The sequence below is a fragment of the Chromobacterium haemolyticum DSM 19808 genome, from assembly GCF_000711885.1.
Classification (GTDB): domain Bacteria; phylum Pseudomonadota; class Gammaproteobacteria; order Burkholderiales; family Chromobacteriaceae; genus Chromobacterium; species Chromobacterium haemolyticum.
The window spans coordinates 56,121-111,776 of the sequence record NZ_JONK01000004.1; the positions used below are offsets into that span (position 1 = coordinate 56,121).

General features: G+C 62.1%; 53 protein-coding genes (2 of these 53 running past the window's edge). 33 read left to right on the forward strand and 20 right to left on the reverse strand.

The window, feature by feature from the left end; all coding sequences use genetic code 11:
* Both BR71_RS02320 and BR71_RS02325 read right to left on the reverse strand, forming a co-directional pair.
* Positions 1-163, reverse strand: partial view of a thiol peroxidase gene (locus tag BR71_RS02320; RefSeq protein ID WP_081554377.1) — the 5' portion only. 428 nt of this gene lie to the left of the window's left edge; 163 of the gene's 591 nt are visible here — the first part of the coding sequence; it begins with the start codon at positions 161-163; its stop codon lies off the left edge, out of view.
* Between the two features lie 125 nt (positions 164-288).
* On the reverse strand, positions 289-1,623 hold the full coding sequence (locus BR71_RS02325) for a dicarboxylate/amino acid:cation symporter (protein WP_043632204.1): 1,335 nt from the start codon (positions 1,621-1,623) through the stop codon (positions 289-291).
* Between the two features lie 279 nt (positions 1,624-1,902).
* On the opposite strand from BR71_RS02325, the gene BR71_RS02330 reads away from it, so the two are divergent.
* Entirely contained in the window at positions 1,903-2,628 is a 726-nt protein-coding gene (locus BR71_RS02330) for a substrate-binding periplasmic protein (RefSeq protein ID WP_043632206.1), read from the forward strand.
* A 24-nt stretch (positions 2,629-2,652) separates the two neighbouring features.
* On the opposite strand, the gene BR71_RS02335 is transcribed toward BR71_RS02330, so the two are convergent.
* Both BR71_RS02335 and BR71_RS25060 read right to left on the reverse strand, forming a co-directional pair.
* Positions 2,653-3,255 carry a MarC family protein gene (locus BR71_RS02335; protein ID WP_019100349.1) on the reverse strand — a complete coding sequence of 201 codons (603 nt, stop codon included), beginning with the start codon at positions 3,253-3,255 and terminating at the stop codon, positions 2,653-2,655.
* Between the two features lie 711 nt (positions 3,256-3,966).
* Entirely contained in the window at positions 3,967-6,672 is a 2,706-nt protein-coding gene (locus tag BR71_RS25060; protein WP_081862518.1) for a THUMP domain-containing protein, read from the reverse strand.
* Positions 6,673-6,798: 126 nt separating this feature from the next.
* On the opposite strand from BR71_RS25060, the gene mutY reads away from it, so the two are divergent.
* From mutY to BR71_RS02415, 15 genes are all read left to right on the forward strand, one after another.
* A complete protein-coding gene (mutY, locus tag BR71_RS02345) occupies positions 6,799-7,839 on the forward strand; it encodes an A/G-specific adenine glycosylase (RefSeq protein WP_043632766.1) in 1,041 nt (346 codons plus the stop codon).
* A 44-nt stretch (positions 7,840-7,883) separates the two neighbouring features.
* Positions 7,884-10,088: a RelA/SpoT family protein gene (locus tag BR71_RS02350; RefSeq protein ID WP_043592768.1), complete on the forward strand. Its 2,205-nt coding sequence runs from the start codon at positions 7,884-7,886 to the stop codon at positions 10,086-10,088.
* Between the two features lie 311 nt (positions 10,089-10,399).
* Positions 10,400-11,167, forward strand: a complete 768-nt coding sequence (deoC, locus tag BR71_RS02355) for a deoxyribose-phosphate aldolase (RefSeq protein ID WP_043632209.1) — start codon at positions 10,400-10,402, stop codon at positions 11,165-11,167.
* A gap of 340 nt (positions 11,168-11,507) precedes the next feature.
* Positions 11,508-12,833, forward strand: coding sequence for a thymidine phosphorylase (deoA, locus tag BR71_RS02360; protein WP_043632212.1), 1,326 nt, complete (start codon positions 11,508-11,510; stop codon positions 12,831-12,833).
* Positions 12,834-12,848: 15 nt separating this feature from the next.
* A complete protein-coding gene (locus BR71_RS02365; RefSeq protein ID WP_043632215.1) occupies positions 12,849-14,063 on the forward strand; it encodes a phosphopentomutase in 1,215 nt (404 codons plus the stop codon).
* A 70-nt stretch (positions 14,064-14,133) separates the two neighbouring features.
* Positions 14,134-14,844, forward strand: coding sequence for a purine-nucleoside phosphorylase (deoD, locus tag BR71_RS02370; protein WP_043632219.1), 711 nt, complete (start codon positions 14,134-14,136; stop codon positions 14,842-14,844).
* 499 nt (positions 14,845-15,343) lie between these two features.
* Complete coding sequence (rplM, locus tag BR71_RS02375) at positions 15,344-15,772, forward strand: 50S ribosomal protein L13 (protein ID WP_019102901.1); 429 nt, start codon at positions 15,344-15,346, stop codon at positions 15,770-15,772.
* 15 nt (positions 15,773-15,787) lie between these two features.
* Complete coding sequence (gene rpsI / locus BR71_RS02380) at positions 15,788-16,180, forward strand: 30S ribosomal protein S9 (RefSeq protein WP_019102900.1); 393 nt, start codon at positions 15,788-15,790, stop codon at positions 16,178-16,180.
* 156 nt (positions 16,181-16,336) lie between these two features.
* Positions 16,337-17,365, forward strand: coding sequence for an N-acetyl-gamma-glutamyl-phosphate reductase (gene argC / locus BR71_RS02385; RefSeq protein WP_043632223.1), 1,029 nt, complete (start codon positions 16,337-16,339; stop codon positions 17,363-17,365).
* 216 nt (positions 17,366-17,581) lie between these two features.
* The gene (gene erpA, locus BR71_RS02390) at positions 17,582-17,914 is read left to right on the forward strand and encodes an iron-sulfur cluster insertion protein ErpA (protein WP_019102898.1); all 333 of its coding nucleotides are present in this window, start codon (positions 17,582-17,584) and stop codon (positions 17,912-17,914) included.
* Positions 17,915-17,976: 62 nt separating this feature from the next.
* On the forward strand, positions 17,977-18,828 hold the full coding sequence (locus BR71_RS02395; RefSeq protein WP_043632226.1) for a CheR family methyltransferase: 852 nt from the start codon (positions 17,977-17,979) through the stop codon (positions 18,826-18,828).
* 210 nt (positions 18,829-19,038) lie between these two features.
* A complete protein-coding gene (locus BR71_RS02400; RefSeq protein WP_043632230.1) occupies positions 19,039-20,295 on the forward strand; it encodes a D-amino acid dehydrogenase in 1,257 nt (418 codons plus the stop codon).
* A gap of 115 nt (positions 20,296-20,410) precedes the next feature.
* Entirely contained in the window at positions 20,411-21,619 is a 1,209-nt protein-coding gene (gene purT, locus BR71_RS02405) for a formate-dependent phosphoribosylglycinamide formyltransferase (protein ID WP_043632234.1), read from the forward strand.
* Entirely contained in the window at positions 21,616-22,008 is a 393-nt protein-coding gene (locus BR71_RS02410) for a group II truncated hemoglobin (protein WP_244269577.1), read from the forward strand. Before purT ends, BR71_RS02410 begins: the two co-directional genes overlap by 4 nt.
* A 74-nt stretch (positions 22,009-22,082) precedes the next feature.
* Positions 22,083-22,373, forward strand: a complete 291-nt coding sequence (locus BR71_RS02415) for a hypothetical protein (RefSeq protein ID WP_152596948.1) — start codon at positions 22,083-22,085, stop codon at positions 22,371-22,373.
* 14 nt (positions 22,374-22,387) lie between these two features.
* Here the strand turns inward: BR71_RS02415 and BR71_RS02420 are convergent, their stop codons facing one another.
* Together BR71_RS02420 and BR71_RS02425 are read right to left on the reverse strand one after the other, a co-directional pair.
* A complete protein-coding gene (locus BR71_RS02420) occupies positions 22,388-22,813 on the reverse strand; it encodes a PaaI family thioesterase (RefSeq protein WP_043632237.1) in 426 nt (141 codons plus the stop codon).
* A 72-nt stretch (positions 22,814-22,885) separates the two neighbouring features.
* Positions 22,886-23,245, reverse strand: coding sequence for a dihydroneopterin aldolase (locus BR71_RS02425; protein WP_019102891.1), 360 nt, complete (start codon positions 23,243-23,245; stop codon positions 22,886-22,888).
* Positions 23,246-23,318: 73 nt separating this feature from the next.
* Here BR71_RS02425 and plsY point away from each other — a divergent pair, with 73 nt between their 5' ends.
* On the forward strand, positions 23,319-23,948 hold the full coding sequence (gene plsY, locus BR71_RS02430; protein WP_019102890.1) for a glycerol-3-phosphate 1-O-acyltransferase PlsY: 630 nt from the start codon (positions 23,319-23,321) through the stop codon (positions 23,946-23,948).
* A 64-nt stretch (positions 23,949-24,012) separates the two neighbouring features.
* Here plsY and BR71_RS02435 read toward each other — a convergent pair whose 3' ends face one another.
* Positions 24,013-24,972, reverse strand: a complete 960-nt coding sequence (locus BR71_RS02435) for a histone deacetylase family protein (protein ID WP_244269578.1) — start codon at positions 24,970-24,972, stop codon at positions 24,013-24,015.
* A gap of 73 nt (positions 24,973-25,045) precedes the next feature.
* Here BR71_RS02435 and BR71_RS02440 point away from each other — a divergent pair, with 73 nt between their 5' ends.
* Genes BR71_RS02440 through BR71_RS02450 form a run of 3 tightly spaced genes read left to right on the forward strand, consistent with a single transcriptional unit; the run spans position 25,046 to position 28,818 of the window.
* Positions 25,046-25,942 (forward strand): AAA family ATPase, encoded by an 897-nt coding sequence (locus tag BR71_RS02440; protein ID WP_043632241.1) that lies wholly within the window; start codon positions 25,046-25,048, stop codon positions 25,940-25,942.
* The gene (locus BR71_RS02445) at positions 25,926-26,894 is read left to right on the forward strand and encodes a DUF58 domain-containing protein (RefSeq protein WP_043632244.1); all 969 of its coding nucleotides are present in this window, start codon (positions 25,926-25,928) and stop codon (positions 26,892-26,894) included. Before BR71_RS02440 ends, BR71_RS02445 begins: the two co-directional genes overlap by 17 nt.
* On the forward strand, positions 26,881-28,818 hold the full coding sequence (locus BR71_RS02450; RefSeq protein ID WP_043632247.1) for a transglutaminase TgpA family protein: 1,938 nt from the start codon (positions 26,881-26,883) through the stop codon (positions 28,816-28,818). The genes BR71_RS02445 and BR71_RS02450 overlap by 14 nt, the downstream gene beginning before the upstream one ends.
* Positions 28,819-28,870: 52 nt before the next feature.
* On the opposite strand, the gene rpoS is transcribed toward BR71_RS02450, so the two are convergent.
* From rpoS to nadA, 5 genes are all read right to left on the reverse strand, one after another.
* Positions 28,871-29,818, reverse strand: coding sequence for an RNA polymerase sigma factor RpoS (gene rpoS, locus BR71_RS02455; protein ID WP_019102885.1), 948 nt, complete (start codon positions 29,816-29,818; stop codon positions 28,871-28,873).
* A 49-nt stretch (positions 29,819-29,867) separates the two neighbouring features.
* Complete coding sequence (locus BR71_RS02460; protein WP_244269579.1) at positions 29,868-30,869, reverse strand: peptidoglycan DD-metalloendopeptidase family protein; 1,002 nt, start codon at positions 30,867-30,869, stop codon at positions 29,868-29,870.
* A 170-nt stretch (positions 30,870-31,039) separates the two neighbouring features.
* Entirely contained in the window at positions 31,040-31,711 is a 672-nt protein-coding gene (locus tag BR71_RS02465; RefSeq protein WP_043632250.1) for a protein-L-isoaspartate(D-aspartate) O-methyltransferase, read from the reverse strand.
* Positions 31,693-32,439: a 5'/3'-nucleotidase SurE gene (gene surE, locus BR71_RS02470; protein WP_019102882.1), complete on the reverse strand. Its 747-nt coding sequence runs from the start codon at positions 32,437-32,439 to the stop codon at positions 31,693-31,695. The genes BR71_RS02465 and surE overlap by 19 nt, the downstream gene beginning before the upstream one ends.
* A gap of 130 nt (positions 32,440-32,569) precedes the next feature.
* A complete protein-coding gene (gene nadA / locus BR71_RS02475) occupies positions 32,570-33,487 on the reverse strand; it encodes a quinolinate synthase NadA (protein WP_043632253.1) in 918 nt (305 codons plus the stop codon).
* A gap of 188 nt (positions 33,488-33,675) precedes the next feature.
* Here nadA and BR71_RS02480 point away from each other — a divergent pair, with 188 nt between their 5' ends.
* The 8 genes from BR71_RS02480 to xerD all read left to right on the forward strand — a co-directional run bounded on the left by BR71_RS02480 (position 33,676) and on the right by xerD (position 41,061).
* A complete protein-coding gene (locus tag BR71_RS02480; protein ID WP_043632778.1) occupies positions 33,676-34,686 on the forward strand; it encodes a cation diffusion facilitator family transporter in 1,011 nt (336 codons plus the stop codon).
* Positions 34,683-37,358, forward strand: a complete 2,676-nt coding sequence (locus BR71_RS02485) for a bifunctional acetate--CoA ligase family protein/GNAT family N-acetyltransferase (protein WP_019102879.1) — start codon at positions 34,683-34,685, stop codon at positions 37,356-37,358. The genes BR71_RS02480 and BR71_RS02485 overlap by 4 nt, the downstream gene beginning before the upstream one ends.
* 107 nt (positions 37,359-37,465) lie before the next feature.
* Positions 37,466-37,714: a 30S ribosomal protein S16 gene (gene rpsP, locus BR71_RS02490; protein ID WP_019102878.1), complete on the forward strand. Its 249-nt coding sequence runs from the start codon at positions 37,466-37,468 to the stop codon at positions 37,712-37,714.
* Between the two features lie 35 nt (positions 37,715-37,749).
* Positions 37,750-38,256: a ribosome maturation factor RimM gene (rimM, locus tag BR71_RS02495; RefSeq protein WP_043632256.1), complete on the forward strand. Its 507-nt coding sequence runs from the start codon at positions 37,750-37,752 to the stop codon at positions 38,254-38,256.
* Positions 38,256-39,023 carry a tRNA (guanosine(37)-N1)-methyltransferase TrmD gene (trmD, locus tag BR71_RS02500; protein ID WP_019102876.1) on the forward strand — a complete coding sequence of 256 codons (768 nt, stop codon included), beginning with the start codon at positions 38,256-38,258 and terminating at the stop codon, positions 39,021-39,023. Before rimM ends, trmD begins: the two co-directional genes overlap by 1 nt.
* A 3-nt stretch (positions 39,024-39,026) precedes the next feature.
* The gene (gene rplS / locus BR71_RS02505; RefSeq protein ID WP_019102875.1) at positions 39,027-39,395 is read left to right on the forward strand and encodes a 50S ribosomal protein L19; all 369 of its coding nucleotides are present in this window, start codon (positions 39,027-39,029) and stop codon (positions 39,393-39,395) included.
* A gap of 91 nt (positions 39,396-39,486) precedes the next feature.
* The gene (locus BR71_RS02510; protein WP_043632259.1) at positions 39,487-39,954 is read left to right on the forward strand and encodes a methylated-DNA--[protein]-cysteine S-methyltransferase; all 468 of its coding nucleotides are present in this window, start codon (positions 39,487-39,489) and stop codon (positions 39,952-39,954) included.
* Positions 39,955-40,152: 198 nt separating this feature from the next.
* Positions 40,153-41,061, forward strand: a complete 909-nt coding sequence (gene xerD / locus BR71_RS02515) for a site-specific tyrosine recombinase XerD (protein ID WP_425265916.1) — start codon at positions 40,153-40,155, stop codon at positions 41,059-41,061.
* A 53-nt stretch (positions 41,062-41,114) separates the two neighbouring features.
* On the opposite strand, the gene clpA is transcribed toward xerD, so the two are convergent.
* Both clpA and clpS read right to left on the reverse strand, forming a co-directional pair.
* Positions 41,115-43,391, reverse strand: a complete 2,277-nt coding sequence (gene clpA / locus BR71_RS02520) for an ATP-dependent Clp protease ATP-binding subunit ClpA (protein ID WP_043632262.1) — start codon at positions 43,389-43,391, stop codon at positions 41,115-41,117.
* The gene (gene clpS / locus BR71_RS02525; protein WP_019101854.1) at positions 43,391-43,699 is read right to left on the reverse strand and encodes an ATP-dependent Clp protease adapter ClpS; all 309 of its coding nucleotides are present in this window, start codon (positions 43,697-43,699) and stop codon (positions 43,391-43,393) included. Before clpS ends, clpA begins: the two co-directional genes overlap by 1 nt.
* Positions 43,700-43,930: 231 nt before the next feature.
* Between clpS and BR71_RS02530 the strand changes: the two genes are divergently transcribed.
* Entirely contained in the window at positions 43,931-44,134 is a 204-nt protein-coding gene (locus tag BR71_RS02530) for a cold-shock protein (protein ID WP_019101271.1), read from the forward strand.
* A gap of 85 nt (positions 44,135-44,219) precedes the next feature.
* Here BR71_RS02530 and mdtH read toward each other — a convergent pair whose 3' ends face one another.
* Positions 44,220-45,422 (reverse strand): multidrug efflux MFS transporter MdtH, encoded by a 1,203-nt coding sequence (gene mdtH / locus BR71_RS02535; protein WP_043632265.1) that lies wholly within the window; start codon positions 45,420-45,422, stop codon positions 44,220-44,222.
* A gap of 87 nt (positions 45,423-45,509) precedes the next feature.
* On the opposite strand from mdtH, the gene BR71_RS02540 reads away from it, so the two are divergent.
* Positions 45,510-46,415 (forward strand): LysR family transcriptional regulator, encoded by a 906-nt coding sequence (locus BR71_RS02540; protein WP_043632267.1) that lies wholly within the window; start codon positions 45,510-45,512, stop codon positions 46,413-46,415.
* Here the strand turns inward: BR71_RS02540 and BR71_RS02545 are convergent.
* The 3 genes from BR71_RS02545 to BR71_RS02555 form a co-directional block, all read right to left on the reverse strand.
* Entirely contained in the window at positions 46,398-47,066 is a 669-nt protein-coding gene (locus BR71_RS02545; protein WP_019101268.1) for a GntR family transcriptional regulator, read from the reverse strand. The two genes, BR71_RS02540 and BR71_RS02545, sit on opposite strands and share 18 nt — an antisense overlap.
* A gap of 497 nt (positions 47,067-47,563) precedes the next feature.
* Entirely contained in the window at positions 47,564-48,262 is a 699-nt protein-coding gene (gene ubiG, locus BR71_RS02550) for a bifunctional 2-polyprenyl-6-hydroxyphenol methylase/3-demethylubiquinol 3-O-methyltransferase UbiG (protein WP_043632269.1), read from the reverse strand.
* A 2-nt stretch (positions 48,263-48,264) separates the two neighbouring features.
* The gene (locus tag BR71_RS02555; protein ID WP_043632277.1) at positions 48,265-49,584 is read right to left on the reverse strand and encodes a TRZ/ATZ family hydrolase; all 1,320 of its coding nucleotides are present in this window, start codon (positions 49,582-49,584) and stop codon (positions 48,265-48,267) included.
* Positions 49,585-49,838: 254 nt separating this feature from the next.
* On the opposite strand from BR71_RS02555, the gene BR71_RS02560 reads away from it, so the two are divergent.
* Both BR71_RS02560 and BR71_RS02565 read left to right on the forward strand, forming a co-directional pair.
* Positions 49,839-52,649, forward strand: a complete 2,811-nt coding sequence (locus BR71_RS02560) for a bifunctional diguanylate cyclase/phosphodiesterase (RefSeq protein WP_043632279.1) — start codon at positions 49,839-49,841, stop codon at positions 52,647-52,649.
* Positions 52,650-52,680: 31 nt separating this feature from the next.
* Entirely contained in the window at positions 52,681-53,622 is a 942-nt protein-coding gene (locus tag BR71_RS02565; RefSeq protein WP_052370278.1) for a sensor domain-containing diguanylate cyclase, read from the forward strand.
* A 13-nt stretch (positions 53,623-53,635) separates the two neighbouring features.
* On the opposite strand, the gene BR71_RS02570 is transcribed toward BR71_RS02565, so the two are convergent.
* Complete coding sequence (locus BR71_RS02570; RefSeq protein WP_043632282.1) at positions 53,636-54,553, reverse strand: LysR family transcriptional regulator; 918 nt, start codon at positions 54,551-54,553, stop codon at positions 53,636-53,638.
* A gap of 103 nt (positions 54,554-54,656) precedes the next feature.
* Here BR71_RS02570 and BR71_RS02575 point away from each other — a divergent pair, with 103 nt between their 5' ends.
* The gene (locus BR71_RS02575) at positions 54,657-55,646 is read left to right on the forward strand and encodes an aldo/keto reductase (protein WP_043632285.1); all 990 of its coding nucleotides are present in this window, start codon (positions 54,657-54,659) and stop codon (positions 55,644-55,646) included.
* 8 nt (positions 55,647-55,654) lie between these two features.
* On the opposite strand, the gene BR71_RS02580 is transcribed toward BR71_RS02575, so the two are convergent.
* A protein-coding gene (locus tag BR71_RS02580; RefSeq protein ID WP_043632289.1) for a hypothetical protein crosses the window boundary here: on the reverse strand, positions 55,655-55,656 show a 2-nt sliver of it. The gene runs 460 nt beyond the window's last position; just 2 of its 462 coding nucleotides fall inside the window; the start codon falls outside the window, past its right edge; the stop codon is cut by the window's right edge — 2 of its three bases fall inside, at positions 55,655-55,656.

Consider the following 55,656-nt stretch of genomic DNA (forward strand, 5'->3'; position numbering starts at 1 on the left):
GCAAGGTCAGAATCAGCTTGGGTACGCCGCCCAAGCCTTCCAGCGACACGTCCTGCTTGCCGTCGCCCACCAGCATGAAGCTGGGTAGATAAGCGCCCACTTCAGGGAAGTCCCCCTCCACCGGCAACAACTCATCGCCGTATTGCAACATGAAGTCGCTCATTCTCGTCTCCCTATGCCCATTCTTCTATCGTGGACCACATGACGGCAAAATCAAGCCGCCGTTTTGCTATGAGCATAAAAAAAGCCCGCGTGGACGCAGGCTGTAAGGGCTGGGAAAACAAAAGTTCAGGATTGGGCGGCTTTCGCGGTGGCCAGCTGAGCGGGCAGCGGCGCGGCGGCCGGCTCCTCCGGCAGAACCGGCTCACCCGCCAGCACGCGGCGCATGCGTTCTTCGTCCAGCGCCTTCTCCCAGCGCGCCACCACGATGGTGGCCACGCCGTTGCCTATCAAATTGGTGATCGCGCGGGCTTCAGACATGAAGCGGTCGATGCCGATCAGCAGCGCCAGGCCGGACACCGGCAGCTTGCCGCCCAGCGTGGCCAGCGTGGCGGCCAGGGTGATGAAGCCGCCGCCGGTCACCGCCGCCGCGCCCTTGGAGGTCAGCAGCAGCACGCCCAGCAGGCCCAGCTCCTCCGCCAGCGTCAGGTCCACATTGGTGGCCTGGGCGATGAAGATGGCGGCCATGGTCAGATAGATGGAGGTGCCGTCCAGATTGAAGGAGTAGCCGGTGGGAATCACCATGCCCACCACCGGTTTGGAGCAGCCCAGGTTCTCCAGCTTCTTCATGATGCCCGGCAGCGCGGATTCCGACGAGGATGTGCCCAGCACCAGCAGCAGTTCTTCCTTGATGTAGACCAGGAAGCGCCACAGGCTGAAGCCGTTGAGTTTGGCGATGGTGCCCAGCACAACGAAGACGAAGGCGAAACAGGTGAGGTAGACACAGAGCATCAGGAAGCCCAACTGCTTGAGCGAACCCACGCCGTACTTGCCGATGGTGAAGGCCATCGCGCCGAAGGTGCCGATGGGGGCCAGCTTCATCAGCATATTGATCACGCCGAACAGAGCGTGGGAAAACTCGTCCAGGATGTGGACGATGGTCTTGCCGTTGTCGCCCATCTTGGTCAGCGCCAGGCCCAGCAGCACCGAGAAGGTCAGCACCTGCAGGATTTCGCCATTGGCGAACGCGCCCACCACCGTATCCGGGATGATGTGCATCAGGAAATCAATGCTGCTCATTTCCTTGGCGTTGGCCGCGTACTTGGCCACCGAGTGCGCGTCCAGCGTGCTGGGGTCCACATTGAGGCCGGCGCCGGGCTTGAGCACATTCACCACCACCAGGCCGATCACTAGCGCCAGTGTGGTGACGGCTTCAAAGTAGAACAGCGCTTTCACGCCCACGCGGCCCACTTCCTTCATATCGCCCATCTTGGCGATGCCCACCACCACGGTGGCGAAGATGATGGGGGCGATCATCATCTTGATCAGTTTGATGAAGGCGTCGCCCAGCGGCTTCATCTTCGCGCCCAGGTCGGGAACGAAGGCGCCGAGCATCACGCCGAGGAAAATGGCCAGCAGCACCTGGAAATAGAGGCGCTGGTAAAGAGGGGTTTTGGTTCGCATCGCGGTCCCTGTAGCGTTGTCTGACTCCGGCGCGGGGAGGGCCGAAGTTGTTATGCAATCAAAAGCGGGCTCTTGATGGCCCATGACTGCGGATGCTAGCAAGAGGAAGAGCGGCGACGAATTGCCGATATCCCTATGCGGGATATCCCCAACACGAACCAAATCACGCCTGCGCGTTGGCATGGCCGCGTCGTTTTGGCGGAGGCAAGGCTCCATCCAAGCCGTCAGCTTCTATGCTTGGAAGACGCATCGTCAGAATCCAGCGGGAGGCTTGTCGCCATGAGGCACGCATTTGTCTACCTAGCCCTGTTGTTGGGCGCGCTCTCCGCCTGCGTCATGGCGGAATCGGCCTCGCCTCGCCTCCGCTTGCTGACCGAGGACTACCCGCCGTTCAACATCGCGCTGGAGGAGGGCAAGATCGGCGGCCTGTCCACCGACATCCTGCGCGAACTGTTCCAGCGCGCCGGCATTCCGTACAGCATGGAACTGCTGCCCTGGCTGCGCGCCTACGCCATCGCGCAGCAGGAGAGCAATAGCTGCGTTTACTCGACCTCGCGCACGGCGAGCCGGGAGGGGCAGTTCAAATGGGTGGGGCCGCTGGTCAGCAATTCCTGGAGCCTGTTCGCCGGCCCCCACAGCCCCACGGGGGTGGCCACGCTGGAGGACGCGCGCGGCTACACCATAGGCGGCTACAAAGGCTCGGGCATGTCGCAGTATCTGGCCGATCTGGGCTTCAAACTGGACCTGGCGAGAGCGGACGATTTGAACGCCAGGAAGCTTGTGGCCGGCCATATCGATTTCTGGGCCAGCGGCGAGTTCAGCGGCGCTTATATCGCCGCCGCCAACCGTCTGCCCGTCCGCCTGCTGTTCAGCTTCAACACGGTGCAGATGTATCTGGCCTGCAACCTGGGGGTGGACGAGCGCATCGTGCAGAAACTCAACAAGACGCTGCTCAGTATGCAGCGCGACGGCGTGGTCGACGCGCTGCGCAAGCATTATCGCTAGGCTGACCTAATATGGGCGCTAAGCTCAGTGGAATTGCTTGATATAGGACGCCACGCCGCCCAATAGCATCTCAATCGAGATCGCGGTCAGCACCAGGCCCATCAACCGCTCCAGCGCGGTGATCGCCTGCTCGCCCAGCAGCTTTTGCAGCTTGCCGGAAAACAGGAATACCAGCAGCGTCACCAACATGCAGATGGTCAAGGCGCCCAGCCATTCCAGCATCCGCTCCGGCTCGCGGGTGGACATCAGCAGCACGGTGGCCATCGCCGAGGGGCCGGCGATCAACGGCACGGCGATCGGCACGATGAAGGGCTCGCCGTGCATCTTGTCGCCGCCGAACACGCTGCCCTCGCCGGGGAAGATCATCTTGATGGCGATCAGGAACAGAATCACGCCGCCGGCCACCCGCATCGAATCATCGGTCAGATGCATCAAGTCCAGAAAATTGCGGCCAAAGAACATGAAGGCGGACAGCACCAGGAAGGCGATCAGGCATTCGCGGTAGACCACGCGGCGGCGGCGTTCCGGCTTGACCTGCTTGAGCGCGGCGATGAACAGTGGAATATTGCCCAGCGGATCGGTGATCAGGATCAGCAGGACGGTGGCGGACAGGAAAGAGGTTTGCATGGTGTGTGCTTGCAGCGTTGAGTGGTATCAATGGCGCGCAGGCCCTGTGCGTAAGGCTCTGGATTTTTAAGCGCGCGTCCGGGCGGGATTATCTCATGGCGATGCCGAATGGGTTAGTCCGGATTGCGACGGTTTTATTCGTTTGGCCTGCCGGCTCGTCTGCCCGCCTGGCGCGGCTGGCGGGCGTTGGCGGGCTCAGCTCAGTTCCTGCAACGCTTCATAAGCCTGTTGCAAGCGCCGGGCAAAGGATTCGAGCAGACAATATACCTGCTCGCGCTCCAGATGCCCGATCTCGGACTGGTTCAGCAGCGTTAGCAACTCGGCCAGCGCTGCGGATTGGGCCTAGCTTCAGCGAGGCGGCGTGATAGATGTCGTGGATGGATTGGCTGCAATGCGTCAGCCGTTTTAGCTCGGGTTCGAGGATGCGCAGTGCGTCTTGTGGCAGGCTCTGCGCGTGCGGCTGCTGGATCAGGCGGTCTAGTTCAATGAGGCTGGGGAAGGGATTCATGGCCGGGCCTCCAGAACCGAGGCGCGGGCCGGGGCGGCTCGGGGGATCGCTGAAAGTTTAAACGAATCGGCGGAGGCGGCGATTGAGGAGCGGGTTGAGGCCATGAGCCTCAAAACGGCCTGAAGATCGCACCTTATATTCTGGAGCAATACATCATAAAAACGGCGAGCCATGGCTCGCCGTTTTGCTGTCCGCGCGCTGTGTTACTCCGCGGTGTGATCGTCCTGCTCGATGGTTTCGGCCTGCTCGCCCGGTTTTTCCTTGCGGGCGCTGCCTTCCACCATATTGATGACGAACAGCCGGCATTGTAGCGAGCCGTTGTACAGCGGGGTGCGGCGCTTGGGCGACAGGTGGATCAGCTTGGCCAGACGCAGGTCGCCGCTGAACAGGTTGGCGTGCCAGCCGGCGAAGTGTGCCTTCAGCCAGTCGCCCAGTTGCGGGTACCATTCAGCCAGCTGGTCCAGTTCGTCCATGCGCACGCCGTAGGGCGGGTTGGCCACCAGGATGCCGTTTTCGCCGTTGGGGCGGGTGTCCAGCACATCCATCGCTTTCAGTTCCACCAGGCCGGAGAGGCCGGCGCGCTCCAGGTTGTCCTTGGCGACGTTGATGATGGCCTGATCGCGGTCGGAGCCGTTGATCGTCAGCTTGGTCAGCGGCTTTTCGGCGTGCTGGGCGTCCAGCAGCAGTTTTTCCCAACTGGCGGAATCGAAGCCGCGCAGTTTCTGGAAGGCGAATTTGCGTTGGCGGCCCGGCGCGCGGTTCAGCGCGATGTCGGCGGCTTCCACCAGGAAGGTGCCGCTGCCGCACATCGGGTCCAGCAGCGGCTGGCTGCCGTTGTAGCCGGTCAGCATCAGGATGCCGGCGGCCAGGTTTTCACGCAGCGGCGCGTCGCCGGTTTCCTGGCGCCAGCCGCGCTTGAACAGCGGCTCGCCGCTGGTGTCCAGGTAGATGGTGGCGCTGTCTTCAGTCAGGAAAACATGGATGCGCACGTCCGGGTGACGGGTGTCGACATTGGGCCGGCCCAGCTGCGCCTGGCGGAAGCGGTCGCAGATCGCGTCTTTCACTTTCAGCGAGATGAAATCCAGGCTCTTGAAGTGGCAGCGGATGGCGTCGGTCTTCAGCTTGATGCTGTTGGACACGTCGAACCAGCGCGGCCAGTCCACGTTCATCGCCAGGCGGTAGATGTCCTGCTCGTTGCGGTAGCCGCCTTGGGCCAGTTGCAGCAGCACGCGGCTGGCGGTGCGGCTGTGCAGGTTGGCCGCCATCAGCAGATCGCGGTCGCCGGCGAAGGCCACGCCGCCGTCGGCGGTGGCGATGTCGCGCGCGCCCAGGCCGCGCAGTTCGTCGGCCAGGATGGCTTCCAGGCCCCGCGGGCAGGGGGCGAACAGGGACAGCACGCTGTCGCGCACCTGGGTCAGGCTGGGCGCTTGGCGTTCGGAAGGCGCATGGCGCGGCGCTTCGGCGTAGCGGTGTTCGCCGCGGGTTTCCACGCGGTGTTGGTCGCCCAGCGGCTTCAGGCGGCCGGCGCCGGGGTTACCGAACTGTTGGCGAGTTTCGCCTTCGCGACGCTCGTGGCGCGGGCGTTCTTCTTGCTGCCAGCTTTGGCGCGGGGCGCGTTCGGCGTCGTCGCGGCGGTCGTCGTTATCGCGATAGGACGGTTTGCTGAACAGCTTGCGCGTGCCGCCTTCGCTGCGTTCGGCCGGCTCGCTTTGCCGCCGGTCCTGACGCGGCGCTTGTTCGCTGTCGTCGCGGCGGAAGCGGTTGTCGCGTTCGGCGGATTTGCCGAACAGCTTGCGCGGGCCGTCCTCGCCGCGTTCAGCAGGCTCGTTTTGCTGCCACGGCTTGCGGGGCGCTTGTTCGGCGTCGTCGCGGCGGAAACGGTTGTCGCGGTCGCCGTGTTGGCGCTCTTGCCATGGCTTGCGCGGGGCGTCGTCGCGGCGGTCGCTATGCTGGCGCTCTTGCCACGGTTTGCGCGGGGCATCGTCGCGGCTCTCGCCGTGTTGACGTTCCTGCCATGGCTTGCGTGGTGTTTGCTCGGCGTCGTCACGGCGGAAGTGGTTGTCGTGCTTGGCAGATTTGCCGAACAGCTTGCGCGGACCATCTTCGCGCTGCTCGCTGTGCTGGCGTTCCTGCCAAGGCTTGCGCGGCGCCTGTTCGGCGTCGTCCCGGCGGAAGCGCTGCTCACGGTCTGCGGACGGATTGAACGGCTTGCGCGGCTGATCCACATGGCGTTCGCCGTCGCGCTGTTGCCAGCGGGGCTTGCCTTGCGGCGCGCCTTGTTCGCCGTCCCGTTCCAGGTGCAGCGGTTTGCGGCCGGACGGGCCGCGGTCGCGGCTGTAAGGCTTGCGTTCTTGTTCCACGTCCGCCGTGGCGTTCAGCGGTTTGCGGCCGGATGGGCCTCGGTCGCGGCTGTAATCGCGCGGCTCGCGGTCTTCGCGGTGATGGAAGGGCTTCTTGGGGCCGCTGCCTTGCGGGCGTTCTTCGCCGTCACGGGCGAAGCTGCGCGGTTGCCAGTTGTTGCCGCGCTCTTTATTGAAGCGGTCCTGCTTGAAATTATCTTGGCCTTCGTTGCGTTCAAAGCGCTGCTGGCCTTGCGGGCGGCGTTCGTTGCCATACGGCTTGTCGCGCCCGGCTTGTTGGTCGCGTCCTTGGTAGGGGCCGCGCTTGCCGCCGTCTCGCGGGGTTTGTCCCTGTCCTGCGCCGCGGTCCTGCCAGTTTGGCTTGGCATTGCCTGGGCGCGGGCCGGAATAGGGCGCGCGCGGCGAGGCGTCCGCCGAAGGCGCTTTCTTCTGGATCACGGGGCTTTTGCCGGCCGGGCTGTCTCCGCCTGCCGGCGAACTGGCCTCATTGTCGCGGCTATTGAAATCGCGGCGCATATTGGCACGCTGGCGGGAACGGAAACTGGACATGGAACTTCCTTGAGTAAGCAGACTTTTAAGCAATTCTTTGATTTTAACTTATTTGTCCGGAGGCTGCTTGGTGACTGCAAGGGTTTCCGCTACCATATCCGGTTCGATTCAAGATGATAAATGATGTTGCACAGCTCATTCGCCGCGCGGCTGACCGCCTGGCAAAAAATGCATGGACGCCATGATTTGCCATGGCAAGTCAGCGACCCGTACCGGATTTGGCTGTCCGAGATCATGCTGCAGCAGACCCAGGTCAAAAGCGTGCTGGAATATTACCCGCGCTTTCTCGCCCGCTTTCCGGACGTGGCGGCTTTGGCCGCCGCGCCGCAGGAGGATGTGCTGACACTGTGGAGCGGCCTGGGTTATTACAGCCGGGCGCGCAATCTGCACAAGGCGGCGCAGATGGTGATGGCCGAATTTGGCGGCAGCTTCCCGGCCGAGCGCCAGCAACTGGAGCGTCTGCCCGGCGTGGGGCGTTCCACCGCGGCGGCGATTGCTTCTTTTGCTTTTGGCCGGCGGGAAACCATTCTGGACGGCAACGTCAAGCGCGTGCTGACCCGCTGTTTCGGCGTTGCCGGTTTCCCCGGCGAGAAGGCGGTGGAGCAGCGTTTGTGGTGCTTGGCCGAAACATTGTTGCCGCAGGATGAGGCGCTGATGAGCGCCTACACTCAAGGTTTGATGGACTTGGGCGCCACGGTGTGCAGCCGCGGCAAGCCGGCTTGTACCGTCTGTCCGATGGTGGACGGCTGCGTGGCGGCGCGCGAGGGGCGCACCGGAGAGCTGCCGACGCCGCGGCCCAAAAAGGCCGTGCCCACGCGCCATACGGTGATGCTGCTGGCCACGCACCAGGACAAGGTGTGGCTGCAGCGGCGGCCGCCTTCCGGCATTTGGGGCGGACTGTTGTCGTTGCCGGAGTTCGAGACCTCGACGCAGGCCGAGGACTGGCTGCAGCGCGCGGGGCAGGGCGACGCTTTGCCGGCCTGGCCGGAGTTGGAACATGTATTCACGCATTATCGTTTGATCATTACGCCGTTGCCGGCGCGCCTGGATGGCTTGAACGGCGGCGCGGTGATGGAAGACAACGGCCAGTGGCTGCCGTTGGCGGAAGCGCCGGACGCCGGTGTGCCCGCGCCGGTGCGCCGGTTGTTGTTGCGCTTGGCCGAGTAGCCGGGCGCTGTCGAAACACGATTTGATTGAGTTACTGGGTTGATATGGTTTCCGTAGTTCGTTCGATGGCTGACACCCTGGCAGACGCGGCTAATCCGCAGCGCTGGCTGGAGGGCTTGTCTTCTTCGCTGAGCGGCGAAGAGCAGGCGATGATCACCCGCGCCTTTGACGAGGCGCGCGCCCTGTACTGCGGCAAGACCATGGCCCAGACCGGCGAGGATTTGTTCAACCACGCGGTGGCCGCGGCCGCTATCGTGGCGGATCTGAATCTGTTGCCGGACGCCATCGTCGCCACCTTGATGTTCGCCGCTTCGGATTACCGCGATGACTGGCAGGCCTGGCTCTCCGAAACCTTTAATCCGACGGTGGCGGTGTTGGTGGAGGGGGTCAACGGCGTGCGCCGCATCACCGAGCTGGCGCGCATAGACAAGCTCTCCACGCCGGAGGAGCGCGCGCGTCAGGCGGAAACCATGCGCAAGATGCTGCTGGCCATGGTGGCGGACATCCGCGTGGTGCTGATCAAGCTGGCCTGGCGCACCCAGACCATGCACTACCTGGCGGAAGTGGCCGACGAGACGGTGCGCCGCCGCATCGCCACGGAAACTCTGGACCTGTTCGCGCCCTTGGCCAACCGCCTGGGGGTGTGGCAGATCAAGTGGGAGCTGGAGGACCTGGGCTTCCGTCATACCGAGCCGGACAGCTATAAGCGCATCGCCAAACTATTGGACGAGCGCCGGCTGGAGCGCATCGATTATATCGACCGGCTGCTGGACACCTTGCGCACGGAACTGAAGAACGCCGGCGTGAAGGCGGAGGTGGCCGGCCGGCCCAAGCACATCTTCTCCATCTGGAAAAAGATGAAGAAGAAAAAGCTGGATTTCTGCGAGCTTTACGACATCCGCGCGGTGCGTATTCTGGTGGAGCGGCTGCCGGACTGCTACACGGCGCTGGGCATTATTCACGGGACCTGGCAGCCGATTCCCGGCGAGTTCGACGACTACATCTCCCACCCCAAGGCCAATAATTACCGCAGCTTGCACACCGCGGTGATCGGTCCGGAGGACAAGGCGGTGGAGGTGCAGATCCGCACTTTCGAAATGCACGAGCACGCCGAGTTCGGCGTGGCCGCGCACTGGCGCTATAAGGAGGGCGGCAAGGGCGACGCCGCCTACGAGGAGAAAATCTCCTGGCTGCGCCAATTGCTGGACTGGCGCGAGGAGATGTCGGACCGCGAAGGTCTGGCCGAGGCGTTCAAGACCGAGCTGTTCGCCGACACCATCTATGTGTTGACGCCGCAAGGCCGGGTGATAGCCTTGCCCTTTGGCGCCACCCCCATCGACTTCGCCTATTCGGTGCACACCAATCTGGGTCACCGTTGCCGCGGGGCCAAGGTGGAGGGGCAGATCGTGCCCTTGTCCACGCCGCTGCAAAACGGCCAGCGGGTGGAAATCCTCACCGCCAAGGAGGGCGGGCCCTCGGTGAACTGGCTGCACGACGGCTGGGTGAAGAGCCATCGCGCCATTTCCAAGATCCGCCAGCACATCCGCCTGCTCAACGCGGACACCGTGCGCGAAACCGGCAAGATGCTGTTTGAGCGCGAGCTGGCACGCCACAGCCATATGCAACCCAATCTGGGCGCGCTGGCGGAGAAGCTGGGCTACGACAAACTGGAAGAAGTGTACGGCGCGCTGGGTCACGGCGAGTTGACCACGCGCGTGGTGTCCAACGCCATCGTCAGCTTCGCGCCTCCACCGCCGACGGACGTGGCGCCGGAAAGCCTGGTCAAGGCCAGTAAAGGCGGTCACGACGCCGGCGGTGTGCTGATCGAGGGCGTGGACAATCTGATGACGGTGCTGGCCAAGTGCTGCAAGCCGGCGCCGCCTGACGGGGTGATGGGCTTCGTCACCAAGGGGCGCGGCATTTCCATTCACCGTACCAATTGCCTGACTCTGAAGAAACTGTCTGTGGCCGCGCCGGAGCGGCTGATCGCCGCGGAATGGGGCGATCAGCGCAGCAGCGTGTTCCCCATCGACATTGAAATCATCGCAATGGACCGCCCCGGCCTGCTGCGCGACCTGTCGGATGTGCTGTCGCGCGAGAAGTTGAACCTGATCGGCGTCAACACCCTGTCGCGCGACACCCGCGCCCGCATGCGCTTTACCGTGGAGGTGCGCCAGGTGCAGGACATCAGCCGGGTGTTGTCGCGGATGATGGAGTTGAGCGGGGTGCAGGAGGCGCGGCGTTTGTAAGAACCTGTTTACGATCGGCTGCGCGTCGGCGATACGGCGTTGAAACCGTGCTCAAAATGCTCATGTACCACTCGTACATTCCGCTTTTTCGCCCGTTTTCGCCTTGTCTCGCCTTAGTTCGCGAGATCGTAAACACGTTCTAAGGCGCGGCCGAGTTTGCGTTGGCACAAGTTCCCTGACGCTGTGCATTGCTTTGACTTGAAGAAATTTTCATAATGGTTTTTTTGCGCCGCCGCCAACCGGCGGCGCTGAAGCTTTGGAACGGCTGGCGAGTGCGTCTGGCCGTTTCTCATTGAAAGGTTTGTTAGCCCATGTCCGAATTGATCGCCGCGGCGCGCCGCGCTCTGTCCCTGATGGACCTCACCACGCTGAACGACGACGACACTCACGACAAAGTCGCCGCGCTGTGCCGCAAGGCCAAGAGCGAAGCCGGAACCGTGGCCGCGGTTTGCGTCTATCCGCGCTTCGTGCCCATTGCCAAGAAGACCCTGCGCGAGGCGGGCTGCCCCGAGGTGAAAGTAGCCACCGTCACCAACTTCCCGGCCGGCGACGACGATATCGCCATTGCGGTGGCGGAAACCCGCGCCGCGATCGCCTACGGCGCGGACGAGGTCGACGTGGTGTTCCCGTACCGGGCGCTGATGGCCGGCAACCGCGAGGTGGGGGCGCAACTGGTGGCGGCCTGCAAGGACGCTTGCGACGGCAAGACCTTGAAAGTCATCATCGAAAGCGGCGAGCTCAAGGATGAGGCGTTGATCCGCGAGGCCAGCCTGATTTCCATCCAGGCCGGCGCCGATTTCATCAAGACCTCCACCGGCAAGGTGCCGGTGAACGCCACGCTGGAAGCGGCCGGCGTGATGTTGTCCGCCATCCGCGAAACCGGCGGCGCTTGTGGCTTCAAGGCGGCCGGCGGCGTGCGCACCGCAGCCGAGGCGGTGGAATATCTGGACCTGGCCGAGCATCTGCTGGGCGCGGAATGGGTGAGCGCGGAGCGCTTCCGCTTCGGCGCCTCCGGCCTGTTGGGCAATTTGCAGGCGGAAATTCAAGGGGGCGAGATCAAGCCGATCAGCGGCTACTGATCGCTCGCCGTTTCATCGCCGCTGACAAACCCCCTGATGCCGCGTTGCACCGACTTATCGGCGCGCCTTGCCTCAGGTGCTCTACGCGGTTTTGCCAGTGGCTCTTGGAACGTGTTTACGATCTCGCGAGCAAGAGCGAGACAAGGTGAAAACGGCTGAGAAAGCGGAATGGTCAAGTGGTGAATGAGCATTTCGAAGGGGGGCTCACCGTGTAACGCCCCTCTACGCGCAGCAGATCGTAAACAGGTTCTTAAATCCTTGGCCGTGGCGTTGGGGCCCGGCCATTATTTATTGCTTGCGGCGCGCTGCGCCGCGGCAGGCGCAAGGCAGGGAGAATGCCATGTTTTTGCCTCAGGAAATCATTCGCAAGAAACGCGACGGCCAGGCGTTGTCGCAACAGGATATCCAACAGTTCGTCGCCGGCATCACCGACGGCAGCGTGGCCGATAGTCAAATCTCCGCGCTGACCATGGCGGTGTACTTCAACGGCATGGCCCTGGAAGAAAACGTGCATATGGCGTTGGCGATGCGCGACTCCGGCCGCCGCATGCAGTGGAGCGACCTTAATCTGCCCGGCCCTGTGGTGGACAAGCACTCCACCGGCGGCGTCGGCGACGTGGTGTCGCTGATGCTGGGGCCGATGGTGGCCGCCTGCGGCGGCTTCGTGCCCATGATTTCCGGCCGCGGCCTGGGCCATACCGGCGGCACGCTGGACAAGCTGTCGGCGATTCCCGGCTACAATCCTTTCCCCAGCCCGGACGAGTTCCGCCGCGTGGTCAAGGAAGTGGGCGTGGCCATCATCGGCCAGACTTCGGACCTGGCACCGGCCGACCGCCGCGTTTACGCGGTGCGCGACGTGACTGCGACGGTGGAGTCGGTGGCGATGATCACCGCGTCGATTCTGTCCAAAAAACTGGCCGCCGGCCTGGACGCCCTGGTGATGGACGTGAAGGCAGGCACCGGCGCTTTCATGCCGACGATGGAGAAATCCGTGGAACTGGCGGAACGCATCGTCAAGGTGGGCAACGGCGCCGGCGTGGCCACCAGCGCGCTGATCACCGAAATGAGCCAGCCGCTGGCCTGGACCGCCGGCAATAGCATAGAAACCCGCGAGGCGGTGCGTTACCTGAAGGGCGACGAGCGCAATCCGAGGCTGCATGAAGTCACCATGGCGCTGTGCGCCGAGATGCTGGTGGTGGGCAAATTGGCCAAGGACGAGGCCGAGGCGCGCGACAAGCTGCAGACCGCGCTGGATTCCGGCCGCGCCGCCGAGATCTTCGGCCGCATGGTGGCCGCGCTGGGCGGCCCGGCCGACTTCATGGAGAACTATGATTCCCATATGGCGCCGGCTCCCATCGTGCGCCCGGTGCTGGCCGAGCGCGCCGGCTTCGTCGGCGGCATGGACACCCGAGGCATCGGCATGGCGGTGTGCGCGCTGGGCGGCGGGCGCCGCCTGCCCAGCGACGAGCTGGATTTCCGAGTCGGCCTGTCCCGCTTTGTCGAGCTGGGGCAGCGCATCGACGCCGGCGCGCCGCTGGCTTATATTCACGCGGCAGACGAAAACAGCTTCGCCGACGCGGAGCGCCGCCTCAAGGCGGCGATCCAACTGGCGGACGCGGCACCTTCCGCGTTGCCGTTGGTCTATCAGAAGATTCGCCAGCAGTAATCCCGGAGCGGCAATATGAAACGAGCCATCATTCTCATTCTGGATTCGCTGGGCATCGGCGCCGCCGCCGACGCCCCGCAGTTCGGAGACGCCGGCAGCAACACGCTGGGCCACATCGCCATGGAGGCGGCCGCCGGCCGCGCCAACATCGGCCGCAACGGCGCGCTGACCCTGCCCAATCTATCCCGCATGGGTCTTGGGCACGCCTGCCGCTTGTCCTCCGGCTATTTTCCGGAGGGCATGGACCCGGCGGAGCCCGTGGCGGCCTACGGCTACGCGCGCGAGCTGTCCAGCGGCAAGGACACACCCTCTGGTCACTGGGAAATCGCCGGCGTGCCGGTATTGTTCGACTGGGGCTATTTCAGCGACCACGACAACAGCTTCCCGCAAGAACTGCTGGACGCCATCGTCGCCAAGGCGGAACTGCCCGGCTATCTGGGCAACTGTCACGCCTCCGGTACCGAGATTCTGGACCGGCTCGGCGAGGAGCATATGAAGAGCGGCAAGCCCATCTTCTACACCTCGGCGGATTCGGTGTTTCAGATCGCCTGTCATGAAGAAACCTTCGGCCTGGAGCGTTTGTACCAGCTGTGCAAGATCACCCGCGAACTGCTGGAGCCGTACAATATCGGCCGCGTCATCGCCCGTCCCTTCGTCGGCGAAGGCAAAGGCCAGTTTGTGCGCACCGGCAATCGCAAGGACTTGGCGGTGGAGCCGCCGGCGGCTACGGTGCTGGAAAAACTGGCCAAGGCCGGCGGCGACGTGGTGTCCATCGGCAAGATCGCCGACATCTACGCCCATGTCGGCATTACCCACAAGCACAAGGCCACCGGCTTTGACCAATTGTGGGACGCCACCCTGGGCGCGATGCGCGATCACCGCGAGCGGCCGGCCATCATCATGGCCAACTTCGTCGACTTCGACTCCAGTTACGGCCACCGCCGCGACACCGCCGGCTACGCCCGCGCGCTGGAGGAGTTCGACGCGCGTCTGCCTGAGGTGATGGCGGCGCTTGGCGACGACGATATTCTGATCCTGTCCGCGGACCATGGCTGCGATCCCACCTGGGAGGGCACGGACCATACCCGCGAACATATCCCGGTGCTGTGCTACGGCAAGAACGTGCCGGCCGGCTCCCTGGGCGAACGCGCCACCTTTGCCGACATCGGCCAGACCGTGGCGGCTCACCTGGGCCTGAGCCCCATGGATTACGGCCAGTCCTTCCTGTGAGACGCGGCTGAATGCAATACGCCTCGGCGTTGACGCGCCGGGGCTCTTTTGAATTTGGAGACTAAAGACGATGGCGACCCCACATATCAACGCCCAACCGGGCGATTTTGCCGAAACCGTGCTGATGCCGGGCGACCCGCTGCGCGCGAAGATGATCGCGGAAACCTTTCTGGAAGACGCCAAGCTGGTGACTACGGTGCGCAATGTGTTCGGCTACACCGGCACCTACCAGGGCAAACGCCTGTCGGTGATGGCTCACGGCATGGGTATTCCGTCCGCCAGCATCTACACCACCGAGCTGATCAAGGACTACGGCGTCAAGAACATCATCCGCATCGGCTCTTGCGGCGCGGTGACGCCTGACATCAAATTGCGCGAGCTCTTCGTCGCCATGGGCGCGTCTACCGACAGCAAGGTCAACCGCATGCGCTTTAACGACCACGACTACGCCGCCATCGCCGATTACGGCCTGCTGCGCGCCGTGGTGGACACCGCGGCGGAGCAGGGCAAGCCGGTGACGGTGGGCAATGTGTTCTCCGCCGATCTGTTCTACGGCGTGCAGCCCAATATGCTGGAAGTGCTGGACAAAATGCAGGTCAAGGTCATCGAAATGGAGCTGGCCGGCATCTACAGCGTGGCCGCGCAATACGGCGCGCGCGCGGTGGGCATTCTGACGGTGTCCGACATTATCCCCACCGGCGAGGCCACCAGCGCCGAAGAGCGTCAAACCACCTTCCGCGACATGATGGAAGTGGCTCTGGCCGCGGCGATCAAGCTGTAAGCGTTTGCCGATTGTCTGACAGCGCAACGGGGCCTTTAGGCCCCGTTTTGGCGCCTGGAAGGGCAAAAATCGAGATAAAAGACAAGGCCGCTCCCAGTTTGCCTTGCAGTGCGGTGGTGATTTTGTCATTGATTTAATAGTGGTTTTTGTGTTTGTGACGTAAAAAGCCACGTTTTATAGTGCGATGCACAAAAAGCCTTGCAATGAAGCAAGTCTCTGCAGATAATGAAACCTGCATCAGGACGTGGCATGCAAAGTGTGCGTTTTGGTGTTGTCTCCTCCATCCTCCTTCTTTAGGTGGAACTTGGCGCAACAAAGCTAGATGTTGCGCTTTTTTTTTGCCCCGCCTCCGCCAAACCCTTCATTCCAACCGCATTTTTCCCTCCGCGGGAGCATCGCCGCCCGGTAGCCGGATTTCTGTTGTCTCACAAGGGTTTGACAGCTGGATCGGGGCTGTAATAGAATCCGTAACTTTCAAGAATTACGATGGAAGAGTTCCATGAAGACCTTTTCTGCCAAGCCGCATGAGGTTAAACGCGACTGGTTTGTGGTCGATGCCAACGACAAGGTTTTGGGCCGCCTCGCTGCTGAGATCGCCCGTCGCCTGCGTGGCAAACACAAGCCGGAATACACCCCGCACGTAGATACCGGCGATTTCATCGTCGTGGTCAACGTCGAGAAGCTGCGCGTTACCGGTGCCAAGGCACAAGACAAGAAGTACTACCGTCACTCCGGCTACCCGGGTGGTATCTACGAGCGCAGCTTCACCGAACTGCAAGACAAGTTCCCGGAGCGCGTTCTGGAAAAAGCCGTAAAAGGCATGCTGCCGAAGGGTCCGCTGGGCTACGCCATGATCAAGAAACTCAAGGTGTACTCCGGTTCCGAGCATCCGCACACTGCTCAACAGCCGAAAGTGCTGGAAATCTGATTTTAAGGCGTAGAAATGAACGGTAAATACTACTACGGCACCGGCCGTCGCAAGAGCTCCGTAGCTCGCGTGTTCATGCAAAAGGGCTCGGGCCAGATCATCGTCAACGGCAAGCCGGTTGATGAATATTTCGCTCGTGAAACCGGTCGCATGGTAATCCGCCAGCCGCTGGCGCTGACCGAAAACCTCGAATCCTTCGACATCAAGGTGAATGTTGTCGGCGGCGGCGAAACCGGCCAAGCCGGCGCGATCCGTCACGGCATCACTCGCGCGCTGATCGACTTCGACACCGCGTTGAAGCCGGCTCTGTCCGCTGCTGGTTACGTGACCCGCGATGCTCGTGAAGTTGAGCGTAAAAAAGTCGGCCTGCGCAAAGCTCGCCGCGCCAAGCAGTTCTCCAAGCGTTAATTCGCCGAATTCTGTTTTCAAGAAAACCGCCTGCGTTTGCCAGGCGGTTTTTTCTTTGTCTGTCGTTTTCCCGCTTCTCCCCTTTCATATTGCAAGGCAGCATCGCAGTGCCTACACTGTCGTTTTTGCGACGCTGTTTTATATAAAGGAATGGGCATGATCAAGGTGGGAATCGTCGGGGGCACCGGTTACACGGGTGTCGAATTGCTCCGCTTGCTGGCAGGCCACCCGTCGGCGCGCGTGACCGCGGTCACCTCGCGCAAGGAGGCCGGCATGAAGGTGGCCGACTTGTTTCCCAGCTTGCGAGGTCGCATCGATCTGGCGTTTTCCACTCCCGACGAAGCCCGGCTGCAGGACTGCGATGTGGTGTTTTTCGCCACACCCAACGGTATTGCGATGAACGAGGCGCGCGAACTGCTGGCCGCCGGCGTGCGGGTGGTGGACCTGGCCGCCGATTATCGGATCCAGGATGTCGCCGAGTGGGAAAAATGGTACGGCATGAGCCACGGCTCGCCGGATCTGGTGGCCGAAGCGGTGTACGGGCTGCCGGAAATCAACCGCGAAGCCATACGCGGCGCGCGGCTGGTGGCGAATCCGGGCTGCTATCCGACCGCGGTGCAGCTGGGCTTCCTGCCCTTGATCGAAGCCGGCGCGGTGGAGCTGTCCAGCCTGATCGCCGACTGCAAGTCCGGCGTGTCCGGCGCCGGGCGCAAGGCGGAAGTGGGGGCCTTGCTGGCCGAGGCCGGAGACTCTTTCAAGGCTTACGGCGTGGCAGGTCACCGCCATCTGCCTGAAATCCGTCAGGGCCTGGGCCGTGCGGCTGCTCAGCCTGTGGGGCTAACCTTTGTGCCGCACCTGACGCCGATGATACGCGGCATCCACGCCACGCTGTACGCGCGGTTGAAGGCCGACGTTGATGTGCAGGCGCTCTTCGAGCGCCGCTACGAGGGCGAAGCCTTCGTCGACGTGCTGCCGGCCGGCAGCCATCCGGAGACGCGCTCGGTGCGAGGCGCCAATGTGTGCCGCATCGCCGCGCACAAGCCGCAGGGCGGTGACACCGTGGTGGTGTTGTCGGTGATAGACAATCTGGTCAAGGGCGCGGCGGGTCAGGCGGTACAGAACATGAACTTGATGTTTGGGCTGCCGGAACAGGCTGGGTTGGACATCGTTCCCTTGCTGCCATGAGACACCCGCGCATGCGCGGAAAGAACTAGTTCGCTTGAAGACTCGCCATCGGCCCCAATATCCGACTAAAATAGTGGGTGAATGCCGCTCTGCCGGCTTGAGAAGGGGTTTGAGAAACCGCAGCGCGCGCAGCCAGGCCGCTGTGGACTGTTGGCGGGTTTCTCGAGGCCCCGGAACTGAATTGCGAGGTTTGACATGACTAATGCTGCAACTGAAATGCCGTCCCCGATCAACTTCAGCCAAAGCGCTTGTTCCAAGGTGCAGGAGCTGATCGCCGAGGAAGGCAATCCCGATCTGAAACTGCGCGTCTTCGTGACCGGCGGCGGCTGCTCCGGCTTCCAGTACGGTTTCACATTTGACGAAATCGCAAATGAAGACGATACCGCTATAGAGAGACAAGGCGTGACCTTCCTGGTGGATCCGATGAGCTACCAGTATCTGGTCGGCGCTGAAATCGATTACCAGGAAAGCCTGGAAGGCTCCCAGTTCGTGATCCGCAATCCGAACGCTACCACCACCTGCGGTTGTGGTTCGTCGTTCTCGGTGTGATCCGGACGCGGTAGAATACAGGCTCGGGCTATTGCCCGGGCCTTTTTTATGGGGACAACAAAATGAATAAGCTGCCACCCGTCGTCTTGCCGAAGATCGAATTCACGCGTGAATTCGCGTTTAGCGATGCCGACTTCGAGCGCATTCGCAAACTGATCTACAAGGAAGCGGGCATTTCGTTGAACCCGTCGAAGAAAGACATGGTTTACGGCCGCTTGGTGCGTCGCATCCGCGAGCTGAAGCTTCCCGGCTTCGCCGCCTATGTCGATTTTCTGGAGTCGATCAGCGGCAAGCGCGAGTTTGAACAGTTCGTCAACGCGCTGACCACCAATCTGACTTTCTTCTTCCGCGAAGAACATCATTTCCCGCTGCTGGCCGAGCATCTGAAGAAGAAAGCGGCGGCAGGCGGAGAACTGGCGATCTGGTGCGCGGCGTCGTCCACCGGGGAGGAGCCGTACTCGCTGGCGATCACCGCCTTGGAGGCGGTGCCGGGCGCGCGCATCAGCGTGCTGGCCACCGACCTGGACACCAGCGTGCTGGAAACCGGGCGCAAGGGCATTTACGCCGCCGACAAAGTGGCGCGCCTGCCGCCCGGTTACGCCGCGAAGTATTTCGACAAGCAGCCGGACGGCAGCTTCCAGGCCAAGGCCCAGCTGCGCAATATGATCACCTTCCAGCGTTTGAACCTTGTGGAGAGCAACTGGTCGGTTAAACGTCAGTTCGATGCCATTTTCTGCCGCAACGTCATGATTTACTTTGATCGCGACACCCAGTTCGGCGTGCTAAAGCGCTTTGCGCCGCTTTTGAAGCCGGACGGCCTGCTGTTCGTTGGTCATTCCGAGAATTTCTATTTCGCGTCGGATTATTTTCATCTGCGCGGCAAGACGGTTTACGAGCACGCGAAGAAGCCGTAAGAACCTGCTTCAAAGTCTCGCGAGCAAGGGTGAGACAAGGCGAAAACGGCTGAGAAAGCGGAATGTGCAAGCGGCGCATGAGCATTCGAAGCCGGTTTCAACGCGGTATCGCCGACGCGTAGCAGACCATGAGCAGGTTCTAACAGCGGATTGCGGCTGGCAAGGCTAATGGGCAAGCGGGTCTTGCCCATTGGCTTTTGTGGAGAGTCGATGAGAGTAGTTGTCCTGGGCGCCGGCGTCATCGGCGTGTCCACCGCCTGGTTTTTGGCGGAGAGGGGCCACCAAGTGGTGGTGGTAGACCGCGCCAGCGGCGCGGCGAGAGAAACCAGTTTCGCCAATGGCGGCCAGATTTCGGTCAGTCAGTCCGAGCCTTGGGCTAATCCACGCGCGCCTTGGCGGGTATTGAGTTGGCTGTTGCGCGACGACGCGCCGCTGTTGTTCCGGCCCCGGCTGGATGCGAGGCAATGGCGCTGGGGTTTGGATTTCCTGCGTGAATGCATGCCGGGGCGCAGCGAGCGCAATATGCGCCAGATGGTGGCGCTTGGCCTGTACAGCCGCGATACGCTGCGCGGCTTGCGCCGGGAACTGGGCATCGATTACCAGCAGTTGCAGCGTGGCATTCTGACTTTGCTGTTTTCGCCGGCGGAACTGGCGCAGGCCCGGAACGTCTGCGAACGGATGCGCGCGCTGGGTGTGGAAAAAAGCCTGCTGACGCCTCTGCAGGCGTTGGAGAGGGAGCCGGCCTTGGCGCGCATTCAGCCCGAGCTGAGCGGCGCGTGCTGGAGCCCGGACGACGAGTCCGGCAACGTGCATCTCTTCACCGTCGCTCTGGCCCAGGCCTGTGCGCTGCGTGGCGTGGAGTTCCGCTTTCAGACGCGGATCAATGCGCTGGAGTGCGCCGACGGCGCGGTGAGCGGAGTGTCCGTTACCGCCGCTGACGGCGCTTACGGGCGGATTGAGGCCGACGCCTATGTTTTGGCGCTGGGCTCTTATTCGCCATTGCTGGCGGCGCAGGCCGGTTTGCGCCTGCCGGTGTACCCGGCCAAGGGCTATTCCGCCACTCTGCCGATTCTGGATGCGGCCGCCGCGCCGTTGACCAGCATTACAGACGAGGCCCACAAGGTGGTGGTGTCGCGGCTGGGCAACGAATTGCGCATCGCCGGCACTGCTGAGCTGTCCGGCTATTCCACCCACCTTGAGCCGCGGCGTTGCGATTTGTTGCTGCAGCGCGGCCGCGCCTTGTTCGGCGACGCTTGTGATTGGGAGCGCGCCCGTTTCTGGAGTGGCCTGCGGCCGGCCACGCCGGGCAATGTGCCGCTGATCGGCCCCAGCCGCTTGAGGCGTTTGTATCTGAATACCGGCCACGGCACCTTGGGTTGGACCGAAGGCGCAGGCTCCGGGCGCGCGCTGGCCGAGATCATCAGCGGCGAAACGCCAGCGTTGGATTTTGAGTTTTGCCGTGCTTGAGCGATAGGCTCAACTGAAGCGAGTCGATGCCCGACGCATGGTAAAATCGCGCCGATTCGGATTCCCATCGTCCGCCGCCGGCGGGCTAAGCCATTCATATCCAGGAAAGATCGTCATGCGTATCGGAACGCCGCAAAGTCGCAGTGCCGTCAGGGTGATGTTGTTGGGCAGCGGGGAGCTGGGCAAGGAGGTGGTGATCGCCTTGCAGCGGCTGGGAGTGGAAACCGTCGCCGTGGATCGTTACGCCGGCGCGCCGGCGATGCAGGTGGCCCACGCCAGCCATGTGATCGACATGTCGGACGCCGCGGCCTTGCGCCGGCTGGTGGAGCAAGTGCGCCCGCATCTGATCGTGCCGGAGATCGAGGCCATCGCCACCGACGAGCTGCTGCGCATTGAGGCGGACGGCCTGGCCGAGGTGATTCCCACCGCGCGCGCCGCCCACTTGACGATGAACCGCGAAGGAATACGCAGACTGGCGGCGGAGGAGCTGGGGCTGCCCACCTCGCCGTACGCGTTCGCGTCCAGTTTGGAAGAGTTGCAAGCCGCGATAGACGACGGTATCGGCTACCCCTGCCTGGTGAAGCCGGTGATGTCGTCCAGCGGCAAGGGGCAATCCCTGTTGCGCGGGCCGGAGGACGTGGCCAAGGCCTGGCAGTACGCCGCCAGCAGCGGCCGAGTGGACAAGGGCAGGGTGATTGTCGAGGGCTTCATCGATTTCGATTATGAAATCACTCAGTTGACCGTGCGCGCGACGGACGAGGCAGGGGGCATCGCCACGCATTTCTGCGCGCCGGTCGGTCATTTGCAGCGCAGCGGCGATTACGTGGAAAGCTGGCAGCCACAGCCTATGAGCGAGTTGGCCTTATTGCGCGCGCGCGAGGTGGCCAAGGCGGTGACCGACGCGCTGGGCGGCCGAGGCTTGTTTGGCGTGGAGCTATTCATCAAGGGCGATCAGGTATGGTTCTCCGAAGTGAGCCCGCGGCCGCACGACACCGGTTTGGTGACGCTGGCGACTCAGCGTTGGTCCGAATTCGAACTGCACGCGCGGGCCATTCTGGGCCTGCCGGTGGACGCCGCGTTGTTTAGCGCCGGCGCGTCGGCGGTGATATATGGCGGCCTGGACGAGGCAGGCATCGTCTTTGACGGTGTGGATGCCGCCTTGCGAGTGCCGGGGGCGGACTTGCGTTTATTCGGCAAGCCGGAAAGTTATTTGAAGCGCCGCATGGGCGTGGCTCTGGCTACGGCGGAGACGGTGGAACAGGCCCGCGAGCGGGCCAGAACGGCGGCCGCGCTGGTGCGGCCGACGACGGGGAATAAAGCGTGAGCGATGAAGTGCGGGAAATGACGCCCTATCAATTGTTGGGCGGCGAAGGCGTGGTGTGTTGGTTGACTGACCGTTTTTACGACATCATGGATAGCGATCCGGCGGTCAAGCCGCTGCGCGATATGCACCCGCAGGACCTGAGCGGTTCGCGCCAGAAGCTGTTCATGTTCTTGTCCGGCTGGCTGGGAGGCCCTTCCTTGTACATGGAAGCCTTTGGCCATCCGCGGCTGCGCATGCGCCATATGCCGTTTGCGGTGGATGAGGCGGCGCGGGATCAGTGGATGTCCTGCATGAGCCGCGCGGTGGACGAACTGGTGGCCGAGGATTGGCTGAAACAAAAGCTGATCGAGGCTTTCCATAACACCGCCGATTTCATGCGCAATCAATAAAAAACTTGCAGCCGGCGCGCCAGTGTCCATGATGAGAGGAGGTTCTCGCATTTCATCTGGCGGAGATGGAGCGCATGGCGTGCAAGTTGTTGATATTGTGGCTGGGCTTGTGGGGATGCGCGGGCGTTGCTGAGGCGTGTCTGCCGCAAGCCTGGGCTTGCGCCTCGCCGTCCGACGAGGGAGGCAAATCCGCTCCCCGGAGCGCTGGCAAGGACATCACCATTGGCGGCCTGCGCTTTGAGCGCGAAGCGGTCAGCAACCGTCTGTCGTTGTCCCCGGTGCTGGACTTGAACAAGCAAGCTCAGCTGTCCTTGCGTTTGACGCCCAAGCAGTTTGGCCTGCGTTTGAAAGTGAACACGGACTGAGGCCCGTAGCCGCCTCAGCTTCCTGACAGCGGCGGAATCGAGTAGGTGCCGGTGACATGGGCCACCGGTTCTTCCAGCTTGGCCGACAACAGCAAGACCTCTCCCACCGCCAGCCGTTTGCCCAGTTTCAGGATGCGGCCTTCCGCAATCACGTCCGCCGGCGGCGGCTTACGCAGGAAGTTGATGTTGAGGCTGGTGGTGACGGCCAGTTCCACCCTGCCTATCATCCCCAGCACCACGGCGTACAGCGTGGCGTCGGCCAGCGCCATCAGGGCGGGGCCGGCGATGGTCCCGCCCGGCCGGATCAGGTCCGGGTTGAAGTGCATGCGCAATACCGCGCCGCCATCGGCAATGGACTCGGTCCGGATGCCGAACAGGCGGACCAAGGGCAGTTCCTGATCGATCAGGCTTTGGAATTCCGGGACGGATAGACGAGGCATAGGGCGCTCCGGCGCGATGACCTAAACATCATCAAGCGCCGGGGCCCGGACGTCAATGCCAGGGGACTGGACTCAGCGCGGGCGGTGGCCGCGTTCGATCAGGACGCCGACGCGTTTGACGCCGGGCAGAATGCCCAGCTTGGTAACCGATACCCTGGCCCAAGGCGCGCCGAAGTCCTCGCGAATCACCTTGGCGATGTACTCCGCCAGCGCTTCCAGCAGCAGGAAATGCTGCTCCGCCAGCGCCTTGCGCAAGCGCTCCACCACGACACCGTAATGTATGGTGTCGCCGATATTGTCGCTGTGACAGGGCGCTTCGCTGGGAATGCCGATTTCCAGGTCGATTTCAATGGTTTGCGGGGCTTTCCGCTCCCATTCGTAGACACCGATAATGGTGTCGGCGCGCACTTCGCGCAGGAATATGATGTCCATCAGTTTGTCTGGGAGTTGGGGTTTGCCGCCCGATACCGTAAAATCCGAAGCCTTCTATTCTAATGGATACACCATGACCACGACAGCTTTTGCCTTTGTTGTTGCGGCTTATCTGATTGGCTCGCTCTCGTTCGCGGTGATTGTCAGCAAGGCTATGGGCATGGCCGACCCGCGCAGTTACGGCTCCGGCAACCCGGGCGCCACCAATGTGTTGCGCAGCGGTAAAAAGCTGGCGGCGGTGCTGACCTTGCTCGGCGACGGGGTCAAGGGCTGGGTGGCGGTAGCGTTGACCGCCTGGTTCGGCCCGCAATACGGCCTGGGCGAGCAGGCTATCGCGATGTCGGCGCTGGCGGTGCTGATCGGCCACATGTGGCCGGTGTTCTTCGGTTTCAAGGGGGGCAAGGGCGTGGCCACCGCGGTGGGGGTATTGCTGGGCTTTAGCCCGTGGCTGGCGCTGGCGGCATTGGCCACCTGGTTGTTTGTCGCTTTCGTGCTGAAAATCTCCTCGCTGTCCGCCATCGTCGCCTGTGTGCTTACACCGGTATACGCTTACTTCATCGTCGGGCCGCAAAGCGTTTATTTCGGCAGCTGCATCATCATCGCCATTCTGGTGGTGCATCGCCATAAGTCCAATCTGATCAAGCTCCTGACGGGGCAAGAGGACAAGATAGGCGGCAAGGGCACCGACAAGAGCTCCTCCTGAACTGTGTTCCGCCAAACATAAAGGCCGTCAATTGCGACGGCCTTTTGTTTTTGAGCAGCCAGGATCAGCCGTCGGACAGCACCCGCAGGTGGGCGGCCACGCTGCGGCCCAGCGCCGACAGGTCGTAGCCGCCTTCCAGCACCGACACCACGCGGCCGTCGGCGTAGAGATCGGCAATCTGCATCAGGTGGCGGGTCACCCACTCGTAATCGGCCTCCACCAGCCCCAGAGAGCCCATATCATCTTCGCGGTGGGCGTCGAAGCCGGCGGAGATGAACAGGATCTGCGGCCGGAAGTCGTGCAAGATCGGCAGCCACACCGTCTCCACCGCTTCGCGGAATTCGCGTCCGCCGCTCCCGGCCTTGAGCGGCACGTTGTGCATGTTCGGGCCCAGCGGCGCATCGCCGCAATAGGGGTAGAACGGATGCTGGAAGATGGACACCATCAGCACTCTGGGGTCATCGCGCAGGATTTCCTCGGTGCCGTTGCCGTGATGGACGTCGAAGTCTATCACCGCCACTCGTTCGAATTGATAGTGAGCCAGCGCGTGGGTGACGCCGATCGCGAGATTGTTGAAGAAGCAGAAACCCATCGCCTTGCCGCTTTCGGCGTGATGGCCGGGCGGGCGCACCGCGCAGAAGGCGTTGGGCGCTTTGTCCTCGGCCACTAGTTCCACCGCTTTGACCACGGCGCCGGCGGCGCGCCGGGCGGCTTGCAGCGTGCCGGCGGACATCGCGGTGTCCGGATCCACGCGAAAAGTGCCTATGCTGGGAGAGCAGGACTCCAGATATTCGAGATAGTGCGGAGGATGCACGCGCGCCAGTTGTTGTTCGGTGACCTCCGGCGCTTCGATTTCCTGCAGCCCGTCCAGTATCTGCGAGGCCATGAGCTGGTCGCGGATGGCGATCAGGCGCTCCGGGCATTCCGGGTGGCCCACGCCCATATTGTGCTGCAGACAGTCCGGGTGGGTGATGTAGGCGGTGAGCCCAGAGCGTTGCAAGCGATTTTTCAGCCAGGTCAACACGTGCGATTCCTTGTTGCGTACAATGGGCGCGGGATATGTGATATCGATAAATAGTGCGCGTAAGCGGGTGCAAATGCAATCTCTCTCCATTGCGTATCGTCAACTGAATCAGCTGATCCTGGGTAAGCCACAGGCAATCCGCCTGGCCTTGACCTGCTTGATCGCTCGCGGCCATTTGCTGATCGAGGACGTTCCCGGCGTGGGCAAGACCACGCTGGCGCACGGCCTGGCCGGGGTGCTGGGCCTGGAGTACCGTCGGGTACAGTTCACCAGCGATCTGCTGCCCTCGGACATTCTGGGCGTCAATATCTACCAGCGAGATTCCGCCTCCTTCCACTTCCATCAGGGGCCGGTGTTTTCCCAGGTGCTGCTGGCCGACGAGATCAATCGCGCGTCGCCCAAGTTGCAATCCGCCTTGCTGGAGGCGATGGAAGAGCGCCAGGTTTCGGTCGACGGCGCCACCTATCCCTTGCCCGAACCCTTCTTCGTCATTGCCACTCAGAACCCGGCGGAGCAAGCCGGCACCTTCCCTTTGCCGGAGTCGCAGCAGGACCGCTTCCTGATGCGCATTTCGCTGGGCTATCCGCCGCGCGAGGCCGAACTGGCCTTGCTGCAAGGCGAAGACCGCCGTCAACTGCTGGCTCAACTGGTGCCGGCCTTGCGTCCCGGCGACTTGGTCGCGCTGCAGCGTCAGGCCGCGCAGTTGACCGTGAGCCCGGCCTTGGCCGGCTATGTGCTGGCTTTGGTGGAGGCCACGCGCCGGGACAGCCGCTTCGCCTCGGGACTGAGCCCGCGCGCGGGTTTGGCGCTGGCGGCCGCGGCGCGCGCCTGGGCTTTGCTGGAAGGGCGCGATCACGTGTTGCCGGAGGACGTAAAAGCGGTTTTTCCCAGCGTAGCCGGCCATCGCCTGTTAGGCGGCAATGGCGGCGACGCCGCCAGCGGCCTGCTCGCCCATGTTCCCATCCCTTGATCCGCGCCGCCGTCTGCGGCAATGGATGCTGCGCCGCGCGCAGCCGCAGCCGCAGTGCCGGCTGGAACAAAACCGGATCTATCTGTTGCCCACCCGTTTTGGCCTGACGCTTGGCCTGGTGGCGCTGGCGGTGTGGATAGGCGCATTGAACTACGACGTCAGCCTGGCCTACGCCTTATCGTTCTGGGTGGCCGGCTTGCTGCTGGTGGCGGTGCTGCTGGCTTACCGGCAATTGGCCGGTCTGCAGCTGCGCGCGCTGGACGCGGAGCCCGTCTTCGCTGGCGATGCCGCGCGTTTCCGCGTGTTGCTGCGGCATGAGGACGACGGCGAGCGTCAACTGAGCTTGGCGCTTGAGGATGGCGTGGAGACCCGGATTGAACGGCTGCCCGGCGGCGCGGAGTTCGAGGTGGAACTGAGCGTCTGCGGCAGCCGGCGCGGTTATATGGCTTTGCCGGCCTGTCAGATCTGGAGCGAGGCGCCGTTTGGCCTGGTGCGCGCCAGCGCTTGGGTCAGGCTGAGGGCTCAGGCGCTGTTGTTTCCCGCCCCTCTGCAGGACGGCCAGCGCGGCCGCAGCCTGGGCGGCGGCGATCAGCCCAGCGATCAGCCGGGCGAGGAAGAGGACTTCTCTCATCTGGACGCGTATCGAGTCGGGGATTCGCCGCGCCGCATTGCCTGGAAAGTGCTGGCGCGCAGAGGCGCGTTGGTCAGCAAGCAATTTGCCGGGGAAGGGCGCGCCGGCTTGCTGGCCTTGGATTGGCAGGATTACGGCCGTGGCGGCGACGTGGAGCTCAAGCTGTCGCGCTTGGCTTGGCGCGTCGAGCAATGCGAGCGCCTGCGCCAACCTTATGTGCTGAAGCTGCCGACACGCAGCGTGGGCCCGCAACCGCAACAGCGTTTATTGGCGCTGACGGCCCTGGCTTTGTATCTGGAGCGCGGCGATGAGCGTCCCTGATCGCGGCAGGGTGTGGCCGACGCTGGCGGCGGTGGCCCTGAGCGCCGCGCCGCTATGGTTGCATCTGCCGTTGTGGCTGGTCGCCTTGGCCTTTGCCTTATTGCTGGGCAAGGCGGTCTTGGTCTGGCGGCGCAGAGCGCCTCCTGCGTTCTGGTGGCTGTTGCCGCCGCTGCTTTTGGCCGCCTGGCTGTCCTGGCGCACGCTCGGCACCCTGGTGGGGCGGGAGGGCGGCGTTGGTATTTTGCTGCTGCTGCTGGGCTTCAAGGCGCAGGAGTGCGCTCAACTGCGGGATTGGCGGGTGTTGATCGCCCTGGGGGTGTTTCTGGCCGCCATGCCCTTGCTGTTTGATCAGTCGCCGGTGGCTGCGGTCTGGCTGGCTCTGAGCCTGTTGGCGCTGACCGGCGCGATGGCGGCGCTGGAGGGCGCGCCGTGGCGAGGCAGCCTGCGTTCGGCCGCGTCGGCCCTAGGCCTGGCGCTGCCCTTGATGCTGGTCTTGTTCGTAGTCATGCCGCGGCTATCCGGGCCGCTGTGGAGCATGCCCAGCGAACCGGGCAGGCAGGCGGTCAGCGGCCTGGGCGACAGTTTGGCGCCGGGCAGCGTCAGTCAGCTGATTCTGAGCCGGGAGCCGGCGTTTTCCGTTGTGTTCCCGCAGCGGCCGCCGCAGCGGGCGCAGATGTACTGGCGGGTCTTGTTGCTGGATCGTTTCGACGGCAGCCGCTGGAGCGGCGGCGAGGCGCGCGGCGAGGCGGAGGAGAGCGTCAGCGGCGGCGAGGCGGTGGAGTACGCGATCACGCTGGAGCCGGACAAGGGACGCTTGCCGGCGCTGGATGTGCCGCAGCCGGGCGAAGGCGCGTCGAGCTTGCGATACGGCATGGTGTTGCGCGGAGACGGCAAGGACAGCAGGACGCAGCGGTTTCACGCCGTCAGTCGGCTGGGCGCGCGCTACCAGGCGGTTTTGTCCGACTCCGAGCGCGCGTTTTACCTGCGCTTGCCGCCCGGCAATTCCCGAGCTCGCGCTTGGGCGCGAGAGTTGGCGGCGCGCGGAGAGGGCGCTTTCGTGCCAGCCGCCTTGCAGGCGTTTCGCAGCCAGGGCTTTCGCTATACGCTGAATCCGCCGTTGTTGGACCAGCAAGACGAGATCGATCAATTCCTGTTTTCCAGCCGGCAAGGTTTTTGCGAGCATTACGCGTCGGCATTGGCGTTTCTGGCGCGCGCCGCCGGCATGCCGGCGCGGATTGTCGTCGGTTATCAGGGCGGCGAATACAATCCGGTAGGGCGTTTCTGGCAAGTGAAGTCGTCCGACGCTCACGCTTGGGTGGAGATTTGGCAGGCGGGAAGCCAACAATGGCTGCGCGTCGATCCCACTGGCGCGGTGGCGCCGCTGCGTCTGGCGGACGGCGCGGAACAAGCTGTGCCGGCGCTGAAGGAAGGCGGGGTGACGGGTTTGCCGCCGGCCTGGTTGCGTAATTTACGTCAAAACTGGCAAGCGGCGGGCTTTGCCTGGCAGCAATGGGTGGTGGGTTATGACGCCGCTCGGCAGCGTAACGTGTTTCAACGCTTGGGGCTGGGGGAAAGCGTGAGCGCGACCAGCGTGTTGCAGGCTTTGTTTGTCGGTGTCTTGCTGGCGGGCCTGCCCTTGGCCTGGTGGTGGCGGCGGGGCCGCGGGCGGGAGGAGCCGATGGCGCGGGGATGGCGGCTGCTGTTGGAGCAACTGCGCCGGCGCCGGATTGAGGCCAGCTCTTGCGATGGTCCTTTGGAGCTGCTGCGCCGCGCCAAGCCCGGTTTGGCGGATGCGGAATACCGACAGCTGAAGGCGCTGGTGCATGATTACGTGGCCTTGCGCTATCGCTCGCGCGCCGTAGACGCCGCTCGGCATATGGACTGGCTGCGCCGCTGCCGCCGTTTTCGTCTGGCGCGCAAATAACGAAGCCCCCGGGAAACCGGGGGCTGCTGGCGGCGACTGACGCTGTCGCGAGCTACAACAGAAAGTCCTTGGAGATGCCCTTGCGGCGCAGGATGCGGCGTAGTTGTTCCAGGCCTTCAATCTGGATCTGGCGCACGCGTTCGCGGGTCAGGCTCAGTGCGGCGGCCAACTCTTCCAGCGTGCAGATTTCGTAGCCGTTGAGGCCGTAGCGGCGCTCGATCACCAGTTTTTGCTTCTCGTTCAGTTGGCCCAGCCATTCATGGACGAAGTGTTCCAACTGGCTGTTGTGCAACTGGATTTCCGGCTCGTCATGCTGTTCGTCCGGAATGGACTCGCCGATCGACAGCATCGGGTCGATATCCAGCGGCGCGTCCAGCGAGGCCATGCGCTCGTTGAGGTTCATCACCTTGCGCACATCGTCCACCGGCTTGCCCACCAGATGGGCGATTTCATCCAGCGTCGGCTCGCGGCCGATCTGGCTTTCCAGATGGCGCGAGGCGCGTAGATAAACGTTGAGCTCCTTGATCACATGCACCGGCAGGCGGATGGTGCGAGATTGATTCATGATGGCGCGTTCTATGCTCTGGCGAATCCACCAGGTGGCATAGGTGGAGAAGCGGAAGCCGCGCTCCGGGTCGAACTTCTCCAGCGCGTGCATCAGACCGATATTGCCTTCCTCGATCAGATCCAGCAGCGCCAGGCCGCGGTTGATGTAATGCTTGGCGATGTTCACCACCAGCCGCAGATTGTGTTCGATCATCTTTTGCCGCGCTTCGAACTCGCCGGCCACCACGCGGCGGGCCAGAGCCAGTTCTTCCTGCGGCGTCAACAGAGCGTTGTTGCCGATATCGTTGAGGTAGATTTGGGTGACGTCGGCAACTTCTTCGTATACCGGCTGCGCTTCGCCGACTTCCTCTGCCTCCACTTCAGCAACGGCTTCCTCATTGCTTTCCTCGTCGAGAATTTCTTGCTCTTCGAGAATGTCGAGTTCGCTACTCATGTTCTACCCCCGTCTCTTTCTGATCCTGGACGGGGGCCCCGGCCGCCCGTCAGGACTTATGGTCAAGGTACTGCATCGGATCCACCGGTTTACCGAGGCGGCGGATTTCAAAGTGCAGTTTCACTTGGTCGGCGTCGGAATTGCCCATTTCGGCAATCTTCTGCCCTCGCTTGACAGACTGGCCCTCCTTTACGAGCAACTGGCTATTGTGGGCGTAGGCCGACAGGAAGGATTTATTGTGCTTGATGATGATCAGCTTGCCGTAGCCGCGCAGGCCCGTGCCGCTGTACACCACTTTGCCGTCTCCCGCCGCCAACACCGGCTGGCCGCTACGGCCGCTGATGTCTATGCCCTTGCTGCTATCGGAATACCCCCGGATCATCTTGCCTTCGGTAGGCCATAGCCACGGCACCGCGTCTTCGTCCGCTTTCGCCGCGGGCTTGCTGGCCTCGGGCTTGCTGGACGGCGTCGCCGCCGGGGCTTCGGCCTTGGCCGGAGCGCTTGCCGCCGCCGGCGAGCCGGCGGAGCTGATCGGGGCTTGAGCGTTCTTGTTGTTGCCCGGTCCACCCTCGCTCTGGGCGGACAAGGTTTTTGCTGCTTCTGCGCTATAAGGCAGTTTCAGGGCTTTGGGGTAGGCCTTGACACCGCCAGCTTGGACAGTTGCGCTTTCCACCGGAGCGCTTGACTGGGCCGGCGCGGCCGCCGCCGTCGGCTGGCCGGCGCTGGCCGCCGGGGAGGCGTCTCCGCCGGGCGGGGTCAAGCGCAGCACTTGTCCTACTTTGATATTGTTGTCCGGCAGGTTGTTCCAGGCCGCGACATCCTTGTATTTCAGGCCGTTGTTCAGAGAGATGCGGAACAGATTCTCCCCCGGCTGAACCACATGGGTCTTTTCTCTTGTTGTCGCGCCCGCCGCTGAGACGGAGCCTATCGGCGCGGCGGACACTCCTCCGTTATCCTGATACGGCGTTGTTACCGCCGCATTGCTGCCGGTTGTTGCGGCGGGCGCCGGAGGCGGCGCGTTGCGAGCGGCTGCCGGCGTTGCGCTTTCCACGGGGGCCGGCTGCTGGGCGATGCTACTGCATCCGCTCAGGGCGATGCCGATCGAGGCCGTGAATATATATGCATAGCTGCAATGCATTTTTAGCATACTTTTGTTTTTTATAGTCTGTTTAAGTGATTTGATAAATTGTCGGACAAAGAAACTGTTGTGTTTTTGCAGTTCTAACTGCGTCCGGCAAGCAAGGGTACGAATTTCACCGGGTCCAGCCGGCTTTTCTGCAGGCCTTGCGCGGTTTTCTCTATCAGCCACAAGTACTGTTCCTCTTCGCCTATCGGCATGATCATGCGGCCGCCGTCGTTGAGCTGTTCAACCAGGGCCTGGGGGATATTGCGCGCGGCGGCGGTCATGATGATGCCGTCGAAGGGCGCGGCCTCGGCCAGGCCGAAGTGGCCGTCGCCGTGAACCAGGCGGGCATGCACTAGCTTGGCGGCGCGCAAATTGCGTCTGGCTTTGTCAAGAATGGCGCCCAAGCGTTCAATGGAGTAGACCTCGGCGCCGGTCTTCAGCAGCACGGCGGTCTGGTATCCGCAGCCGGTGCCGATCTCCAGAACCTTGCCCGGCTTCTTGCCATTCAACAGGATTTCCGTCATCCGCGCCACGGTGAAGGGCTGGGATATCGTCTGGCCGTGGCCTATGGGCAGCGACACGTCGTCATAGGCGCGGGTGGCCAGCGCCTGGTCTACAAACAGGTGACGCGGCACGTCCGACATCGCGGTCAGCACGCGTTCGTCGGCCACGCCGTTTTGGCGCAATCGCTCGACCATGCGGCGTCGGGTGCGGTCGGAAAGCATGCCGTAGGCCGGCTGGCCCGGCGTCAGCTGTGGTGTAGCCATGTTTTGATTCCGTCTAGTTGGCCATAGGCGGTTAAATCCAGCATGAGCGGCGTCACTGAAATATCGTTGTTGGCCAGCGCGCCGAAATCCGTCCCCGCGCCGGCGTCTTGCACATTGCCGACCGGTCCTACCCAGTATATCGTCTCGCCGCGCGGATTCTGAGACTTGATCACCGGCTGCGCGCAGTGGCGGCGGCCCAGGCGGGTGACGGTCAATTGACCCAGTGCTTCCGGGGCGATGTCGGGCACGTTGACGTTGAGCAGCACGGGCTCGCGGAACGGGGTCCGTTTGCAGCGTTCCACCAGTTGATCGACGACCAGCCCGGCGCTGGCGAAGTGCTGGCCGCTATAGCCCGCCAGCGACACCGCGATGGAGGGGATGCCCAGCATGAAGCCTTCGGTGGCGGCGGCCACGGTGCCGGAGTACAAGGTATCGTCGCCCATATTGGGGCCGTGGTTGATGCCGCTGAACACCATGTCCGGTTTGAAGTCCAGCATGCCGGTCACGGCGAGGTGCACGCAGTCGGTGGGGGTGCCGTTGACGTAGTGAAAGCCGTTGGCGGCCTTGCGCACGGTCAAGGGGCGATCCAGGGTCAGGGAGTTGCTGGCGCCGCTGCGGTCCCGCTCCGGCGCGACAATGACGACTTCGCCGTGGCGGGACAGGGTTTGCGCCAGCATGGCCAGTCCCGGAGCGAAATAACCGTCGTCGTTGCTGATGAGAAACTTCATGTTGTCTTTCTATTGTTTTGGCCGGCAAAGGTGGCCCGGCTGATTGTATCGCTCCAACGATGACGCGGAAAAGTCCGGCGTGGAAGACCGATAAACAAAACCCGCCGGTGGGCGGGTTGGGGAAGGCGGCTCAGGCGTAATAACGCTGGCTGAATTCCAACATGCGCTCGATCGGCAGCCGCGCCGCGTCCATTTGCTCCCGGTTGAGGTAGTCGATGCGCAAGCCCACGCCCTGTTGCGCGCGCTTCACCGCTTCTATGGTGTTCATCTTCATGTACGGACAGGAGTTGCATTGGCAGCCGGCGTAGATCGGCGCCTGGCGCAGGTCCAGATCTGGGCGGGCCAGACCCATGTTGTAGAGGATGCCGTCTTCGGTAGCGACAAAGATCACCGCGTCGGAGCTGCCGGAGAATTGCTTGACCCAGTTGAGCATGCCGGAGGTGGAGCCTACGTAGTCGGCCTTCTTCAGCACCGGCAGCGGGCTTTCCGGGTGGGCGATCAGATATTTTTCCGAGCCGGCAACCGCGAAGGCCTCGTCCAGCGCCGCTTCGTTGAATTTGTCGTGCACTTCGCACACGGCCGACCACAGCGGCATGTTGTAGCCGTACTGGTAGTTGAGGTAGCCGCCCATATTGCGGTCCGGCGAGAAGATTACTTTTTTGCCTTCGGCGTACAGGTGGGCAATGATGTCGTCGACATTGCGGCTGGTGACGATCCAGTCGGACAGCGCTTTATGCTCGGCGCTGGAGTTGATGTAGGACACGTGCACGTGATCCGGGTGCTGCTTGCGCCATTTGGCCAAGGCGGCCACGTCGGTCTGGGTCACCAACGAGCAGGTGGAGCCCGCGTCGGGCAGAATCACTTCCGCCTGGGGATTGAGAATTTTCGCGGTTTCCGCCATGAAGCGCACGCCGGCAAAAACGATGATGTCGGCATTGGCTTCCTTGGCGTACAAAGAAAGCTCCAGGCTGTCGCCAACCTTGTCGGCCATTTGCTGGATTTCAGGCTGGGTATAGTAATGAGCAAGCGTGACGACGCGTTTCGTCATGATGGGTCGACTCCCGCCGCCATTCGGCCTCTGATGTAACCAGAGCGTGGGCGACTTTGTGCGGTGCAGTAAAGAGCTATTGCTAAACAGTAAAGATTAACAATATTGTAGTGTCCGCGCCAGTCCATTCTTGTTAGGCCGCTTGCGGCGGAGCGGAGCCAGATGGATTCGGCTTGCCGGAGGTCAATATGACGTCAAGGTTCAGTCTGCATGATGATGGCTCGGCGGGCGGCGAGCACGACGACGAGCACGATTACAATCACCCGCATCGTCATCCCCATGGCGGGGTGACGGGGGCCGCGGCGCGCGCCGCCAGCATGCGCGCTTTGCGCTGGGTGGCGCTGCTGACGGTAGGTTTTGCCTGCGTGGAGGCGGTGGGCGGCTGGATGACGGGGTCCCTGGCCCTGCTGTCCGACGCCGGCCATATGCTGACAGACTCCATATCGCTGCTGCTGGCCTTGTGGGTTGCGCATATAGGCCGCCGTCCGGCGGACGAGTCGCATTCCTTCGGTCATGGCCGCGCGGAGGTGATCGGCGCGTTTCTGAACAGCTTGTTCATGTTCGGCGTCATCGTCTTCATTTCGGTGGAGGCGGTGCGGCGTTTGCTGGAGCCGCATCCGGTCAACGGCCTGGGCGTGATGGGCATCGCGGTGGTGGGCTTGATGGTGAATGTGCTGGCCGCGTGGATTCTGAGCCGCGGCGCGCACAGTTTGAACAGCAAGGCGGCGCTGCTGCACGTCATGGGAGATTTGTTGGGCTCGCTGGCCGCGATCGCGTCCGGGGCCATTGTGTTTTGGACCGGCTGGACGCCGGCGGACCCGATCTTGTCCATGCTGGTGGCCTGCCTGATCCTGTCGTCGACTTGGAGGTTGTTGCGCAAGTCGTTGGCGGTGTTGATGGAAGAGGTGCCGGCGGAGCTGGATTTCAACCGCATCGGTCGCGCCTTGGGCGGCATCGCCGGGGTGAGGTCGGTGCATGATCTGCACATCTGGACCATGGCTGCCGACCGCGTGGCCTTGTCTGCGCATTTGCAGGTGAGCGCGCCGCAGGATTGGCCGCGCATCCTGGCCGCCTGTCAGCGCATGCTGTCGCGCGAGTTCGGCATCGATCATGTGACTTTGCAGCCGGAGTGGCCCCTGCCGCCGCCGGCGGGGAAAACCGTGCCGGTTACCATTATTTCCGAGGATAAGCATCAATGAGGCCGCATTACCTGACACCGTTGTTTTCGCCTCGCAGCGTAGCCGTGATCGGCGCCAGCGACACGCCGGGCTCGATCGGGCAGGCGGTGTTCGCCAATCTGCTGGCGGGCAACTTCCAGGGCAAGCTGTTTCCGGTCAACCTCAACCACAAGGTGGTGGCCGGGGTGCCCGCGGTGGCTTCGGTGCGCCAGATCAGCGAACCCGTGGACCTGGCGGTGGTGGTGACCGCCACGCGGACTTTGCCGGCAATCATGAAGGATTGCGGCAAGAAGGGCATCAAGGCGGTGCTGCTGGCCAAGGAGTTCGCGGACAGCGAGCAGCTGGAGCGGGAGATCATCAACGAGACGCTGTCGATCAGCCGTCATTTCGGCATCCGCATCCTAGGGCCCAACGTGCTGGGCCTGATGCGGCCGGTGGCGGGCTTCAATGCCAGCAACTACACCAGCAAGGTGAGGCCGGGCAATCTGGCGCTGGTGTCGCAGTCGTCGGCGTTGTGCACGGCGATGCTGGACTGGGCGGACAGCAAGGGCATCGGTTTTTCCAGCGTGATTTCGGTGGGCAACGCCTTGGACGTCGGCTTTGGCGAAATTCTGGATTACCTGGTGGCGGACAACTTCACCCAGGGCATTCTGTTGCATGTCCACCACATTCACGACGCGCGCCGTTTCATGTCTGCCTTGCGCGCCGCGGCGAGGACCAAGCCGGTGGTGGTGATCAAATCCGGGCGTTACGAAGACGCGGTGACCGGGGTCACACACTCAAGCAATCTGGTGGAAAGCGGCGATGTGTTCGACGCCGCGCTGGCGCGTGCAGGCGTGCTGCGCGTGGACACCATTGCCCAGTTGTTCACCGCCGCCAAAGTGCTTGCCGCCAACTACCGGGTGGGCGGCAAGCGGTTGGCCATCGTCACCAACGGCATCGGCCCCGGCGTGCTGGCCGCGGACAGCGCCTATTCCAACCGGGTGGAGCTGGCCAAGCTATCCGACGCCACCATGGAACTGCTCAACGGCGTCTTGCCGCGCAATTGGTCGCGAGGCAATCCGCTGGACATCATCGGCGACGCCAGTCCCTCGCGTTTTCGCACCGCGGTGAAGGCCTGTTTGGACGATCCCAATGTGGACGGCGTGATGGTGGTGTTTACTCCACAGGCCGGCACGGATCACCTGACAACCGCGCAGTTGATGATTGGCTTGCAACGCGAATCCAGCAAGCCGCTGTTTTTGTCCTGGCTGGGCGACGCCAAGGTGTCGGAAAGCCGCGAACTGTTTTCCAAGGCCAAATGCGCGCACTTCCGCGCGCCGGAGTACGGCATTGAGGTATTCCGCAATCTGGCGGCCTACCAGCGCAACCAGCAGTTGCTGTTGCAGACCCCGGGGCCGCTGGAAGGCAAGCGCGCGGATCCGGATGTGGCCAAGGCGCGCAAGGTCATCGCCGCCGCGCTGAAGGATGGGCGGGATATCTTGTCCGAGCGGGAGTCAAAGGAAGTGCTGGCCGCTTTTCAGATCCCGGTCAATCCCACCCGGCTGGCGCGTACCGCCAACGAGGCGGTCAAGCAGGCCGACAAGATTGGTTACCCTGTGGTGCTGAAGATCGATTCGCCGGACATTATTTATAAGTCCGACGTTGGCGGAGTGGAACTGAACATCAGCAACGAGGCGACGCTGCGCGAGGCATTCGACGCCATCATCAGCCGCACGCGGCAGGCTAGACCGGAGGCGCGCATTGACGGGGTCTCGGTGCAGCCGATGCGCAAGCGCCGCTTCGCCCGCGAAGTGATGGTGGGCGTTACCCACGACGAGGCCTTCGGTCCAGTGATCACTTTCGGCGCCGGGGGCATCGCGGTGGAGGTGATGCACGACCGCGCGCTGTCGCTGCCGCCGCTCAACGGTTATCTAGTGGCCAGCATGATCCGCCATACCCGCATCGGCCAGTTGCTGGGGGCGTTCAAGAACCTGCCGGCGGTGGATCAGGACGAATTAGAGGATGTGCTGCTGCATGTGTCGGAAATGGTGTGCGAACTGCCGGAACTGCGCGAAATGGACATTAATCCGTTGGTGGCCGACGAGCAGGGGGTGATCGCGCTCGACGCCCGCATCATCGTGCGGCCGCGGCGGCCGGATTTGAAGCGCTACGGTCATATGGCGATCATGCCTTATCCCAGCCACATGGTGGTGTGCGCCAAACTGAACGACGGCACCAATGTAATGGTGCGGCCGGTGCGGCCGGAAGATGCGGATATGCAACAGGAGTTTGTGCGCAATCTGTCCGAGGAAAGCCGCTACAACCGCTACCTGTCCAGCATCAAGCAATTGTCGCAAAGCATGTTGGTGCGTTTCACCCAGCTGGATTACGACCGCGAAATGGCGTTGGCGATGACGCGGGAACACAAGGACGGCGAGGAAATGCTGGCGGTGGCCCGCTTCATCACCGATCCGGACAACGAAGGCTGCGAGTTCGCGCTGGAAGTGGCCGACCGTTGGCAGGGCAAGGGCATAGGTTATTTATTGATGAGCGCCTTGTTCGACGCGGCGCGCGAGCAGGGCCTGAAAGTGATGCGCGGCGAGGTGTTGGCCGGCAACAAGGGTATGCTGAAACTGATGCACAAGCTGGGGTTTTCCGTTGAGCCTCACCCGGAAGACCGGGCCCTGACCATGGTGTCCAAGAGCTTGTAACGGCGGGCTTGACAGCCGTCTTGCATTAAGCGCTTGCAAGATAAGGGAAAACTGACCTAAAATCGTGGGCTTTTCTACATACCGTTTTTATTCAAGGACAATCGACAATGGTAGTGATTCGTCTGGCACGTGGCGGCGCCAAGAACCGTCCGTTCTACAACATCGTGGTGACCGATTCCCGTAACCGTCGTGACGGTCGCTTCATCGAGCGCGTTGGCTTCTACAACCCGGTTGCCAACGAGAAGCAAGAGCGCGTCCGTTTCACCATGGACCGCCTGAACCACTGGGTAGGCGTTGGCGCTCAAGTTTCCGACGCCGTTGCCAAGCTGCTGAAAGAGCAGAAGGCCGCTGCCTAAGCGTTCGTTGATACATCAACTGACGGACTAGGCGCATGCGCAGCGAAGATCTCGTAGTGATGGGGTTTGTGCGTGGCGCCTTTGGTGTCAAGGGCTGGGTAAAAGTCCAGGCCGACACCGAATACGCTGACGGTCTGTTCGACTACCCGGTCTGGTGGCTGGGCAAGGAGAACGACTGGAGGCCGTACACATTTGAAAATGGCGCTCTCCAGCCCAAGGCGCTTGCCGCCAAGCTGGAAGGCGTGGAAGACCGCGATGCGGCCGAAGCCTTGCGCGGCATGCAGATCGCTGTGCCGCGCGCAGAGTTGCCGGCCGCTGAAGAAGGCGAATACTACTGGGCTGATCTGATCGGCCTGGAAGTCGTCAATCAGCAAGGCGAAGTGCTGGGCAAAGTCAGTGAATTGATGGAAACCGGCGCCCATGATCTGTTGGTAGTGCAGGGCGCGGACGCTCAGCGCATGATTCCCTTTGTGGATCAGTATGTGCTGGAAGTCCAGCTTGCCGAAGGCAAGATCCAGGTGGACTGGGGTCTGGACTACTGATGCAAATCGACGCGGTAACGCTGTTTCCGGAGATGTTCGATTCCATCGCCCGCTTTGGCGTTAGCCAGCGGGCGCTTGATTTGGGCATTTGGGGTTTTCAGGCTTGGAATCCTCGCGATTTCACGCACGACAACTACCGCCGGGTTGACGACCGGCCTTATGGCGGCGGCCCCGGCATGGTGATGCAGATTGAGCCATTGGCGCAGTCGATCGCTGCGGCCAGGGCGAGGCAGGCGCAAGCCGGAGCCGAGCGCAGCCATGTGATTTATCTTTCACCCCAAGGCCGTCCGCTTACGCATGAGAAGGCGGCGGAGCTGTCGCAGCGAGCGGGCTTGATCCTGCTGTGCGGCCGCTACGAGGGCGTGGATGAAAGGTTGATCCAGCGCGAAGTCGACGAGGAGATTTCCATCGGCGACTACGTTTTGTCCGGCGGCGAGCTGCCGGCCATGGTGTTGATGGATGCGGTGGTGCGTTTGCTCCCAGGCGTCCTGAACGACGCGCAGTCGGCTTACGAAGATTCATTTGTGGACGGGCTTCTTGATTGTCCGCACTATACCCGACCCGAAGACTATCAGGGCATGCGGGTGCCGGATGTGTTGTTGTCCGGTAATCATGCGCTGATCGCTAAATGGCGGCTGAAACAGGCGCTGGGCAGGACGATGCAACGTCGCCCGGATTTGCTGCAAGGCCGTATTTTGACAAAACAGGAATCTCGGCTGCTGGCGGAGTACCAGCAGGAACAAGATCTCCAGAAAAACCAGGAGTGAATCATGGATCTGATCCAGAAACTCGAGCAAGAAGAAATCGCCCGCCTGGGCAAGACCCTGCCGGAATTCGCACCGGGCGACACCATCGTCGTTCAGGTGAAGGTTAAGGAAGGCAACCGCGAACGTCTGCAGGCTTACGAAGGCGTGGTTATCGCCAAGAAAAACGCTGGCCTGAACAGCGCTTTCACCGTGCGCAAGATGTCCGCCGGCGAAGGCGTAGAGCGTACTTTCCAAACCTACTCCCCGCTGGTGGCTTCCGTTGAAGTGAAGCGCCGCGGCGACGTGCGTCGCGCCAAGCTGTACTACCTGCGCGGCCGCACCGGCAAATCCGCACGCATCAAGGAAAAACTGCCGGCTCGCAAGCAAGGTTAAGCCTTGTCGAGTCAGGCTTAGGCTTGATGACGGTTCAAAGCGCAAGGCGATGCCTTGCGCTTTTTTATTGCCGGAGCGTCGGAGGCGGAAAATGGAATACAGCGCGGTAATCGACGCGCCGTTCGGGCAGCTGGGCATTTTGTGTCTCGACGGCGCGCTTGTGAATCTGGAATTCTTGGCTGAGCGGCAAGCTCTCAGACCGCCGATGCCGCGCAGCCTGGAACAAGAGGTGGCGGAGCAACTGCGCGCTTATTTCGTTGATCCGCGTTTCGGCTTCAGCCTGCCCTACCGTTTGCAGGGCAGCGAACACCAACTGCGTGTTTGGGGCGAGATAGAGAGGATTCCTTGCGGGCAGATGAGGCGCTATCAGGATATCGCCACGGCGCTGGGTTCGTCGGCGCGGGCGGTGGGCAATGCCTGCGGACGCAATCCTGTGCCCATCATCGTGCCTTGCCACCGCGTGGTGGCTCGCAATAGCCTGGGCGGCTTTAATCGCTCATTGGGCCGGGAAACCGTCGACATCAAGCAGTGGCTGCTGGCGCATGAGTTTGGGTGTTGAGCAGCGCTAAGATAGGCGCAAGACGGATGTTTTGCGCGCCGTTCTGGATATCTTTACGCTAGGCCCGGCTCGCGCGTGATGAAGAGGTAGGACTTGCGAGGGAATGTTTTGCCGGTGAGTCGGACAAAGACTGAAGATTATTCGGCATGGGTGTTCCGCGCGGGCGGCTTGACGCGCACTTCAGCGGACGACGACAAAATGGATACGAGCAGCGAAGAGATGAAGGCGGCCGAGGAAGCCATCGATGCGTTTTTGGACCAGCTATGGCTGAGCGATGGTTTGTCCAAGAACACCCTGGCCGCGTATCGACGCGATCTTGGCAAGCTGGCCGCGCGTCTGGGAGATAGCGGCGCGCGTTTGACGGAGGCTGGCCCCGAGCAGCTGGAGCAGGCGTTATTGCTTGGGGTGGATCGCGAGAAACCGGCTACCCGGGCGCGGATGGTGTCGGCGATGAAGCGCTTTTATCAATATCTGACGCAGGCGGGGTTGCGCGATGACGACCCTTGCGCCCGCTTACGCGCGCCCAAGCAAGGGCCGCGTTTGCCCAAGTCTCTGTCCGAGCGGCATGTGGAGGCCTTGCTGGAGGCGCCCGATGTGGCCACGCCCTTGGGCCTGCGCGACCGGGCGATGCTGGAGCTGCTTTACGCCAGCGGCCTGCGCGTGTCGGAGCTAGTGGGCCTGACGCTGCAGCAGGTGAACTTGCTGGACGGCTTGGTCAAGACCATGGGCAAGGGCAATAAGGAAAGATTGGTGCCCTTGGGCGAACTGGCTCAGGAGTGGCTGCAGCGCTATTTGGTAGAGGCGAGGCCGCTCTTGTTGGCGGGAGCGGTCTGCGACACCGTGTTCGTGACCCAGCGCAAGGCGGGCATGACGAGGCAGATGGCTTGGCATTTGATTTCGCAGTACGCCAAGCGGCAGGGCTTGCCGTCAGTGAGCCCGCATGTGTTGCGACATGCTTTCGCCACCCATCTGGTCAATCACGGCGCGGATTTGCGCGTGGTGCAGCTCTTGCTGGGGCATTCGGACATATCCACCACGCAGATTTATACCCATGTGGCGCGGGAGCGCTTGAAACAGCTGCACGCCAAGCATCATCCGCGCGGTTGAGACGAAAAGAAAAACGCCCGCTTTAGCGGGCGTTGCGTGTTGCGTAAGCAAAATCAGGCGGGTTCGGGCGTCAGAGCCTGGTGGTCGAATTGCAGCTCTACCTTGTCGTCCACCACGGTGACGGTGACTTCACCGCCGGTGACCAGCCGGCCGAACAGCAACTCGTCTGCCAGCGCCTTGCGCAGCGTGTCTTGAATCAGACGCGCCATCGGGCGGGCGCCCATCAGCGGATCGAAACCGTTCTTAGCCAGGTAGCGGCGCAGTTCGTCGGTGAAGTGGATATCCACCCGCTTCTCGGCCAGCTGCTGTTCCAACTGCATCAGGAACTTGTCCACCACTTGCAAGATGATCTGCTCGTCCAGCATCTTGAACGGGATGATGGCGTCCAGACGGTTGCGGAATTCCGGACTGAACTGCTTCTTGATGTCTCCCATCTCGTCGCCGGTCGCCTTGGTCTGAGTGAAGCCCAGAGTGGGCTTGGACAAAGACTCGGCGCCTGCGTTGGTGGTCATGATGATCACCACGTTGCGGAAATCCGCCTTGCGGCCGTTGTTGTCGGTCAGCGTGCCGTGGTCCATCACCTGCAGCAGCACGTTGTAGATGTCAGGATGTGCTTTTTCGATCTCATCCAGCAACACGACCGCGTACGGATGCTTGTTGATCGCTTCCGTCAGTTGGCCGCCCTGTTCGAACCCGACATAGCCCGGAGGCGCGCCGATCAGCCTGGACACCGCATGGCGTTCCATGTATTCGGACATGTCGAAGCGGATCAACTCCACGCCCAGAATATAGGCTAGCTGGCGCGCCACCTCCGTCTTGCCAACACCGGTGGGGCCGGAGAACAGGAAGGATCCGATTGGCTTTTGCGGATTGCCCAAGCCGGATCGCGTCATCTTGATGGCGCTGGCCAGTCCTTCGATGGCCTTCTCCTGCCCGAACACCACGTTTTTCAGATCGCGCTCAAGGTTCTTCAGCACGTTCTTGTCATCGGACGATACGGTCTTGGGCGGAATGCGCGCGATCTTGGCGACGATGTCCTCGATCTCGGTCTTGTTGATGACCTTTTTCTGCTTGGACTTGGGCAGAATTTTCTGCGCGGCGCCGGCCTCGTCTATCACGTCGATGGCTTTGTCCGGCAGATGGCGATCGTTGATGAAGCGCGCCGACAGCTCTGCCGCGGTGGATAGCGCGGATTGCGTGTACTTGACGCCGTGGTGAGCCTCGAAGCGCGACTTCAGCCCCTTGAGGATTTCCACGGTTTGTTCCACCGTCGGTTCGTTGACGTCGATCTTCTGGAAACGGCGCGACAGCGCGTTGTCCTTTTCGAAGATGCTGCGGTACTCGTTGTAGGTGGTCGCCCCGATGCAGCGCAGGCTGCCGTTGGAGAGGGCGGGCTTGAGCAGATTGGACGCGTCCAGCGTGCCGCCCGAGGCCGCGCCGGCACCGATCAGGGTATGAATCTCATCGATGAACAGAATGGCGTTGCTGTCCTCGGTCAGTTGCTTGATCACCGCCTTCAGCCGCTGTTCGAAGTCGCCGCGGTATTTGGTGCCGGCCAGCAGCGCGCCCATGTCCAGTGCGTAAACGGTGGATTTGGCCAGAATCTCCGGCACTTCGCCGTTGACGATGCGGCGCGCCAAGCCTTCGGCGATGGCGGTTTTGCCCACGCCGGCTTCGCCCACCAGCAGCGGGTTGTTCTTGCGGCGGCGGCACAGGATCTGAACGGTGCGTTCCAACTCGGATTCGCGGCCGATCAGCGGATCTATCTTGCCTTCGCGCGCCTGCTGGTTGAGGTTCTGCGTGTAGTTTTCCAAGGCGCCGCCCGGACCGGTGGCCTGTTCCTCGCTCTCCGCTTCGCCGCTGCTGTCGCGCGGCTCTTGCGGTTGCTGCTGCGAGCGCTGCTTGGTGATTCCATGAGAAATGAAATTCACCACGTCCAGCCGCGAAATGCCTTGCTGGTGCAGGTAGTACACCGCGTGGGAGTCCTTCTCGCCAAAGATGGCCACCAGAATGTTAGCCCCGGTCACCTCTTTTTTGCCGGAAGACTGCACGTGCAGGATGGCGCGCTGAATCACGCGCTGGAAGCCGAGTGTGGGTTGAGTTTCCACCTCCGCCTCTCCAGGCACGGTGGGGGTGTGCTCATCGATAAAATCGCCCAGCTGTTTTTTCAGCTGGTCGATATTGGCTCCACATGCGCGCAGTACTTCGGCAGCCGACGGGTTGTCGGTCATCGCGAGTAACAGATGCTCCACGCTGATGAACTCGTGGCGCTTGCGCCTTGCGTCCATGAACGCCATGTGCAGGCTTACTTCAAGCTCCTGGGCAATCATCAGTTTTCCTCCATAACGCACTGGAGCGGATGCTGGTGCGCTTTCGCATATTGCAACACCTGCTCGACCTTTGTTGCAGCCACGTCTTTGGTATAAACGCCACACACGCCGTGACCTTGCGTGTGGACTTGCAGCATGATGTGAGTGGCCTTTTCGCGGTTCATGTAGAAGAACTGCTGGAGAACCTGGATCACAAAATCCATTGGGGTGAAATCATCGTTCAATAACAAGACCTTATACATCGGGGGTGGGTTTTCCCTAACCCGGGACGCCTCTTGTATGGCATCGTCCTTGAACTGCGTAGACATGTCGGCTTTCGTGGAATCTGCGTCTTACTTCAATTTGGGTTCCCCGAGAGTTTTTTTCAAGGGGACTGGCACTTTTCCTCTTCGACTTGACGATGAGCGGCGGGTTGCGTAGAAATGCAGCTGGTGCTTGGCTTAACTGTTTGGCATTTTTTTGCGCTAGGCAAGCCAGACAACTCTTATTAAGCTCTAAGTTGGTCGGCTTCACCAGCCTTTTTTTGCAAGGAAGTAAGAATGGCATTAGGTACCGTTAAGTGGTTCAATGACGCTAAAGGTTTTGGCTTCATTACTCCGGATGAAGGCGGCGAAGACTTGTTCGCTCACTTCTCGGCCATCAACATGCAAGGCTTCAAAACCCTGAAAGAAGGGCAGCGTGTAAGCTTTGAAGTGGTGTCCGGTCCGAAGGGCAAGCAAGCGTCTAATATTCAGAACGCGTAACACCGGTTTTACTGTCTGTCTGCCGTAAGGCAAACAGCCCAGCTGATTGATGAAAAGCCCGCCATCCGGCGGGCTTTTGTTGTTGTCAGACCGCTGCTTTGGCCGCTCTTGGCGCGGCTGGGCCAAATTGGCGCGCCAGCGCGATAAAGGTGAGCGCGCCCGCGGCGGCCAGCAGCAGCCAGGGCAGGCCGGCTTGATGCTGGTTCTGAGCAAAGTCGTACAGCCAGCCGCCGGCGAGAAAGCCTCCGCCGCCGCCCAAGGCCAGCCCCAGCCTGCTGGCGCCCATATAGCTTGCTCTGGCTTCCGGACGAGCCAGGCTGGCGACCAGGGTTTCCCGCGCAGGTTCGGTGATGAGGGTGCCGAGAAAGAACACCGCCAAGATGACGAAGGCGGCCAGCGGTTGCCGCACCGCGGCCATGCAGGCCAGGCTGAGGCTCATCAGCGCAATGCCGGCCAGTACTCGGGTTTCCAGGCGGAAATGGCGTTCGCCCAGCCGCGCCAGCGGGTAAAGCAGGCTGAGCGACAAGGCGGTTTCCAGTCCGTACATCCAGCCGACGGCCTGAGGGGTGCCGGTCAATTGCTTGATTGCGATGGGTAGCAGCAACATGATCTGCACGCTGAGCAGGTAGTAGCCGCTGAGCGTGAGCACCAGTTTCAGAAAGCGGCGGTCGTTCAGCACCGTGCGGATAGAGGCCAGCGCCGGCGCGCGCCGCGCGGCCACGCGATAATCCGGCAGCAGGCAGGCGTTTGCCGCCGCCGCGGCCAAGAACGCGGCAGCGCCGCCCAGACAGACCCAGCGGAAGTCGAACTGCAGCAGCCAGGAGCCGAACAGGGCGCCGCCTACTGCGCCGGCGCTGTCCTGCATCATCAGCAGGGAATAAAAGCGATTGCGCTCTCGGGGTCTTGTCAATTTGGCCACCAGCGCGGAGCGGGGCGGATCGAACAGCGTGCCGCCCAGGCCGGAGAGCAAGCAGGACAGCCAGAGCTGCCACGGCGAGTCCGCCAGCGCCATGGCGGCGAAGCCGGCGGCGCGCAGCAGCATGCCGGCCACAATCAGGGGTTTGGCGCCGAAACGGTCAGCCAAGGATCCGCCGAACAGGCCTAGCCCCTGCTGGGTGAATTGACGCAGGCCCAATCCAAAGCCCACCGCGGCGGCGGTCCAGCCGAGTTGATCGACGAAATGAAGGCTGATCAAGGGAAAAACCATGAAGAAACCGAATACCACGATCAGGTTGTCCACCAGGATGAAAGCTTTGCCCAAGGTCCGGGCCCGCTTTAGCAGTGCCATGAAATCTCCTTATTTTCATGTCATTCTATGAGTGCCCCTGATATTCTGTAACTGATTAATCTGTAATAGTTAATATTGGATTTTCTTATGTCTATCGTCCTCTCGGATTTGAGCCTGCTGCTGGATATCGCTGAGTTGGGCAGCTTCAGTCAGGCTGCCGCCAAGCGTGGCTGGTCGCAGCCACAGGTCAGTCAGAGAGTGCAAGCGTTGGAGTTGGAACTGGGGGTATGTCTGTTTCATCGCCATCGGCGTGGCGCGGAACCCACAGCGGCCTGCCTGGCCTTTTTGCCATCGGCACAGCAGGCGGTGTCGGCTCTGGAGCAGGGGAGGGAAATCCTGCAGGGCACGCCGGCCTTACCCTGCTTGCGGCTTTCTTGTCTGCCATCGCTGACATCGGCGGTTTTTGGCCCCTTGTTGTTGGATCTGGCCGAAGCGCCGCTGGAAATCCGCTGCGACACCGACCATTCATCGCAGATCATGCAGAACCTGTTGTCCGGTTTGGTGCAGGTGGGTTTTGTGCTGCGTTGCCCGGCGATGGCGGGCATTCAGATGGAAACGCTGTGGCGCTCTCCCATCGTGGCGGTGGCAGCGGCCGGGCATCCCTTGGCGGAGCGCGAACAGCCGCTGTATCTGGAGGAGGCGGCGGCTTACCGGATTGCGCCCCAGTACTGGGGTGTGGAGTGTGACGAGTTGATACGACGGCTGCGTCTGGCTCGCACCGTCGCCCAGCCCATCCATGCGGTGCAGCCGGCGTCAGCGGCCAGGGAACTGGCTTTGCGCCACGGCTTTCTTTGCTTCATGCCGGAGTTGTCGATTCAGTCTGATCTGGCCGACGGTGTTTTGCGCCGGCTGAAAATTGCAGATCTACCTGCCTGGCAGTGGGAGGTGACAATGGCTTGGCGCGCAGGCAAACGCAGGGACGAGGGGAAGGAGTTGGTGTTGGACGCCGCCCGGGCCTTGGCCGGGCGGTGGGCGTCAATGGCGTCCGGCTAGCGACTCGGCTGCGCTCTGCGCCAGCTGGCTGTATTGTTGGCCGAATTCGGCCACCATCTGGCGTAATTTGGCGGTGTCGCGGGCAATGATGGTCTTGAGCAGGTTTTCCAGGAAGAGTTGGGTCTGTTCCATTTGGCTCTTGCCGGCTCGCAAAATGGCGAACAGACAACGCTGGGTCAGCGGCAGCAAATCCTTCAGGGTGTGCTCCAAGTAGCGGTTGCCGGCATAGAGGTACAGGGTGTCGAGGAAATCGACGCCGTGTTCGTAAAAGCCTTGCAAATCGTCTTTGCGGTTGCACTCGGCCAACTGGGTGGTGACTTCGAAGAAGTGGGCCAGGTCGTCGTTCTGCCAAGAGGTGGCGAGGTTACAGACGGCTTGATCCAGCAGTAGAAACCACAGTTCGAAGAAATGGCGCACATCCTGACCCGTGATGCTGGACACCACCGCGCCGCGGCGCGGGAAAATCTCCACCAGATGGCGGCGTTGCAAAATCAATAAAGCTTCGCGCACGGACCCGCGGCTGACTTCCAGCTCCGACGCAATGCGCAATTCCTGAATGCGCTCCCCTGCTTGCATCGTGCCTTGTATGATTTGTTTGCCCAGGTATTGGGCGATTTGTTCGGTCAGTGAGTCGTTCGCTTTGAACGTCATCTTGCTCTCCGGAATAGAATATTATTATTTTCCTATGTTTGATATGCGAGGGCAATCAAACTGCAATGTTTGTCTGGCAGTAGTTTGTCCGACAGATTGTTGTTATCAAAACATTATCAGTGGTTTTGAGGCCAACTGTTGTCAACTTGCCGCACTAGACAAGCATTACTGAGGTTTTGCTTGCGCATTCATCATATCAATCATACGATTAAAACGATTGTTTGAAATGGCTGACACGAGAGGGGCTATCAAAATAAGCGAGAGGCGTCGGAGAGGTATTTCCGCCGTCTCGCGGACTCGGCCGGCGGCCGGCCCGCGCGGGGAAAGCAGCCTAGCAGGCGACGAGCGGCACAAGCCGAATGTCGCCGTAAGCGGGCCGTCCCGCGAGGGCGTTGAAGCCGGCGCGGCGTTCGCGAACTTTAGCGGGTTGTGTCCGGTGTGGAACCGGGAGTGTGATTCAGGCCTTCGCCTTTGGCGAAGGCCTTTTTTCTTGCCGTTTATTCCGGGCGACGGCAGGCCATCAGATAGTTGACGGCGGTATCTTCGCCCAGCGAGTAGATGCGGGCCAGCGGGTTGTAGCTCATGCCGCGGACCGCGTCCATATCCAGACCGGCGTTGCGGGCCATGCGCGATAACTCCGAGGGCTTGAGGAAGCGCGCGTACTCATGGGTGCCGCGAGGCAGCATGTTCAGCACGTATTCGGCGCCGACCACCGCCAGCAGGTAGGATTTTGCATTGCGGTTGAGCGTGGAGAAGAACACCCAGCCGCCGGGTTTGACCAGGCTGGCGCAGCTGCGCACCACGCTTTGAGGGTCCGGCACGTGCTCCAGCATTTCCATGCAGGTGACCACGTCGAAGCTTGCCGGGGCTTCCTCCGCCAGTTCCTCTACCGCCACGCAGCGGTAATCCACCGCCACGCCGGACTCCAGGCTGTGTAGTTGGGCCACTTTCAGCGACTTTTTGGCTAGGTCTATGCCGGTGACGGCGGCGCCGCGCGCGGCCATGCTCTCCGCCAGGATGCCGCCGCCGCAACCCACGTCCAGCACTTGCTTGCCGGCAATGGCCGCGCGTTCGTCGATGAAGCCCAGGCGCAGCGGGTTGATTTCATGCAGCGGCTTGAATTCGCCGCTCATGTCCCACCATTTGTGCGCCAGTTGGCTGAATTTGTCGATTTCGGTTTCGTCTACATTGATCATGATTATTTCGCCAGGATGCGATGACGCCAGTCTTCGGCGCGAGCCTTGAGCGCGGCTTCGTCCAGGGTCTTGAGTTGGCGTTGCTCCAAAAGGGCCTGACCTTTGACCCAGACGTGGCTGACTTGTTCGCGGCCGGCCGCGTAGACCACATGGGAGATTGGATCGAAGGCCGGGGCGGTTTCGATGGCGGAGAGGTCGATGGCGATCAGGTCGGCCTGTTTGCCGGCCTTGATCGAGCCAACCTTGTCTGCGATGCCCAGCGCGCGAGCGCCGTTGAGCGTGGCCATGCGGATGGCCGCGGCGGCCGGCACCGAGGTGGGGTCCAGGGTGCCCACTTTGGCCAGCAGCGCCGCCAGCCGGGTTTCCGCCAGCATGTCCAGCTTGTTGTTGGAGGCGGCGCCGTCGGTGCCTATGCCCACGGCGATGCCTGCCTGCAGCATTTTGGGAATGGGGGCGATGCCGGAGGCCAGTTTCATATTGGACGAGGGATTGTGCGCTACCGACACACCGTGCTTGGCGGCGATTTCGATTTCCTCGTCGTTCAAATGCACCATATGGGCGGCGATCAGACGCGGGGACAGCAAGCCTAATTGTTGCAGGCGGGCCAGCGGGCGCTGATGGCGTTCCTTGACGCTGTTGTTCACCTCGTCCGCGGTTTCGTGGATGTGGCAGTGGATCAACATGTCTTCTTGCTCGGCTAGCGTCACCACTTTGGCGAAGGTGTCGTCCGACACCGTATAAGGCGCGTGCGGCGCCAGCGTGAAGGTGATCAGTTCTTCGCCCAGGAACTGGCGACGTTCGGCCAGCGATTTGCTGATGTAGTCGTCGGCGTTGCTGGCGTAGTTGGTGGGGAACTCCAGGATGGAACAGCCCACAAAGGTGCGCATGCCGGAGGCCAGGCCGGCGCGAGCCATTGCGCCGTGATAGAAATACATGTCGTTGATGGTGGTGGTGCCGCCGCGGATCATTTCCCCCATTGCCAGCAGCGCGCCGTCAAACACGAAGTCGTCGCGGACATGTTTGCCTTCGGCCGGCCAGATATGGTTGGTCAGCCAATCCATCAGCGCTTTGTCGTCGGCCAGGCCGCGCAAGAGCGTCATCGCGGAGTGGCCGTGAAGATTGATCAGGCCGGGCATCAGTGCGTGGTTGGGCAATTCCACGCGTTGATCCGCCTCCAGCGCGCCGGCTTGGTCGGCTGGAATAATCGCGGCAATCCTGCCATTCTTCAAAGCAATGGCGTGGTTTTCCAGGATTTCACCGTCTTCCTCTACGGTAATGATCCAGCGGGCGGTGATAACTTTGTCATAACGGGACTGGGACATGGGGCAATCCTGGCGCGATTTTGAAGTGACGTGGATTGTAGGCCGAGGCTAAATTCAAGGCAATGACGGAAGGTGGGAGGAAGCGTCGGAGCGTGCCGGCGAAAGGCTTGCCGGATCCGAGCTTGACAAGGCGATGACTAGTGAATATTCCAGCATTTTGCCGGGATTATCCGGTGTATACTTTTGAAAATATGAACAACTGACGCATGGGCTCAATTGCCTGCGGCTAATGGCGAGCGATAATAAACGCAAACATGGCACACCACGCTGACGATAAATCCACAGCCAGTACCGGCCTCTCCCTTAGGGCTGTCTTTCTCATCGCCGTAGTGCTGGGCTTGCTGATTCCCGCGTCCATCATCAGTTATCTGAGCTTCAATATTCAAAGGGACGCGCTGACCGCCCAGCTGGAAACCGATCAAAAACGCCTGCTGGACATCGTGGCCCTGGGCATGCAGGAGCCCCTGTGGAACCTGAGCCGCCAGGCAGGCAATCCCTTGATCGCTTCGGTGATGGAAGACGCGCGGGTGGTTTCCATCCGCGTCACGGATACCCAGTCCAATCAGATATTCCTGTCCTCGGTACGTGCGGAGCGTCGTATCGGCAGCGTGTCCTTTGTGGAAAAACCAGTGATTTATCGCGGCGAGGAAATCGGCCAGGTGACGCTGGAATTCGATAATGAGCATCTCGCCATCGCGCTTAATAACCAGATCAAGAACATCCTGATGATTCTGGCGGCGCAACTGGTGTTGTCCATTCTGCTGATCATGAGCATTTTGCATTCGCGTTTCCTCAGCCCGATGAAGGCGCTGACCGAGCAGGCGCGTTTGCTGGCCGAGCTCAAGCTGGACCGGCCGTTCGAATGGCAGCGCCGCGATGAGATCGGCCATCTCGGAAAGCATTTGGAATGGACTCGAGCCGAGCTTAAGCGCTTGCTGGACGAGCTGCGCGCCAAGACGCTGGCGCTGGAGGCGGATATTTCCCGGCGCCGCGAGGTGGAGGACGCGCTGCGTCGCTCCGAGAACAAATACCGCGAGTTGTTTTGGTCCAACCTCGACGGCATCGTGATCAGCTCGCTGGACGGCCAGGTGATAGACGCCAACCCCGCCTTCCTCAACCTGATGTGCTACAGCCTGGATCAGCTCAAGCTGCAGAATTTCTGGACTTTGGTGGGGCCGGAGAGCGAGGCGCTGGAGCGCTTCAATCTGGACAACAAGGTGCTGCGTTTCGGTTATTGCGACGAGTTCGAGGCCACCTATATCAACCGCTTCGGCAATCCGGTGCCGGTCAGCGTCAAGACCGTGGCGATGCGCGACGCCTTCGGCCGCATCAACGCGGTATGGCGCATGGTGCGAGACATCTCCGAGAAACGCGCGGCGGAGGAGAGGGTGCAATTGGCGGCCAAGGTGTTCGAGAACACCGTGGAAGGCATCATGATCACAGACGCGGACAAGCGCATCCGCAGCGTCAACCGCGCCTTCACCGAAATCACCGGCTACACCCAGCATGAAGTGCTGGGCCAGAAGACCAGCGTGCTGTCCTCCGGCCGCCACGACCAGCCGTTCTACGAGCAGATGTGGCAGTCCATCGCCGACCACGGCTCCTGGCAGGGCGAGCTGTGGAACCGGCGCAAGAACGGCGAGGTGTTCCCGGAATGGCTGGCGATCAACGCGGTGCGCAACAGCCTGGGCGAAATTACCCATTATGTGGCGATCTTCAGCGACTTGACCGAACGCAAGGCGGCTGACGAGCGTATTCAGTTCCTCGCGCATTTCGACGTATTGACCAGCCTGCCCAACCGCGTGCACATGCAGGACCGGGTGGAGCTGGCGATCCACAATGCCGGCCGCGACAACGAGCGGCTGGCGCTGTTGCTGCTGGACCTGGACCGCTTCAAGACCGTGAACGAATCGCTGGGCCATACTGCCGGCGACACCCTGCTGCAAGTGGCGGCGGACCGCATCAAGGGCGTGCTGGGGCCGGGAGAGATGCTGGCGCGTCAGGGCGGCGACGAATTCATCGTCTTGCTGCCGGTGATTTCCGATCCCGGCGAAGCGGCGCTGGCGGCGGAGCGCATCCGCGATGCTTTCTCCGCCTCGATAGAACTGCACAACCATGTGATCACCATCACGCCGTCGATAGGCATCAGCGTTTATCCGGACGATGGCCGCGACTACGAAACTTTGGTGCGCAACGCCGACGCGGCGATGTACCACGCTAAATCTTCTGGCCGCAACAGTTACAAGTTCTACACCGCCGACCTCAACGCCCGCGCTCGCGAAATCCTGGCGATCGAAAGCCAGCTGCGTTTTGCGCTGGAGCGCGAGGAGTTCGTGCTGCACTATCAGCCGCAGGTGGAAATGGCCAGCGGCCGCATCATCGGCGCGGAGGCCTTGATCCGCTGGAATCATCCGTCACTGGGCGTGCTGGGGCCGGTGCGCTTTATTGAAGTGGCGGAAGAACGCGGCTTCATCGTTCAGATCGGCAACTGGGTGATAGGCGAGGCCACGCGCCAGTTGGCCGCCTGGCGCAGCCAGGGCCTGCCGGAATTGACTTTGGCCATCAATCTGTCCGCCTTGCAGTTCCGCCAGTCCGATCTGGCCGAGCAGATCACCTCGGCGCTGGCCGCCAACGGCCTGCCCGGCCATGCGCTGGACATCGAGGTGACCGAGAGCGTGGTGATGGAGGACGCGATGGCCACCATCCAGGCCATCGACAATATGAAGAATATGGGGTTGAAGCTGTCCATCGACGACTTCGGCACCGGCTATTCCAGCCTGTCCTACCTGAAGCGCTTCAAAGCGGATAAATTGAAGATCGACCGCTCCTTCGTGCGCGACATCCCGCACGACGCCGACGACACCGCCATTGCCCGCGCCATCATCAATATGGCCAAGAACCTGAATATGAAGGTGGTGGCGGAAGGGGTGGAGACGATAGAGCAATGGCACTTCCTGCAACGCGAGGGCTGCGAGTACGTACAAGGCTACTTGATCGCCCGGCCGCTGCCGGCGGATGAGTTTGTCAAACTGCTGGCTCAGGACAGCCTGTTGCCGCAGGAGTGAGATGGCCTAAGGCTGGGGCGGGAGTGCGCTGATGACTTTCAAGATTGGCGACGATGCGGTAGATATCGGCAAGGAAGTGTTGTCGCGCAGCCTGGACTTCGTGCCTATTCCCATCCTGATTTCTGAGTCTGGCACCAAGCTGGACCAGCCCGGCCAGCGCATCCATCGCTATCTCAACCGAGCGTTCCTGCAACAGATAGGTTACACGCTGGAGCAGATGCCGGACATGGAGGCCTGGTTCCGCTTGGCTTATCCCGATCCGGTGTACCGATTGGAGGTGGAGCAAAGCTGGTTGCAGGCGGTGAAGGACAGTCTGGCGCTGGGCCGCAACCTGGCGGAGATGACGGTGCATGTGTGCTGCGCCGACGGCCGGCTGCGTTGGTTCATCGTCACCGCCCAACTGCACGCCGACCTGCTGCCTAACTGGCACATCGTCACCTTTCGCGATGTGGACGACCTCAAGTGCATGATGGACGATAACGCTCGTCTGTCGCGCACGGACTTTCTCACCGGATTGATCAATCGCCGCGAGGCGGTGCGCCAGTTGGAGTCCGCCTGGCTCCAATGGCTGCAGACGCGTCGGCCGTTCGCCGTGCTGCTGTGCGATATTGATCACTTTAAGCTGGTGAACGACCGTTTTGGCCATGACGGCGGCGACTATGTGCTGGTGGAAGCGACGCGTTTGTTGCGCGAGGCGTTTCCGGACTTGATCTGTTCGCGCTGGGGCGGGGAGGAGTTCCTGCTGTTGGCCCCGGACGCCGATCATGCCAAGGCCGCTGCGCTGGCGGAGCGTGTCCGGCAGCGGCTCGCCAGCGCCAATCTGCAGTGGCAGCAACAGCCGGTGCCGTTGACGCTGAGCATAGGCCATGTCTGTGTTCAGCCCGGTCTGGAAGTGGAGGCCTTGCTCCAGCGAGCGGATGTCGCCTTGTATCGGGCCAAGGCGGCGGGGCGCAATTGTTGCCGGGAGGGGTGATGCCGGCGGGCTGTCAGTGAGCGGCTGTCGTGGGGCTGGCCATGGCCTGTCTCAAGTAGTCGATGAACACTCGCAGTTTTGCCGGCTGATGCAGGTGGTGGGGGTAGTACAGGTAAAAAGCCTCCGCAGGCGGCATCCAAGCCCCCAGCACGCTCACCAGGCTGCCGTCGGCCAGATGAGGCGCAGCCATCGCTTGCGGCAAATAAACAATACCGAGCCCGCCCAGCGCGACATGCAGCGCCGCCGCGGTGTCGTTGGCGGTTAGCGGGCCTTGCACCGAGACTTCGAATGGCCGCCCTGCGTCGACGAATTGCCAGCGGTAGATCTGGCCGCTGCTGGCGAAGCGATAGCGCAGGCAATCATGCTGTCGCAATTGGGACGGATGCTCGGGCGTGCCGCGCGCCTGCAGGTAGCCAGCGCTTGCCGCCACGCAGAAGCGCAGCGGAGCGCTGACCGCCACCGCCTGCATGTCTTGTTGCAGGCTCTCGCCAAAGCGCAGGCCGGCATCCAGGCCCCGCTCCACGATATCCACCAATTGATTGTTCACGTCCAGCTCCAGCCGCAGTTGCGGGTGCGCGCGCATGAAGCCGGGCAACAGCGGATACAGCAGCAGGCTGGCGGCGGTGTGAGGCAAGGTCAGCTTCAGCGTGCCGCTGACCTGTCCTTGCCACTGGCGGGTGTCGTCCAGCGCGCTATCCAGCTGTTCCAGTAGCGGCGTTATCCGCGCCAGCAGCGCTTGGCCTGCCTCTGTGAGCCCAACCTTGCGGGTGGTGCGGTTCAATAGGCGCACGCCCAATTGGGCCTCCAGCTGACGCAGAGTCTGGCTGAGGGCCGAGGGCGTGATTTCTTGCTGGGCGGCTGCGCGGGTGAAGCTGCCATGCCGGGCTATCAAGCGGAAAGCTTGCAGCGCATGCAGGGAGTTTTGCGTCATTGTGAAGTTTTTCTACGTAATACATGCAGATTAAGCCTATTTTTCCGGTGGCGGCAAGCGCATATGCTTCAGGCATCTCAACCGATCACGAAAGATGGCAGACATGAAGCAACGAACCCTGGGCCGTAATGGTCCTTCCGTTTCCGTACTGGGCTTGGGTTGCATGGGCATGAGCGCTTTTTACGGCGCGCATGACGATGCGGAATCGCTGCGCACGCTGAATCACGCGCTGGATCGCGGCGTCAATTTGCTAGACACCGCCGATATGTACGGCCCCTATCGCAATGAGGCGTTGTTGGCGCAAGTATTGAAGTCGCGTCGCCAGGAGGTTGTGTTGGCCACCAAGTTCGGCATCGTGATGGACGCGGCCAATCCCGCCGCGCGCGGCGTCAACGGCCGGCCGGAGTATGTGCGCAGCAGCTGCGAGGGCAGCCTCAAGCGGCTGGGGATCGACGTTATCGACCTTTACTACCTGCATCGCGTGGATCCACAGGTGCCGATCGAGGAAACCGTGGGGGCGATGGCGGAGTTAGTCTGCGCGGGCAAGGTTCGTTATCTGGGCTTGTCCGAAGCCGCGCCGGACACCTTGCGCCGCGCGCACGCCATTCATCCCATCCAAGCGCTGCAAAGCGAATATTCGTTGTGGACGCGGGACCCGGAGCAGCAAACGCTGGCTCTGTGCCGGGAGCTGGGCATCGGTTTCGTCGCCTACAGTCCCTTGGGCCGCGGATTCCTGACCGGAGCGATTCGAAGCCCGGACGACTTTGACGCAGACGACTACAGGCGGAGCAGTCCGCGTTTTCTCGGCGAGAATTTCCGCCGCAATCTGGCGCTTGTGGAGCGGGTGAAGGCCCTGGCCGAGGCCAAGGGCTGCAGTCCGGCGCAATTGGCGCTGGCCTGGGTATTGGCGCACGGCGAGCATATCGTCGCCATCCCCGGCGCGCGCCGCATTCGTAATCTGGATGACAACCTGGGCGCTTTGGCGTTGGAGTTGAGCCCAGCGGAAGTGGCGGAAATCGACGCGGTATTCCCGCCGGAGGCTGTCAGCGGTTTGCGCTACGCGGCTGAGGTGATGGCGACAGTTCAGCGTTGAGCGTAGTGTT

Excerpts from the sequence above, each read along its gene's own strand:
- BR71_RS02325 (WP_043632204.1), bottom strand. The coding sequence starts at position 1,623 with ATGCGAACCAAAACCCCTCTTTACCAGCGCCTCTATTTCCAGGTGCTG.
- BR71_RS02330 (WP_043632206.1), top strand. The coding sequence starts at position 1,903 with ATGAGGCACGCATTTGTCTACCTAGCCCTGTTGTTGGGCGCGCTCTCC.
- BR71_RS02335 (WP_019100349.1), bottom strand. The coding sequence starts at position 3,255 with ATGCAAACCTCTTTCCTGTCCGCCACCGTCCTGCTGATCCTGATCACC.
- BR71_RS25060 (WP_081862518.1), bottom strand. The coding sequence starts at position 6,672 with ATGTCCAGTTTCCGTTCCCGCCAGCGTGCCAATATGCGCCGCGATTTC.
- BR71_RS02350 (WP_043592768.1), top strand. The coding sequence starts at position 7,884 with ATGGTTTCCGTAGTTCGTTCGATGGCTGACACCCTGGCAGACGCGGCT.
- deoC (WP_043632209.1), top strand. The coding sequence starts at position 10,400 with ATGTCCGAATTGATCGCCGCGGCGCGCCGCGCTCTGTCCCTGATGGAC.
- deoA (WP_043632212.1), top strand. The coding sequence starts at position 11,508 with ATGTTTTTGCCTCAGGAAATCATTCGCAAGAAACGCGACGGCCAGGCG.
- BR71_RS02365 (WP_043632215.1), top strand. The coding sequence starts at position 12,849 with ATGAAACGAGCCATCATTCTCATTCTGGATTCGCTGGGCATCGGCGCC.
- deoD (WP_043632219.1), top strand. The coding sequence starts at position 14,134 with ATGGCGACCCCACATATCAACGCCCAACCGGGCGATTTTGCCGAAACC.
- rplM (WP_019102901.1), top strand. The coding sequence starts at position 15,344 with ATGAAGACCTTTTCTGCCAAGCCGCATGAGGTTAAACGCGACTGGTTT.
- rpsI (WP_019102900.1), top strand. The coding sequence starts at position 15,788 with ATGAACGGTAAATACTACTACGGCACCGGCCGTCGCAAGAGCTCCGTA.
- argC (WP_043632223.1), top strand. The coding sequence starts at position 16,337 with ATGATCAAGGTGGGAATCGTCGGGGGCACCGGTTACACGGGTGTCGAA.
- erpA (WP_019102898.1), top strand. The coding sequence starts at position 17,582 with ATGCCGTCCCCGATCAACTTCAGCCAAAGCGCTTGTTCCAAGGTGCAG.
- BR71_RS02395 (WP_043632226.1), top strand. The coding sequence starts at position 17,977 with ATGAATAAGCTGCCACCCGTCGTCTTGCCGAAGATCGAATTCACGCGT.
- BR71_RS02400 (WP_043632230.1), top strand. The coding sequence starts at position 19,039 with ATGAGAGTAGTTGTCCTGGGCGCCGGCGTCATCGGCGTGTCCACCGCC.
- purT (WP_043632234.1), top strand. The coding sequence starts at position 20,411 with ATGCGTATCGGAACGCCGCAAAGTCGCAGTGCCGTCAGGGTGATGTTG.
- BR71_RS02415 (WP_152596948.1), top strand. The coding sequence starts at position 22,083 with ATGGCGTGCAAGTTGTTGATATTGTGGCTGGGCTTGTGGGGATGCGCG.
- BR71_RS02420 (WP_043632237.1), bottom strand. The coding sequence starts at position 22,813 with ATGCCTCGTCTATCCGTCCCGGAATTCCAAAGCCTGATCGATCAGGAA.
- BR71_RS02425 (WP_019102891.1), bottom strand. The coding sequence starts at position 23,245 with ATGGACATCATATTCCTGCGCGAAGTGCGCGCCGACACCATTATCGGT.
- plsY (WP_019102890.1), top strand. The coding sequence starts at position 23,319 with ATGACCACGACAGCTTTTGCCTTTGTTGTTGCGGCTTATCTGATTGGC.
- BR71_RS02440 (WP_043632241.1), top strand. The coding sequence starts at position 25,046 with ATGCAATCTCTCTCCATTGCGTATCGTCAACTGAATCAGCTGATCCTG.
- BR71_RS02445 (WP_043632244.1), top strand. The coding sequence starts at position 25,926 with ATGTTCCCATCCCTTGATCCGCGCCGCCGTCTGCGGCAATGGATGCTG.
- BR71_RS02450 (WP_043632247.1), top strand. The coding sequence starts at position 26,881 with ATGAGCGTCCCTGATCGCGGCAGGGTGTGGCCGACGCTGGCGGCGGTG.
- rpoS (WP_019102885.1), bottom strand. The coding sequence starts at position 29,818 with ATGAGTAGCGAACTCGACATTCTCGAAGAGCAAGAAATTCTCGACGAG.
- BR71_RS02465 (WP_043632250.1), bottom strand. The coding sequence starts at position 31,711 with ATGGCTACACCACAGCTGACGCCGGGCCAGCCGGCCTACGGCATGCTT.
- surE (WP_019102882.1), bottom strand. The coding sequence starts at position 32,439 with ATGAAGTTTCTCATCAGCAACGACGACGGTTATTTCGCTCCGGGACTG.
- nadA (WP_043632253.1), bottom strand. The coding sequence starts at position 33,487 with ATGACGAAACGCGTCGTCACGCTTGCTCATTACTATACCCAGCCTGAA.
- BR71_RS02480 (WP_043632778.1), top strand. The coding sequence starts at position 33,676 with ATGACGTCAAGGTTCAGTCTGCATGATGATGGCTCGGCGGGCGGCGAG.
- BR71_RS02485 (WP_019102879.1), top strand. The coding sequence starts at position 34,683 with ATGAGGCCGCATTACCTGACACCGTTGTTTTCGCCTCGCAGCGTAGCC.
- rpsP (WP_019102878.1), top strand. The coding sequence starts at position 37,466 with ATGGTAGTGATTCGTCTGGCACGTGGCGGCGCCAAGAACCGTCCGTTC.
- rimM (WP_043632256.1), top strand. The coding sequence starts at position 37,750 with ATGCGCAGCGAAGATCTCGTAGTGATGGGGTTTGTGCGTGGCGCCTTT.
- trmD (WP_019102876.1), top strand. The coding sequence starts at position 38,256 with ATGCAAATCGACGCGGTAACGCTGTTTCCGGAGATGTTCGATTCCATC.
- rplS (WP_019102875.1), top strand. The coding sequence starts at position 39,027 with ATGGATCTGATCCAGAAACTCGAGCAAGAAGAAATCGCCCGCCTGGGC.
- BR71_RS02510 (WP_043632259.1), top strand. The coding sequence starts at position 39,487 with ATGGAATACAGCGCGGTAATCGACGCGCCGTTCGGGCAGCTGGGCATT.
- xerD (WP_425265916.1), top strand. The coding sequence starts at position 40,153 with ATGGATACGAGCAGCGAAGAGATGAAGGCGGCCGAGGAAGCCATCGAT.
- clpA (WP_043632262.1), bottom strand. The coding sequence starts at position 43,391 with ATGATTGCCCAGGAGCTTGAAGTAAGCCTGCACATGGCGTTCATGGAC.
- clpS (WP_019101854.1), bottom strand. The coding sequence starts at position 43,699 with ATGTCTACGCAGTTCAAGGACGATGCCATACAAGAGGCGTCCCGGGTT.
- BR71_RS02530 (WP_019101271.1), top strand. The coding sequence starts at position 43,931 with ATGGCATTAGGTACCGTTAAGTGGTTCAATGACGCTAAAGGTTTTGGC.
- mdtH (WP_043632265.1), bottom strand. The coding sequence starts at position 45,422 with ATGGCACTGCTAAAGCGGGCCCGGACCTTGGGCAAAGCTTTCATCCTG.
- BR71_RS02540 (WP_043632267.1), top strand. The coding sequence starts at position 45,510 with ATGTCTATCGTCCTCTCGGATTTGAGCCTGCTGCTGGATATCGCTGAG.
- BR71_RS02545 (WP_019101268.1), bottom strand. The coding sequence starts at position 47,066 with ATGACGTTCAAAGCGAACGACTCACTGACCGAACAAATCGCCCAATAC.
- ubiG (WP_043632269.1), bottom strand. The coding sequence starts at position 48,262 with ATGATCAATGTAGACGAAACCGAAATCGACAAATTCAGCCAACTGGCG.
- BR71_RS02555 (WP_043632277.1), bottom strand. The coding sequence starts at position 49,584 with ATGTCCCAGTCCCGTTATGACAAAGTTATCACCGCCCGCTGGATCATT.
- BR71_RS02560 (WP_043632279.1), top strand. The coding sequence starts at position 49,839 with ATGGCACACCACGCTGACGATAAATCCACAGCCAGTACCGGCCTCTCC.
- BR71_RS02565 (WP_052370278.1), top strand. The coding sequence starts at position 52,681 with ATGACTTTCAAGATTGGCGACGATGCGGTAGATATCGGCAAGGAAGTG.
- BR71_RS02570 (WP_043632282.1), bottom strand. The coding sequence starts at position 54,553 with ATGACGCAAAACTCCCTGCATGCGCTGCAAGCTTTCCGCTTGATAGCC.
- BR71_RS02575 (WP_043632285.1), top strand. The coding sequence starts at position 54,657 with ATGAAGCAACGAACCCTGGGCCGTAATGGTCCTTCCGTTTCCGTACTG.